This is a genomic window from Pseudomonas sp. UYIF39 (assembly GCF_029963765.1).
Taxonomy (GTDB): domain Bacteria; phylum Pseudomonadota; class Gammaproteobacteria; order Pseudomonadales; family Pseudomonadaceae; genus Aquipseudomonas.
Genome location: NZ_JALBYU010000003.1, coordinates 173,015 through 229,042, shown reverse-complemented (window position 1 = coordinate 229,042; position 56,028 = coordinate 173,015). Strand labels below are relative to the sequence as shown.

General features: G+C 59.6%; 55 protein-coding genes, 1 pseudogene and 1 riboswitch (2 of these 57 only partly in view). Of the genes and pseudogenes, 40 read left to right on the top strand and 16 right to left on the bottom strand.

All coding sequences use genetic code 11. From position 1 onward, the window contains the following. From odhB to MO767_RS05875, 7 genes are all read left to right on the top strand, one after another. Window positions 1-1,206 carry the 3' portion of a 2-oxoglutarate dehydrogenase complex dihydrolipoyllysine-residue succinyltransferase gene (gene odhB / locus MO767_RS05905; RefSeq protein WP_010456848.1) on the top strand. Its footprint begins 15 nt before the window's first position, so only the last 1,206 of its 1,221 coding nucleotides appear in the window; the start codon falls outside the window, past its left edge; the stop codon is at window positions 1,204-1,206. A 110-nt stretch (window positions 1,207-1,316) separates the two neighbouring features. Beyond that, complete coding sequence (lpdA, locus tag MO767_RS05900) at window positions 1,317-2,753, top strand: dihydrolipoyl dehydrogenase (RefSeq protein ID WP_282479765.1); 1,437 nt, start codon at window positions 1,317-1,319, stop codon at window positions 2,751-2,753. Between the two features lie 200 nt (window positions 2,754-2,953). Beyond that, the gene (gene sucC / locus MO767_RS05895; RefSeq protein ID WP_008148602.1) at window positions 2,954-4,120 is read left to right on the top strand and encodes an ADP-forming succinate--CoA ligase subunit beta; all 1,167 of its coding nucleotides are present in this window, start codon (window positions 2,954-2,956) and stop codon (window positions 4,118-4,120) included. Beyond that, window positions 4,120-5,001 carry a succinate--CoA ligase subunit alpha gene (gene sucD / locus MO767_RS05890; RefSeq protein ID WP_008148605.1) on the top strand — a complete coding sequence of 294 codons (882 nt, stop codon included), beginning with the start codon at window positions 4,120-4,122 and terminating at the stop codon, window positions 4,999-5,001. The genes sucC and sucD overlap by 1 nt, the downstream gene beginning before the upstream one ends. Window positions 5,002-5,473: 472 nt before the next feature. After that, window positions 5,474-6,787: a branched-chain amino acid transport system II carrier protein gene (gene brnQ, locus MO767_RS05885; protein ID WP_282479764.1), complete on the top strand. Its 1,314-nt coding sequence runs from the start codon at window positions 5,474-5,476 to the stop codon at window positions 6,785-6,787. Window positions 6,788-6,945: 158 nt separating this feature from the next. Beyond that, window positions 6,946-7,683, top strand: coding sequence for a DUF599 family protein (locus MO767_RS05880; RefSeq protein ID WP_008148609.1), 738 nt, complete (start codon window positions 6,946-6,948; stop codon window positions 7,681-7,683). Further along, complete coding sequence (locus MO767_RS05875) at window positions 7,683-8,084, top strand: MAPEG family protein (protein ID WP_282479763.1); 402 nt, start codon at window positions 7,683-7,685, stop codon at window positions 8,082-8,084. The genes MO767_RS05880 and MO767_RS05875 overlap by 1 nt, the downstream gene beginning before the upstream one ends. A gap of 78 nt (window positions 8,085-8,162) precedes the next feature. Here MO767_RS05875 and MO767_RS05870 read toward each other — a convergent pair whose 3' ends face one another. After that, window positions 8,163-8,396, bottom strand: coding sequence for a hypothetical protein (locus tag MO767_RS05870; protein WP_129442298.1), 234 nt, complete (start codon window positions 8,394-8,396; stop codon window positions 8,163-8,165). 160 nt (window positions 8,397-8,556) lie between these two features. On the opposite strand from MO767_RS05870, the gene MO767_RS05865 reads away from it, so the two are divergent. From MO767_RS05865 to MO767_RS05850, 4 genes are all read left to right on the top strand, one after another. Further along, window positions 8,557-9,033: a PaaI family thioesterase gene (locus tag MO767_RS05865; RefSeq protein WP_282479762.1), complete on the top strand. Its 477-nt coding sequence runs from the start codon at window positions 8,557-8,559 to the stop codon at window positions 9,031-9,033. Continuing rightward, window positions 9,030-9,467 (top strand): PaaI family thioesterase, encoded by a 438-nt coding sequence (locus MO767_RS05860; protein WP_282479761.1) that lies wholly within the window; start codon window positions 9,030-9,032, stop codon window positions 9,465-9,467. The genes MO767_RS05865 and MO767_RS05860 overlap by 4 nt, the downstream gene beginning before the upstream one ends. Before the next feature lie 96 nt (window positions 9,468-9,563). Beyond that, complete coding sequence (gene htpG, locus MO767_RS05855) at window positions 9,564-11,468, top strand: molecular chaperone HtpG (protein WP_282479760.1); 1,905 nt, start codon at window positions 9,564-9,566, stop codon at window positions 11,466-11,468. 66 nt (window positions 11,469-11,534) lie between these two features. Then, a complete protein-coding gene (locus MO767_RS05850; protein ID WP_282479759.1) occupies window positions 11,535-12,263 on the top strand; it encodes a dienelactone hydrolase family protein in 729 nt (242 codons plus the stop codon). A 148-nt stretch (window positions 12,264-12,411) separates the two neighbouring features. Here the strand turns inward: MO767_RS05850 and MO767_RS05845 are convergent, their stop codons facing one another. Then, window positions 12,412-13,272 (bottom strand): pirin family protein, encoded by an 861-nt coding sequence (locus MO767_RS05845; protein WP_282479758.1) that lies wholly within the window; start codon window positions 13,270-13,272, stop codon window positions 12,412-12,414. A gap of 61 nt (window positions 13,273-13,333) precedes the next feature. Beyond that, window positions 13,334-13,750: an OsmC family protein gene (locus MO767_RS05840; RefSeq protein WP_140681877.1), complete on the bottom strand. Its 417-nt coding sequence runs from the start codon at window positions 13,748-13,750 to the stop codon at window positions 13,334-13,336. 163 nt (window positions 13,751-13,913) lie between these two features. Between MO767_RS05840 and MO767_RS05835 the strand changes: the two are divergent. The 3 genes and pseudogenes from MO767_RS05835 to MO767_RS05825 all read left to right on the top strand — a co-directional run. Then, window positions 13,914-14,060, top strand: a pseudogene (locus MO767_RS05835) (methyl-accepting chemotaxis protein); the annotation flags it as partial. A 169-nt stretch (window positions 14,061-14,229) separates the two neighbouring features. Next, a complete protein-coding gene (locus MO767_RS05830) occupies window positions 14,230-15,606 on the top strand; it encodes a pyridoxal-phosphate dependent enzyme (protein WP_129442313.1) in 1,377 nt (458 codons plus the stop codon). Next, window positions 15,603-16,781 (top strand): cystathionine gamma-synthase, encoded by a 1,179-nt coding sequence (locus MO767_RS05825; protein WP_282479757.1) that lies wholly within the window; start codon window positions 15,603-15,605, stop codon window positions 16,779-16,781. The genes MO767_RS05830 and MO767_RS05825 overlap by 4 nt, the downstream gene beginning before the upstream one ends. A gap of 65 nt (window positions 16,782-16,846) precedes the next feature. Here the strand turns inward: MO767_RS05825 and MO767_RS05820 are convergent, their stop codons facing one another. Genes MO767_RS05820 through purM form a run of 3 tightly spaced genes read right to left on the bottom strand, consistent with a single transcriptional unit; the run spans window position 16,847 to window position 19,277 of the window. Continuing rightward, the gene (locus tag MO767_RS05820) at window positions 16,847-17,560 is read right to left on the bottom strand and encodes a DUF3108 domain-containing protein (protein ID WP_282479756.1); all 714 of its coding nucleotides are present in this window, start codon (window positions 17,558-17,560) and stop codon (window positions 16,847-16,849) included. An 8-nt stretch (window positions 17,561-17,568) separates the two neighbouring features. Then, on the bottom strand, window positions 17,569-18,219 hold the full coding sequence (gene purN, locus MO767_RS05815) for a phosphoribosylglycinamide formyltransferase (RefSeq protein ID WP_129445131.1): 651 nt from the start codon (window positions 18,217-18,219) through the stop codon (window positions 17,569-17,571). Continuing rightward, window positions 18,219-19,277, bottom strand: a complete 1,059-nt coding sequence (purM, locus tag MO767_RS05810; protein ID WP_008148639.1) for a phosphoribosylformylglycinamidine cyclo-ligase — start codon at window positions 19,275-19,277, stop codon at window positions 18,219-18,221. Before purM ends, purN begins: the two co-directional genes overlap by 1 nt. 382 nt (window positions 19,278-19,659) lie before the next feature. Between purM and MO767_RS05805 the strand changes: the two genes are divergently transcribed. From MO767_RS05805 to MO767_RS05780, 6 genes are all read left to right on the top strand, one after another. Beyond that, window positions 19,660-20,721 carry a DUF2066 domain-containing protein gene (locus MO767_RS05805; RefSeq protein ID WP_282479755.1) on the top strand — a complete coding sequence of 354 codons (1,062 nt, stop codon included), beginning with the start codon at window positions 19,660-19,662 and terminating at the stop codon, window positions 20,719-20,721. 38 nt (window positions 20,722-20,759) lie between these two features. Beyond that, window positions 20,760-21,833, top strand: coding sequence for an AI-2E family transporter (locus tag MO767_RS05800; RefSeq protein WP_282479754.1), 1,074 nt, complete (start codon window positions 20,760-20,762; stop codon window positions 21,831-21,833). Between the two features lie 230 nt (window positions 21,834-22,063). Next, on the top strand, window positions 22,064-22,768 hold the full coding sequence (gene hda, locus MO767_RS05795; protein ID WP_008148645.1) for a DnaA regulatory inactivator Hda: 705 nt from the start codon (window positions 22,064-22,066) through the stop codon (window positions 22,766-22,768). A 214-nt stretch (window positions 22,769-22,982) separates the two neighbouring features. Beyond that, the gene (locus MO767_RS05790) at window positions 22,983-23,633 is read left to right on the top strand and encodes an NlpC/P60 family protein (RefSeq protein ID WP_282479753.1); all 651 of its coding nucleotides are present in this window, start codon (window positions 22,983-22,985) and stop codon (window positions 23,631-23,633) included. Window positions 23,634-23,798: 165 nt separating this feature from the next. Continuing rightward, window positions 23,799-24,335 carry a C40 family peptidase gene (locus MO767_RS05785; RefSeq protein ID WP_282479752.1) on the top strand — a complete coding sequence of 179 codons (537 nt, stop codon included), beginning with the start codon at window positions 23,799-23,801 and terminating at the stop codon, window positions 24,333-24,335. 15 nt (window positions 24,336-24,350) lie between these two features. After that, complete coding sequence (locus tag MO767_RS05780) at window positions 24,351-25,004, top strand: class I SAM-dependent methyltransferase (protein WP_282479751.1); 654 nt, start codon at window positions 24,351-24,353, stop codon at window positions 25,002-25,004. Window positions 25,005-25,027: 23 nt separating this feature from the next. Here MO767_RS05780 and MO767_RS05775 read toward each other — a convergent pair whose 3' ends face one another. Continuing rightward, a complete protein-coding gene (locus MO767_RS05775; RefSeq protein WP_282479750.1) occupies window positions 25,028-26,341 on the bottom strand; it encodes a sorbosone dehydrogenase family protein in 1,314 nt (437 codons plus the stop codon). A 68-nt stretch (window positions 26,342-26,409) separates the two neighbouring features. Next, the gene (locus MO767_RS05770) at window positions 26,410-26,994 is read right to left on the bottom strand and encodes a hypothetical protein (protein ID WP_282479749.1); all 585 of its coding nucleotides are present in this window, start codon (window positions 26,992-26,994) and stop codon (window positions 26,410-26,412) included. A gap of 154 nt (window positions 26,995-27,148) precedes the next feature. After that, window positions 27,149-27,385, top strand: a riboswitch (cobalamin riboswitch). Between the two features lie 80 nt (window positions 27,386-27,465). On the opposite strand from MO767_RS05770, the gene cobO reads away from it, so the two are divergent. From cobO to MO767_RS05700, 14 genes are all read left to right on the top strand, one after another. Beyond that, window positions 27,466-28,077, top strand: coding sequence for a cob(I)yrinic acid a,c-diamide adenosyltransferase (cobO, locus tag MO767_RS05765; RefSeq protein ID WP_046048017.1), 612 nt, complete (start codon window positions 27,466-27,468; stop codon window positions 28,075-28,077). Beyond that, window positions 28,074-29,456: a cobyrinate a,c-diamide synthase gene (locus MO767_RS05760; protein ID WP_282479748.1), complete on the top strand. Its 1,383-nt coding sequence runs from the start codon at window positions 28,074-28,076 to the stop codon at window positions 29,454-29,456. The genes cobO and MO767_RS05760 overlap by 4 nt, the downstream gene beginning before the upstream one ends. Continuing rightward, entirely contained in the window at window positions 29,453-30,103 is a 651-nt protein-coding gene (bluB, locus tag MO767_RS05755) for a 5,6-dimethylbenzimidazole synthase (protein WP_282479747.1), read from the top strand. The genes MO767_RS05760 and bluB overlap by 4 nt, the downstream gene beginning before the upstream one ends. Then, the gene (gene cbiB, locus MO767_RS05750) at window positions 30,100-31,008 is read left to right on the top strand and encodes an adenosylcobinamide-phosphate synthase CbiB (protein WP_282479746.1); all 909 of its coding nucleotides are present in this window, start codon (window positions 30,100-30,102) and stop codon (window positions 31,006-31,008) included. Before bluB ends, cbiB begins: the two co-directional genes overlap by 4 nt. Next, a complete protein-coding gene (gene cobD / locus MO767_RS05745) occupies window positions 31,001-31,993 on the top strand; it encodes a threonine-phosphate decarboxylase CobD (RefSeq protein WP_282479745.1) in 993 nt (330 codons plus the stop codon). The genes cbiB and cobD overlap by 8 nt, the downstream gene beginning before the upstream one ends. Then, the gene (locus MO767_RS05740) at window positions 31,990-33,441 is read left to right on the top strand and encodes a cobyric acid synthase (RefSeq protein WP_282479744.1); all 1,452 of its coding nucleotides are present in this window, start codon (window positions 31,990-31,992) and stop codon (window positions 33,439-33,441) included. The genes cobD and MO767_RS05740 overlap by 4 nt, the downstream gene beginning before the upstream one ends. A gap of 136 nt (window positions 33,442-33,577) precedes the next feature. Further along, window positions 33,578-34,099, top strand: a complete 522-nt coding sequence (gene cobU, locus MO767_RS05735; protein ID WP_282479743.1) for a bifunctional adenosylcobinamide kinase/adenosylcobinamide-phosphate guanylyltransferase — start codon at window positions 33,578-33,580, stop codon at window positions 34,097-34,099. Further along, window positions 34,096-35,151: a nicotinate-nucleotide--dimethylbenzimidazole phosphoribosyltransferase gene (gene cobT / locus MO767_RS05730; RefSeq protein ID WP_282479742.1), complete on the top strand. Its 1,056-nt coding sequence runs from the start codon at window positions 34,096-34,098 to the stop codon at window positions 35,149-35,151. Before cobU ends, cobT begins: the two co-directional genes overlap by 4 nt. Next, on the top strand, window positions 35,148-35,723 hold the full coding sequence (gene cobC, locus MO767_RS05725) for an alpha-ribazole phosphatase family protein (RefSeq protein ID WP_129442348.1): 576 nt from the start codon (window positions 35,148-35,150) through the stop codon (window positions 35,721-35,723). Before cobT ends, cobC begins: the two co-directional genes overlap by 4 nt. 2 nt (window positions 35,724-35,725) lie before the next feature. Then, entirely contained in the window at window positions 35,726-36,457 is a 732-nt protein-coding gene (locus tag MO767_RS05720) for an adenosylcobinamide-GDP ribazoletransferase (RefSeq protein WP_282479741.1), read from the top strand. A gap of 54 nt (window positions 36,458-36,511) precedes the next feature. Continuing rightward, window positions 36,512-36,916 (top strand): MarR family winged helix-turn-helix transcriptional regulator, encoded by a 405-nt coding sequence (locus MO767_RS05715; protein WP_282479740.1) that lies wholly within the window; start codon window positions 36,512-36,514, stop codon window positions 36,914-36,916. 52 nt (window positions 36,917-36,968) lie between these two features. Then, entirely contained in the window at window positions 36,969-38,177 is a 1,209-nt protein-coding gene (locus tag MO767_RS05710) for an MFS transporter (protein WP_282479739.1), read from the top strand. Continuing rightward, on the top strand, window positions 38,174-38,296 hold the full coding sequence (locus tag MO767_RS05705; protein WP_282479738.1) for a hypothetical protein: 123 nt from the start codon (window positions 38,174-38,176) through the stop codon (window positions 38,294-38,296). Before MO767_RS05710 ends, MO767_RS05705 begins: the two co-directional genes overlap by 4 nt. Window positions 38,297-38,351: 55 nt before the next feature. Next, the gene (locus MO767_RS05700) at window positions 38,352-38,903 is read left to right on the top strand and encodes a glutathione peroxidase (protein ID WP_282479737.1); all 552 of its coding nucleotides are present in this window, start codon (window positions 38,352-38,354) and stop codon (window positions 38,901-38,903) included. 76 nt (window positions 38,904-38,979) lie between these two features. On the opposite strand, the gene MO767_RS05695 is transcribed toward MO767_RS05700, so the two are convergent. The 3 genes from MO767_RS05695 to MO767_RS05685 all read right to left on the bottom strand — a co-directional run bounded on the left by MO767_RS05695 (window position 38,980) and on the right by MO767_RS05685 (window position 41,394). Further along, window positions 38,980-40,266: an outer membrane protein transport protein gene (locus tag MO767_RS05695; protein ID WP_282479736.1), complete on the bottom strand. Its 1,287-nt coding sequence runs from the start codon at window positions 40,264-40,266 to the stop codon at window positions 38,980-38,982. A 145-nt stretch (window positions 40,267-40,411) separates the two neighbouring features. Then, complete coding sequence (locus MO767_RS05690; RefSeq protein WP_282479735.1) at window positions 40,412-40,894, bottom strand: hypothetical protein; 483 nt, start codon at window positions 40,892-40,894, stop codon at window positions 40,412-40,414. Between the two features lie 275 nt (window positions 40,895-41,169). Further along, window positions 41,170-41,394, bottom strand: coding sequence for a hypothetical protein (locus MO767_RS05685; RefSeq protein ID WP_007898912.1), 225 nt, complete (start codon window positions 41,392-41,394; stop codon window positions 41,170-41,172). 998 nt (window positions 41,395-42,392) lie between these two features. On the opposite strand from MO767_RS05685, the gene MO767_RS05680 reads away from it, so the two are divergent. Further along, window positions 42,393-42,716, top strand: a complete 324-nt coding sequence (locus MO767_RS05680; protein ID WP_282479734.1) for a sel1 repeat family protein — start codon at window positions 42,393-42,395, stop codon at window positions 42,714-42,716. Between the two features lie 175 nt (window positions 42,717-42,891). Then, window positions 42,892-44,256, top strand: coding sequence for a DNA recombination protein RmuC (rmuC, locus tag MO767_RS05675; protein ID WP_165353327.1), 1,365 nt, complete (start codon window positions 42,892-42,894; stop codon window positions 44,254-44,256). Between the two features lie 26 nt (window positions 44,257-44,282). On the opposite strand, the gene MO767_RS05670 is transcribed toward rmuC, so the two are convergent. Further along, window positions 44,283-47,753, bottom strand: coding sequence for a PAS domain-containing hybrid sensor histidine kinase/response regulator (locus tag MO767_RS05670; protein WP_282479733.1), 3,471 nt, complete (start codon window positions 47,751-47,753; stop codon window positions 44,283-44,285). Window positions 47,754-47,877: 124 nt separating this feature from the next. Next, on the bottom strand, window positions 47,878-48,417 hold the full coding sequence (locus MO767_RS05665) for a TetR/AcrR family transcriptional regulator (protein WP_282479732.1): 540 nt from the start codon (window positions 48,415-48,417) through the stop codon (window positions 47,878-47,880). Between the two features lie 91 nt (window positions 48,418-48,508). Here MO767_RS05665 and MO767_RS05660 point away from each other — a divergent pair, with 91 nt between their 5' ends. The 4 genes from MO767_RS05660 (at window position 48,509) to MO767_RS05645 (ending at window position 53,286) form a co-directional block, all read left to right on the top strand. Then, entirely contained in the window at window positions 48,509-49,702 is a 1,194-nt protein-coding gene (locus MO767_RS05660; RefSeq protein ID WP_282479731.1) for an MFS transporter, read from the top strand. A 42-nt stretch (window positions 49,703-49,744) separates the two neighbouring features. After that, on the top strand, window positions 49,745-50,056 hold the full coding sequence (locus tag MO767_RS05655) for a cupin domain-containing protein (protein WP_282479730.1): 312 nt from the start codon (window positions 49,745-49,747) through the stop codon (window positions 50,054-50,056). A gap of 105 nt (window positions 50,057-50,161) precedes the next feature. Beyond that, window positions 50,162-51,313, top strand: a complete 1,152-nt coding sequence (locus MO767_RS05650; RefSeq protein WP_282479729.1) for a TDT family transporter — start codon at window positions 50,162-50,164, stop codon at window positions 51,311-51,313. Window positions 51,314-51,411: 98 nt separating this feature from the next. Then, complete coding sequence (locus MO767_RS05645) at window positions 51,412-53,286, top strand: MFS transporter (RefSeq protein ID WP_282479728.1); 1,875 nt, start codon at window positions 51,412-51,414, stop codon at window positions 53,284-53,286. A 48-nt stretch (window positions 53,287-53,334) separates the two neighbouring features. Here MO767_RS05645 and MO767_RS05640 read toward each other — a convergent pair whose 3' ends face one another. From MO767_RS05640 to mupP, 3 genes are all read right to left on the bottom strand, one after another. Continuing rightward, a complete protein-coding gene (locus MO767_RS05640) occupies window positions 53,335-54,261 on the bottom strand; it encodes a GGDEF domain-containing protein (protein WP_282479727.1) in 927 nt (308 codons plus the stop codon). Between the two features lie 370 nt (window positions 54,262-54,631). Continuing rightward, window positions 54,632-55,372, bottom strand: a complete 741-nt coding sequence (locus MO767_RS05635; RefSeq protein WP_033055825.1) for a YciK family oxidoreductase — start codon at window positions 55,370-55,372, stop codon at window positions 54,632-54,634. A gap of 30 nt (window positions 55,373-55,402) precedes the next feature. Then, window positions 55,403-56,028, bottom strand: the 3' portion of a protein-coding gene (gene mupP, locus MO767_RS05630) for an N-acetylmuramic acid 6-phosphate phosphatase MupP (RefSeq protein ID WP_056744070.1). Its footprint extends 46 nt past the window's final position; 626 of the gene's 672 nt are visible here — the last part of the coding sequence; its start codon lies beyond the right edge, outside the window; the stop codon is at window positions 55,403-55,405.

Here is a 56,028-nt window from a genome sequence, read left to right as displayed (position 1 = left end):
AAAGCCCCCACTTTCCCGGAATCGGTTGCCGATGGCACCGTTGCCACCTGGCACAAAAAGCCGGGCGACGCCGTCAAGCGCGACGACCTGATCGTCGACATCGAAACTGACAAAGTCGTATTGGAAGTGTTGGCCACCGCTGATGGCGTGCTGGGCGCTATCGTCAAGAACGAAGGCGACACCGTTCTGTCCGACGAAGTCCTGGGCTCCATCGAAGCGGGCGGCGCTGCTGCCGCTCCAGCTGCCGCCGCCGCTCCGGCCGCTGCACAAGCTGCTGCTCCAGCCGCTGAAGGCGAAGATGATCCTGTTGCTGCACCGGCTGCTCGCAAGCTGGCTGAAGAAAACGGTATCAACATCGCTTCCGTTGCCGGCACTGGCAAAGGCGGTCGTGTGACCAAGGAAGACGTTGTTGCCGCTGTAGCTGCCAAGAAAGCCGCTCCGGCTGCCGCGCCTGCCAAGGCTGCTGCTCCTGCCGCTGCTGCTCCGGTTTTCGCTGCCGGCGATCGCATCGAGAAGCGCGTACCGATGACTCGCGTGCGGGCCACCGTCGCCAAGCGTCTGGTTGAAGCTCAATCGAACATGGCGATGCTGACCACTTTCAACGAAGTCGACATGACCGAAGTCATGGCCCTGCGTTCGAAGTACAAGGACCTGTTCGAGAAGTCCCACAACGGCGTGCGCCTGGGCTTCATGTCGTTCTTCGTCAAGGCTGCCACCGAAGCGCTGAAACGCTTCCCGGCTGTCAACGCGTCGATCGACGGTGCTGACATCGTTTATCACGGCTACGCTGACGTCGGTGTTGCTGTTTCCAGCGACCGCGGCCTGGTTGTTCCGGTTCTGCGTAACGCCGAACTGATGAGCCTGGCTGAAATCGAAGGCGGCATCGCCACCTTCGGCAAGAAGGCTCGTGACGGCAAACTGTCGATGGACGAAATGACGGGTGGTACGTTCACCATCACCAATGGTGGTACTTTCGGTTCGATGATGTCGACGCCGATCGTCAACCCGCCGCAAGCGGCCATCCTGGGCATGCACAACATTCTGCAGCGTCCTATGGCGATCAACGGTCAGGTTGTTATCCGTCCGATGATGTACCTGGCTCTGTCCTACGATCACCGTCTGATCGATGGCAAAGAAGCTGTGACCTTCCTGGTTACCATCAAGAACCTGCTGGAAGACCCGGCTCGTTTGCTGCTGGATATCTGATTTCGTTGCACGGGCCGTCCAGTGATGGGCGGCCCTCCTGTAATGACCAGCTTCGTCCCACGACGGTCCCCAAAAGGGGCCGTCCGGTTTGATTCGAGAAGGAATGACACATGACTCAGAAATTCGACGTGGTAGTGATTGGCGCGGGCCCTGGCGGCTACGTGGCTGCCATTAAAGCAGCGCAACTGGGCCTCACCACTGCCTGCATCGAGAAATACACCGACAAGGAAGGCAAACTGGCCCTCGGCGGTACTTGCCTGAACGTCGGCTGCATTCCATCCAAGGCGCTGCTGGACAGCTCCTGGAAGTTCCACGAAGCCCAGGACGGCTTCGCGATCCACGGTATCAACCACGCTGGCGTGACCATGGACGTACCAGCAATGGTCGGCCGTAAAGCCAACATCGTCAAAGGCCTGACTTCGGGTGTTGCCACCCTGTTCAAGGCTAACGGCGTGACCTCGATCCAGGGCCACGGCAAACTGCTGGCTGGCAAGAAAGTCGAAGTCACCAAGCCTGACGGTTCGGTAGAAATCATCGAAGCCGAGAACGTGATTCTGGCTCCAGGTTCGCGTCCGATCGACATTCCTCCCGCTCCGGTTGACCAGAATGTGATCGTCGATTCGACTGGCGCACTGGAATTCCAATCCGTACCTAAGCGTCTGGGCGTGATCGGCGCTGGCGTTATCGGTCTGGAACTGGGTTCGGTCTGGTCCCGTCTGGGTGCAGAAGTGACCGTTCTTGAAGCACTGGACACCTTCCTGATGGCCGCTGACGCTGCCGTTTCCAAGGAAGCGCTGAAAACCCTGACCAAACAGGGTCTGGACATCAAGCTGGGCGCTCGTGTGACCGGTTCCAAAGTGAACGGCAACGAAGTCGTCGTGAACTACACCGATGCCAACGGCGAACAGAACATCACTTTCGACAAGCTGATCGTAGCCGTTGGTCGCCGTCCGGTGACCACTGATCTGCTGTCCGCTGATTGCGGCGTGACCCTGGACGAGCGCGGTTTCGTGCACGTTGACGATCACTGCGCCACCACCGTACCGGGCGTCTACGCCATAGGCGACGTGGTTCGCGGCATGATGCTGGCACACAAGGCCTCGGAAGAGGGCATCATGGTCGTCGAGCGCATCAAGGGCCATAAAGCCCAGATGAACTATGATTTGATCCCTTCGGTTATTTATACTCACCCGGAAATCGCGTGGGTCGGCAAAACCGAGCAGGCCTTGAAGGCTGAAGGCGTTGAAGTTAACGTTGGCACCTTCCCGTTCGCAGCCAGTGGCCGTGCCATGGCAGCCAACGACACCGGCGGTTTCGTGAAAGTCATCGCTGATGCCAAGACTGACCGAGTATTGGGCGTCCACGTGATTGGCCCGAGCGCTGCAGAACTGGTTCAGCAGGGCGCGATCGGTATGGAGTTTGGCACCAGCGCGGAAGACCTGGGCATGATGGTTTTCTCCCATCCGACCCTGTCCGAAGCCTTGCACGAAGCAGCTCTGGCTGTGAATGGCGGCGCCATCCACATTGCCAACCGCAAGAAGCGTTAAGACAAGACAATAAGAAACCACGGCGGAAGGCCCGTCGTGAGCCTTGCGTGCAAGACTCACCGCGGAATGTCCGCCGGACGCAGCCTTGCGTAGTCTCACCGGTTATCCGGAACACCTACGCAAGCAGCAGTCACAGGTGGTGCGGCACTTGAACAAGTGCAGCACCGAATGCGCAGTACCTAACGAAGACGGTAATAAGCATGAATCTTCACGAGTATCAGGGTAAGCAGCTGTTCGCTGAATACGGCCTGCCAGTATCCCAGGGTTTCGCCGTAGACACCCCGGAAGCAGCAGCAGAAGCGTGCGACAAAATCGGCGGGACCGAATGGGTTGTCAAAGCCCAGGTTCACGCAGGTGGTCGCGGTAAAGCGGGCGGCGTTAAGCTGGTTCGCAGCAAAGAAGATGCCAAAGCATTTGCTCAACAGTGGTTGGGCAAGCGTCTGGTCACTTACCAGACTGATGCCAATGGTCAGCCAGTCACCAAGATCCTGGTTGAATCGTGCACTGATATCGCTAAAGAGCTGTACCTGGGCGCTGTCGTTGACCGTTCGAGCCGTCGCATCGTGTTCATGGCTTCCACCGAAGGTGGTGTGGACATCGAGAAAATCGCTCACGACACCCCTGAGAAAATCCTCAAGGCCACTATCGATCCACTGGTTGGCGCTCAGCCATTCCAGGGTCGCGAGCTGGCATTCCAGTTGGGTCTGGAAGGCAAGCAAGTTGCTCAGTTCGCCAAGATCTTCGTAGGTCTGGCCAAGCTGTTCAAGGATCACGACCTGGCTCTGCTGGAAGTGAACCCGCTGGTGATCAAGGCTGACGGCGATCTGCATTGCCTCGACGCCAAGATCAACATCGACGCCAACGCCATGTACCGTCAGCCTAAGCTGAAGACTTTCCACGATCCGTCGCAAGACGATCCGCGCGAAGCGCACGCTGCCAAGTTCGAACTGAACTACGTAGCGCTGGAAGGTAACATCGGTTGCATGGTCAACGGTGCTGGCCTGGCCATGGGTACCATGGACATCGTCAACCTGCATGGCGGCAAACCAGCCAACTTCCTCGACGTGGGCGGCGGTGCTACCAAAGAACGCGTTACCGAAGCGTTCAAGATCATCCTGTCCGACACTAACGTCGCTGCAGTATTGGTCAACATCTTCGGCGGCATCGTTCGTTGCGACATGATTGCCGAAGGCATCATCGGCGCTGTGAAAGAAGTCGGCGTGAAAATCCCGGTTGTTGTTCGCCTTGAAGGCAACAACGCTGAGCTGGGCGCTAAAGTACTGGCAGAAAGCGGTTTGAACATCATCGCTGCTACCAGCCTGACCGACGCTGCTCAACAAGTTGTCAAAGCTGCGGAGGGCAAATAATGAGCGTCCTGATCAATAAAGACACCAAAGTTATCTGCCAGGGTATTACCGGTTCGCAAGGTAGTTTCCACACCCAGCAAGCCATCGAGTACGGCACCAAGATGGTTGGCGGCGTGACTCCTGGTAAAGGCGGCACCGAGCATCTGGGTCTGCCAGTGTTCAACACCGTGAAAGATGCTGTAGCAGCCACTGGCGCCACCGCCAGCGTGATCTACGTTCCAGCTCCTTTCTGCAAAGACTCCATCCTGGAAGCAGCCTTCGGCGGCATCAAGCTGATCGTTTGCATCACTGAAGGCATTCCTACCCTGGACATGCTGGATGCCAAGGTCAAGTGCGACGAGCTGGGCGTAGTCCTGATCGGTCCTAACTGCCCAGGCGTGATCACTCCAGGCGAATGCAAGATCGGCATCATGCCAGGTCACATTCACTTGCCAGGCAAGGTCGGTATCGTTTCCCGTTCCGGCACCCTGACCTACGAAGCTGTTAAGCAGACTACTGACGCCGGTTTCGGTCAGTCGACTTGCGTCGGCATCGGCGGTGACCCGATCCCAGGCTCGAACTTCATCGACATCCTGAAGCTGTTCCAGGAAGACCCGAAGACCGAAGCGATCGTGATGATCGGTGAGATCGGCGGTTCGGCTGAAGAAGAAGCGGCTGCCTACATCAAGGCACACGTGACCAAGCCGGTTGTTTCCTACATCGCTGGTGTGACTGCCCCTGCGGGCAAGCGCATGGGCCATGCTGGCGCAATCATCTCTGGCGGCAAAGGCACTGCAGACGAGAAGTTTGCTGCCCTGGAAGACGCAGGCGTTAAAACCGTGCGTTCGCTGGCAGACATCGGCAAGGCTTTGTCCGAGCTGACCGGTTGGGCGATCAAGTAAGCCTCGCGCTTAACTGACGCTTCACCAAACAAAGGCCACCTTCGGGTGGCCTTTGTCATTTCTGGGGTTTGTACTGGGATTTTGTGGCGAGGGGATTTATCCCCGTTCGACTGCGCAGCAGTCGTAAAACCATCGCATGCGGTGCATCTGATACACCTCGGATGCAGGTTTTAGGATCGCTTCGCGACCCAACGGGGCTTGCGGCGTTCCGATAAATCCCCCGCCACACGGGGTTCTGTGTAAGTAAGTTAGATATGTAAACGCGACACAGAAATGTCGTGTATCGGATACTTCGCACCCTAACAGTGCGTTTGTTGGGCAAATTCGTTAGGCTAGCAGCCATTTTTGCGTCCGCGGCCCACAAGGTTGCTACGCGCTAAACGGGTCAGTCCTATACGGACCGACAGCATTTCCCTCACCCCTCAGGGAAATCCCTCTCTAAATTCCGATTCAGTAGTGTGGTATTTCCTTAATGAAAGTGTTGAAAGGCCAGGACATCCTGGCACTTGGTTTTATGACGTTTGCCCTGTTTGTCGGGGCTGGCAACATCATCTTCCCGCCTATCGTCGGTCTGCAGTCCGGTCCAAACGTCTGGATGGCGGCGCTGGGCTTTCTGATCACCGCGGTCGGTCTGCCGGTGATCACCGTTGTCGCCCTGGCCAAGGTCGGTGGCGCCATGGATGCGTTGAGCAGCCCGATTGGTAAAGTCGCCGGTGGCCTGCTGGCGGCCGCGTGCTACCTCGCTGTCGGCCCGCTGTTCGCGACACCGCGCACCGCTACCGTGTCATTCGAAGTCGGCTTGGCGCCGCTGACCGGCGAGAGCCCGCTGGCACTGTTTCTCTATAGCTCGGTGTACTTCCTGCTGGTGTTCTTCATCTCGCTCTATCCGGGCCGGCTGCTGGATACCGTAGGACGTTTCCTCGCACCGCTGAAGATCATCGCCCTGGCCGCGCTCGGCATCGCAGCGTTTGCATTACCGGCCGGTGATGTCGGCGTGGCCACCCCGGAATACGTAGCGGCACCGTTCTCCCAAGGCTTCATCAATGGTTACCTGACCATGGATACCCTGGGCGCGCTGGTGTTCGGTATTGTCATCGTCAACGCAATCCGCTCCCGTGGCGTCGAGTCGCCGGTGTTGATTACCCGTTACGCGATCATCGCCGGGCTGATTGCCGGCGTAGGTCTGGCGCTGGTTTACGTCAGCCTGTTCCGTCTCGGTTCGGGCAGCCATGAAGTGGCCGCGGGTGCCACCAACGGCGCGGCGGTGTTGCACGCTTACGTGCAACACACCTTCGGCTCTCTGGGCAGCGGTTTTCTGGCGGTGCTGATTTCCCTGGCCTGTCTGGTGACGGCGGTGGGTCTGACCTGCGCCTGCGCCGAATACTTCAGCCGTGTGTTGCCGCTTTCCTACAAGACATTGGTCATCATCCTGGCCGCATTCTCCCTGCTGGTGTCCAACCTGGGCCTCACCAAGCTGATTGCGTTCTCGATCCCGGTGCTGACCGCGATCTACCCGCCGTGCATTGCCCTGGTCGCCCTGAGCTTCTGCAAGGACTTCTGGCATGAGCAGGGTCGAATCGTCGGTCCGGTGATGCTGGTGTCGTTCATCTTCGGTTTGATCGACGCCCTCAAGGGCGCGGGTCTGGCAGACTGGATGCCGACTCAGTTATCCCACCTGCCGCTGAGTGAGCAAGGCCTGGCCTGGCTGGTGCCGTCGGTCATGACCCTGGTCGTCGCGGTGGTTTGCGATCGCCTGCTGGGCAAGCGCGAAGAAGTACTGGCTTAAGCCGCTTCATAGCCCGCCACAAGCGGGTCGTGAGCACACATGGAAATGCCCCGTATCAATCGATACGGGGCATTTTTTTTGGAGAGGGTGCAGTGTCTTTTTCCTTGAGCTAACGTCGAAGCACTACTTGCTTTGCCAAACACATCACAAGGACCTGCATGTCGTTCATCCACGCCAACATGATCCACATCCTCGCCGCGCTCTGGTTCGCCATTTGCTGGGGCGGCTATACCCGTTATGCGACGTGGAAGGGCCGCGACACTGCGTGCCTGGCCAGCGTGCTGCACCTTTATCGCGAAGACTGGATGCGCCGCATGCTGTTGCGCGACAACCGCATCGCTGACGCCAGCGTGATCGGTAACCTGGAGCGCAACGCCTCGTTCTTTGCCTCCAGCACACTGATTATCCTGGCCGGCATTCTCACGGTGCTCGGAGCCTCCGAACGGGCAGTGTCGTTATTGGCGGATATCCCGATGGTGCAGCAGGCCTCTCAAGGGATGTCCGAGATCAAGTTGCTGTGCCTGGCGCTGGTCTTTGTCTATGCGTTCTTTACGTTCAGCTGGTGCATGCGCCAGTACAACTTTGCGGCCATTCTGGTGGGCTCGGCGCCTATGGTCGGTGAGCGTCACGTTTCCGAACAAGAGCGCAAAGCCTTTGCTGCCCGGGCGGCCCGCGTCATTTCCATGGCCGCCAACCAGTTCAACTTCGGACTGCGCTCCTACTACTTCGGCATGACCATGCTGGCCTGGTTCGTCAGCCCGTGGTTGTTCATGTTGATGAGTGCCGGGGTGGTGCTGGTGTTGTATCGCCGGGAATTTCATTCCGACGTTCTCGACGTGATGGTCTATACACCTACAGAGGCGCCATTGCCTGAGGCGATTAAAGAGGCTGTTTGATGAGTATTCCGTTCTGGTGTGTGTTTATCAGTGCCCTGCTGATTTTTTTGGCAAAAATTCCTGTGGCCAAGGCAATGAATGACCAGGGCGGTTATGACAACCATCTGCCGCGTCAGCAACAGGCGCAACTGACTGGCTTTGGTGCCCGTGCGTTGGCGGCTCATCAAAACTGTTTTGAGGCGTTCATTCTGTTCGCGGTGGGGGTGTTGATGGCTCACACCACGCAGACAGCGGGGTGGCTGATCGACTTGCTGGCAATCATCTTCGTGATTTCGCGAATCATTTATTTGCGGTGCTATTGGGTTGATCTGGCCTGGCAGCGGAGCCTGGTATGGTCCGTTGGACTAGTGTGTTCGTTGCTGTTGATGATTAGTCCGACTTTTAGAACTATTTTGCTGTAGCGCCTGCTTCGCAAACAAAAAACCAGGCAAAAGAAAACCCGCACTTGGCGGGTTTTCTTTATCACGCTAAAAACTGTTTTAGTTTTTAGGTGCTTCTTTTTTGGCTGCTTCGTTCGATTCAGCCTGAGCTTTTGCGGCTTCGGCGTTTTCTTTCGCCGCGTCGTTCACTTTATCCTGAGCTTTACTCATATCTTGCTGAGCTTGCTCGGCATGTTTGTTAGCATCTTGAGCTTTGTCCTCGGATTTTTTATCGCAGGCTGCGAGACCGAGGGAAGCGGTCAACATCAAGGCAATAGCTAAAGTCTTACGCATGGGGTGTTTCTCCTTATGGAAAATATATCTACTGACCTTTCGAGCGCAGCCCATAGCGTTAAGTTCCTCAATTCATACAGATATATAAGTTTATTCCGACGGGAACTTTTACTAAAAACGCCTAGTGCGTTGCCTGAACACTAAGAAGAGTTTGATCAAAATGGCCGAAAACCCCGTTTTTGAGCGCGCTACACGATTTTTATCGGCGCTGCGACATTGTCAGGTACTTGGGCTGCGGGTTCAAAGCGCCAGCAGCGAAGGCCTGACGGTCATTCTGCCGTACAGTCCGCAAATTGTTGGCAACCCGCAAACCGGCGTGATTCATGGCGGGGCGCTGACCTCGCTGATGGACACGGCCTGCGGCATGTCCACCCTCTGCGTGCTGCCCGAGTTCGAAGTTTGCCCGACCCTCGACCTGCGCATCGACTACATGCACGCCGCCGAGCCGCATAAAGATGTCTACGGTTTTGCCCAGTGCTACCGGGTGACCACGGATGTGATCTTTGCTCGCGGCTTCGCCTACCAGGACGACCCCGAGCAGCCCATCGCCCATGTGGTGGGCACCTTCATGCGCATGGGTAAAGCCATCAAGGGCACCAAAGGCTTTGGCGGCGTCATCGCCGGAGGTACGAAATGACCGACGCGTTCAAGGAACAACTTCAGCAGGCACATGAGCAGGGCGACTACGCTTCGCTGCTGCACCTGATTCCCTACGCCAAATTGATCGGCATCGAATGTTCGCGGGTGGGGGATGATCTGCTGTTTCGCTTGCCAGCCAACAAGGACAACATTGGTAACCCTTTATTGCCGGCGATTCATGGTGGAGTGATTGCCGGGTTCATGGAGCTGTCCGCAGCGCTGCACCTGCTGATTTTCACCGGTTCGCCGGGTGTGCCGAAGATCATCGACTTCTCCCTCGACTATCTGCGCGCCGGGCAGTTTCGCGACACCTGGGCCAGATGCCAGGTTTGTCGGCAGGGCCGCCGGGTGGCAAATGTTGCGATTACGGCCTGGCAAAGCACTGAAGCCGAACCGATTGCCACGGCCCGCGCCCATTTCAAAATTGAATAGCCCTTGAAATCCTGAACTCAGCCCCCAACTTTGATGACAACCCGCCGCCGACCCTTCAGGTCGCGGCCACTGCCATCTGATTGGAGTTTGATGACCATGAGTGTGGAAACTCAAAAGGAAACCCTGGGCTTCCAGACCGAGGTGAAGCAACTGCTGCACCTCATGATCCATTCGCTGTATTCCAACAAGGAAATTTTCCTTCGCGAATTGATCTCGAACGCCTCTGACGCTGTCGACAAATTACGTTTCGAAGCCCTGTCCAGGCCTGAGTTGCTGGAAGGTGGCGCCGAACTGAAAATCCGTGTGAGCTTCGACAAGGACGCTAAAACCGTCACCCTCGAAGACAACGGCATCGGCATGAGCCGTGAAGATGCGATCACCCACCTGGGTACCATCGCCAAATCCGGCACTGCCGATTTCATGAAACATCTCTCCGGTGATCAGAAAAAAGACTCGCACCTGATCGGTCAATTCGGTGTGGGTTTCTACTCTGCATTCATCGTCGCCGATAAAGTCGACGTGTTCAGCCGTCGTGCCGGTGCTGCTGCCAGCGAAGGCGTGCACTGGTCGTCCAAGGGTGAAGGCGATTTTGAAGTTGCCACCGTTGAGAAAGCCGAACGCGGCACCCGTATCGTCCTGCACCTGAAGTCCGGTGAAGACGAATTCGCCGATGGCTGGCGTCTGCGCAACATCATTAAAAAGTACTCCGACCACATCGCTCTGCCGATCGAGTTGCCGAAAGAAGTAGCAGCCGTCGAAGGCGAAGAGCAACCGGCCGTTGAATGGGAAACCGTCAACCGCGCCAGCGCCCTGTGGACCCGTCCGCGTACCGAGATCAAGGACGAGGAATACCAGGAGTTCTACAAGCACGTCGGTCACGACTTCGAGAACCCGTTGAGCTGGAGCCACAACAAGGTCGAAGGCAAGCTTGAATACAGCTCGCTGCTCTACGTGCCGGCCCGTGCTCCGTTCGATCTGTACCAGCGTGAAGCGCCGAAAGGCCTGAAACTGTACGTGCAGCGCGTGTTTGTGATGGATCAGGCAGAGTCGTTCCTGCCGCTGTACCTGCGCTTTATCAAAGGCGTGGTCGATTCCAACGACCTGTCGCTGAACGTGTCGCGGGAAATCCTGCAGAAAGACCCGATCATCGATTCCATGAAGTCGGCGCTGACCAAGCGCGTTCTCGACATGCTGGAAAAGCTGGCGAAGAACGAGCCTGAGCAATACAAGAGCTTCTGGAAAAACTTTGGCCAGGTCATGAAAGAAGGCCCGGCAGAAGACTTCGCCAACAAAGAGAAAATCGCTGGCCTGCTGCGTTTCGCATCGACCAGCGGTAATGAAGGCGAGCAAGTGGTGGGTCTGGCTGAATACCTGGCTCGCGCCAAGGAAGGTCAGGACAAGATCTACTACCTGACCGGCGAAACCTACGCGCAAGTCAAAAACAGCCCGCACCTGGAAGTCTTCCGCAAGAAAGGCATCGAAGTGCTGCTGCTGACCGACCGCATCGACGAGTGGCTGATGAGCTACCTCAGCGACTTCGACGGCAAGAGCTTTGTCGACGTGGCGCGTGGTGACCTGGACCTGGGCAACCTGGATTCGGAAGAAGACAAGAAAGCTGCGGAAGAAGTCGCCAAGTCCAAAGAAGGTCTGGTTGAGCGTTTGAAAACTGCACTGGGCGACTCCGTTGCTGAAGTGCGGGTTTCCCATCGTCTGACCGATTCCCCGGCGATTCTGGCCATCGGCGAGCAGGACCTGGGCATGCAGATGCGTCAGATCCTGGAAGCCAGCGGTCAGAAGGTTCCGGAATCGAAGCCGATCTTCGAATTCAACCCGGCTCACCCGCTGATCGAGAAGCTCGACAACGAGCAGAGCGACGAACGCTTCGGCGACCTGTCGCACATACTCTTCGATCAGGCGGCGCTGGCCGCCGGCGACAGCTTGAAAGACCCGGCTGCATACGTGCGCCGTCTCAACAAGCTGCTGGTTGAACTGTCGGTTTAACTGCGTTGTACAAAAACCCGCTTCGGCGGGTTTTTTTATTCTGGTGTCTTTTACTGGGAGTTAGTCATGAGCCAAATCACTGTTCGTTCCGTCGCTTATCAGCTTGATGGCCAGTCGTATGAAAGCCGTCTGGCGTTCGATGCCGACCACAAAGGCCCACGTCCGGGTCTGTTGATGGCGCCGAACTGGATGGGCGTCAGCGCCGGTGCCGAGGAAATTGCCAAGTCTGTGGCGTCCAAGGGTTATGTGGTGCTGATCGCGGACCTCTACGGTCAGTCGGTCCGTCCGCAGAACGGCGACGAGGCGGGTGCAGCCATGACGCCGCTCAAGCATGACCGGCCGTTGTTGCGCAAACGCATGCAAGCAGCGTTCGAACAGTTGCAAATCCAGGACGAAGCGGCGGTCGATAGCTCGAAACTGGCGACCTTTGGTTTCTGCTTCGGTGGTTGCTGCGCGCTGGATCTGGCGCGCGCCGGAGCGCCGGTGAAAGCGGCGGTGTCGTTCCACGGAACGTTGGATTCGCCAAATCCGGCTGATGCCAGGAACATCAAGGGGGCGGTGTTGGTGCTGCACGGTGCATCCGATCCATTGGTGCCGAAAGAGCAGCTGCCGGCGTTTGAAGTTGAAATGAATGCGGCGGGCGTGGATTGGCAATTGCTGAGCTACGGCGGCGCGGTGCATTCCTTCACCGATCCGCACGCCAATGTGCCAGGCATGATGATGTATGACGCGAAGACGGCGGGGCGTGCGTTTACGTCGATGCACAACTTGCTGGATGAAGTTTTTAAAGGCTGATAGCAGTTTTTGCCCTGACACTCTTGTTGTTTGGGCTGGCCTCATCGTCGGAACGCCGCCCGGAGCAAGCTCGCTCCCACATTTTTGGAATGCATTCCCCTGTGGGAGCGAGCTTGCTCGCGATGGCGGTGTCATGACCAACCAAGAACTAAGGTAGTTCGATCCTTTCGGTTTCCCCCGGAACCGTCGGCCAATCCCCAGCCGCCCAGCGTCGCCGCGCCTCATCGATCAACGCTGGATCGCTCGCCACAAAATTCCAGTTGATCCGCCGCGGCCCGTCCAGCGGCGCCCCGCCAAACAACACGGCATGACAGTCACTTTCAGCAAACAGCGTCATCTCTTCCCCGACCGGCAACACCACCAGTGAATGCGGTTCTATCAGCTCGCCATCCAGTTGCACCTCGCCGTTAAGCACATACAACGCTCGCTCTTCATGCTCGGTAGGAATCAGCAATGTGGTCGCCGTTTGCAGGTTCAATTCGGCATATAAGGTAGGAGAAAGCACCGGGACCGGTGATTCCAGGCAAAAGCCTGACCCGGCAATCATCCGGATCTTCACCCCCAGGTTATCGCTGACCGGCAGCGTAGCCGCCGGATGGTGGCTGTAGTGTCCGGGACCGTGCTCTTTATCTTTCGGAGAGGCCAGCCAAATCTGTAAGCCGTGCATGGTGAAGCCGCTGTCCTTCAACGCCTCAGGCGTACGCTCGACGTGGGCAATCGCGCTGCCCGCCGTCATCCAGCTGACATCACCGGCGTCCACCACTTGGTCGGAGCCAAGGCTGTCCTTGTGCTGGATTTTTCCTTCGAACAAGTACGTGAGGGTCGACAGACCAATGTGCGGATGCTGACGGATGTTCATGCCTTTTCCGGCCTCATAACGGGTTTCGAGCATGTGGTCGAAAAACACGAAAGGCCCGACGCTGCGGCATCTGGCTGACGGCAGCGGGCGAAGAATTGGCTGGCCTTCGACATCTTCGGCGCGGGGACGGATCACGAGCGGAGTGTTCATGCTGCATTCCAGGCTGAGCGGGTAATGCGTGGAGCATAACCCGCTTGCGCAGCCCTTGCCGCTATTGGCTGAAGGCACCTTCAGACAGGTGCGTTTCGATGCTGACGTCGGTGGTGGTCATCAACTTGTGGACCGGGCAACGGTCGGCCACGCGGTGCAGCTCATCGCGCTGGGCGTCGGTGAGCACACCCTTGAGGGTCAATTTGACGTGGAGGGCATATTTACCTTTCTGCTCTTCGCTGTTGTCCCGTTTGACTTCGACCGTGACACCGGTCAGCGGGATGTCTTTCTTCTTCGCGTACATCTTCAGCGTCAGGGCCTTGCAGGCACCCAGGGCCGCGTCGAAGTAATCGTGTGGCTCGGGCGCCGAGCCTTCACCGCCGAGGGATGTCGGTACGTCGGCAAAGAGTTCGTGGTCATCGATCTGGACGCTGTGACGAAAACCTTCGGCGGAAACGGTATTGACGGTGACAGTCATGGAAAACCTCGTAGGCAACAGGAAAAAGTCATTCGATCAAAAAAGACCTTGAAGTTATAGAGCATTCCCCCTGTTACGCGTTCCACTTTCTTACTGCGCATTCGCGGGGCGGCCATCGAAGCGGCGCGGGCCGGGAGTGCCGGGCGCGGCTTTGCGGTGGTGCGCGCGTGAGGTGGATCGCAACCTGATGAATATTCGCGATCTTGCGTTGCAGACGTCGGCCGGGGCGAATCAAACCAGTGCGGCGAGTCAGGAGCTGTCCCGGTTGGCGGCCGATCTGAATACGATGGTGGCGCGGTTCTCGGTCTGAACGCCGAGCGGCTTTGTCGTTCCGGCGACGCTACCGGCTGGCTGTGCAAGGTTGCGGGTGGCTCCATCCCGGCCTATGGTCCAAGCGAGACTTTGCCTGCGACTGGCGCGCGATGAGTCGCCGCCGGTTGCTGTCCACCCAGTGCTGATTTTCGTAGCGAGGTGACGACATGCCCACCGACTCCCGACCCGCCGTACTCGAACTGATCGGCAATACGCCGCTGGTGCGCGTCAGCCGTTTCGATACCGGCCCGTGCACGCTGTTCCTCAAGCTCGAATCGCAAAACCCCGGCGGCTCGATCAAGGATCGCATCGGCCTGGCGATGATCGACGCCGCCGAGCGCGATGGCAGCCTGCGTCCCGGCGGCACCATCGTCGAAGCCACCGCCGGCAACACCGGCCTTGGTCTGGCCTTGGTCGGCCGAGCCAAGGGCTACCGAGTGGTGTTGGTGGTGCCGGACAAAATGTCCACCGAGAAGGTCTTGCACCTCAAGGCGATGGGCGCCGAGGTGCACATCACCCGCTCCGACGTTGGCAAGGGTCATCCCGATTACTACCAGGACGTAGCGGCGCGGCTGGCGCAGGAAATTCCCGATGCCTTCTTCGCCGATCAGTTCAACAACCCGGCCAACCCGCTGGCCCACGAGTGCAGCACCGCGCCAGAGATCTGGGCGCAGACTCAGCATGATCTGGACGCCATCGTCGTCGGCGTCGGGTCGGCCGGCACACTGACTGGGTTGACCCGTTTCTTTCGCCGCGTGCAACCGGACCTGGTCATGGTGCTGGCCGATCCGGTCGGCTCGGTGATGGCCGAATACAGCCGCAGCGGCACCATGAACACGCCTGGCTCCTGGGCGGTGGAGGGCATCGGCGAGGACTTCATTCCGTCGATTGCCGACCTGTCCAGCGTGCGCCACGCCTACTCGATCAGCGACGAGGAAAGCTTCGATCATGCCCGCCAACTGCTGCGCGCCGAAGGCATACTCGGCGGCTCTTCGACCGGCACACTGCTGGCGGCGGCGCTGCGTTACTGCCGCGAGCAGACCGAGCCAAAGCGGGTCGTCAGCTTCGTCTGCGACACCGGCACGCGCTACCTGTCGAAGGTCTACAACGACCAGTGGATGAACGATCAGGGCCTGCTGCAGTACAAACATTACGGCGATCTGCGCGACCTGATCTCACGGCGCTTCGAGGATGGCCGGGTGATCAGCGTGGGCCCGGACGATACGCTGCTCACCGCGTTCCAGCGCATGCGCCTGGCTGATGTGTCGCAACTGCCGGTGCTGGAGGGCGGGCAGCGGCTGGTCGGCGTGATCGACGAATCCGACATTCTGCTGGGCATGCAAGAAGAGGCTTCGCACTTTCGCGCGAGCGTGGCCAGCGCGATGACCGATAAGCTGCAAACCCTGCCTCCAGGCGCCAGTCTGGCTGAACTACGGGCGGAGCTCGACCGTGGGCTGGTGGCGATCATCGCCGACGCTTCGGGCTTCTACGGCTTGATTACTCGAGTCGACATGCTCATTCACCTACGGAGATCCCTTACATGAGTCAACACGATGAAAACGCTGTGCCACGCGCCTTCGCCACCCGTGTGATCCATGCCGGGCAAACGCCTGACCCTACCACCGGGGCGCTGATGCCGCCGATTTACGCCAACTCCACCTATTTGCAGCAGAGCCCCGGTGTGCACAAGGGCTTCGACTACGGGCGCTCGCACAACCCGACGCGCTTTGCGCTGGAACGTTGCGTTGCAGACCTCGAAGGCGGCTCCCAGGCCTTCGCGTTCGCCTCCGGGCTGGCGGCGATCTCCACGGTGCTCGAGCTGCTCGACGCGGGCTCGCACATCGTCTCCGGCAATGATTTGTACGGCGGCACCTTTCGGCTGTTCGACAAGGTGCGCAAACGTAGCGCCGGGCATCGCTTCAGCTTCGTCGACCTGACTGACCTGGCGGGATTCGAAGCAGCACTGCAGCCCGACACGAAGATGGTTTGGGTCGAGACGCCAAGCAATCCCTTGCTGAGCCTGACGGACCTCGCCGCCGTCGCGCGCATCTGTCGCTCGCGAGGCATTATATGTGTCGCCGACAACACCTTTGCCAGCCCCTGGATACAGCGCCCGCTGGAGCTTGGCTTCGACATCGTGCTGCACTCGACCACCAAGTACCTGAACGGCCACTCCGACGTGATCGGCGGCATTGCGGTGGTCGGACAAAACGCAGACCTGGCGGAGCGTCTGGGTTTTCTGCAGAACGCGGTGGGCGCGATCGCCGGGCCGTTCGACGCTTTCCTCACCCTGCGCGGCGTGAAGACCCTGGCGCTGCGCATGGAGCGCCACTGCAACAACGCGCTGGACCTGGCGCAATGGCTGGAGCGTCAGCCGCAGGTGGCGCGTGTCTATTATCCGGGCCTGCCGTCGCACCCGCAGCACGCACTGGCGCAGCGGCAGATGCGTGGTTTCGGCGGGATGATATCCCTCGACCTGAACAGCGACCTGGCCGGTGCCACGCGCTTCCTCGAGAGTGTGCGGATCTTCGCCTTGGCCGAGAGCCTGGGCGGGGTGGAAAGCCTGATCGAGCACCCTGCGATCATGACCCACGCCAGCATCCCCGCGGATACTCGTGCGCAACTCGGCATCGGCGATGCGCTGGTGCGGTTGTCCGTGGGGGTCGAGGATGTCGAAGACCTGCGCGCCGACCTGGCACAGGCGCTGGCGCGGATCTGAATTTCAGCAGGCAAAAAAAAAATCCGGAACCCTTATCGGATTCCGGATTTTTGGGTCGGGCCGGATCAGCTGCCTTTGACAGCCTTACCGTTGACCGTACCGTCGAGGAGCATGATGTTGTACTCCTTGCCGTCGGTTTCAACCTGTTGCAGACGAACCAGCAGGTAATCCCAGTCCTTGGCGAACCACAGGACGGTGATGCGCTTGCTTTGTGTCGGGTCGCGCACGCGCTCGACCTTGATTGCATCGATCTGGCCAGCCTTGGTGTCGACCTTTTCCGAACCCAGCACACGGAAGTCATAGGTATCGACTTCGCCAGCGTCGACGACCTGGTAGCTCATGCTTTTCTTGCCAGCGGCCACGTCGTGTTGCAGGGCCAACTGATAAGTGGATTTGTCGACCATGCCGCGATTGAGCGGGATCTTGACCGGGTCACCGCGATCGGTGCCGGTGACCATTTTGTTGGTCCAGTCGAAATCCAGGTCAGCCTTCTTGGCTTTACCCAGGCCGCCACGTTCGAAGTGGTAGGACTGCGGCAGCAAGATGTCCTTGTCCAACGTCAGGGTGCTTTCTTCGGTCAGGCTGGCGATCATCATCGAGGCCTTGAAGCTGAGCTTCCAGGCGCCGTTGGCTTGTTTGGTCAGGCTGCGTTCAGCGGTGCCGCTCATGGGCAACTGCTTCCAGTCAGCTGTGTAGCTGGCGGAGAAAGGTTGAAGTTCTGCAGCCTGCGCAAATGGCAGTGCGAGCAGAGCGCAAGCGAAGAGCAGGGCGCGACGCATAAAATCTCCTAGGTTCGAATCAAGTGGCCGCTGGCCGCGAGTAACTTTCCATCCAGTAAAGCACCTTGCTCGCCGAGTGATACACGACCTTCGGCAAACCAGCGTACAGCCAGCGGGTAAATCAGGTGTTCCTGGGTATGAACTCGCTGCGCCAGACTCTGCGGCGAATCGTGCAACTCTACCGGTATTACTGCCTGTACGACCAGTGGTCCGCCATCGAGTTCCTCGGTGACGAAGTGCACGGAGCAGCCGTGCTCGGTGTCGCCGGCCTCCAGCGCGCGCTGATGCGTGTGTAACCCTTTGTATTTGGGTAGCAGCGAAGGATGGATATTGAGCAGGCGACCCTGGTAGTGGCGCACGAAGCCTGCGCTGAGAATGCGCATGAAGCCGGCCAGTACCACGAGTTTGGGGTTGAACGCGTCGATCAGTTCGATCAGCGCGGCATCGAAGGCTTCGCGGCCTTCGAACGCCTTGTGATCCAGGGTGCGGGTGTCGATACCCGCATCCCTGGCGCGTTGCAGGCCGTAGGCGTCGGCGCGGTTGGAAATCACCGCAGCAATGCGGGCCGGGCTGTCGCCGGTCCGCGTGCTGTCGATCAAGGCCTGCAAGTTACTGCCGGTGCCGGACAACAGCACCACCACATCACAGGTCTGGGACATCAATGAGCCTTGAGGTTCTTCAGTTCAACCTGAGCCGCGCCTTCGGCAGCGGTGGAAATCTGACCGATGACCCAAGGCTGCTCGCCGGCTTCGCGCAGGACGTTCAGGGCGGTTTCGACGTGCTCTTGAGCAACGCAGATGACCATGCCCACGCCGCAGTTCAGCACGCGGTGCATTTCGTTTTCGTCAACGTTGCCTTTCTCTTGCAGCCAGTCGAACACGGCAGGACGGGTCCAGCTCGCAACGTCAACCACGGCTTGTGCGCCTTTTGGCAGAACGCGCGGGATGTTGTCCAGCAGGCCACCGCCGGTGATGTGGGCCATGGCTTTGACGGCGCCGGTTTCCTTGATCAGCTTGAGCAGCGGCTTCACGTAGATACGGGTCGGGGCCATCAGCAGGTCGGTCAGCGGTTTGCCGTCGAGCTGGATGTTTTCGATGTCGGCACCGGACACTTCGATGATCTTGCGGATCAGCGAGTAGCCGTTGGAGTGCGGGCCGGAAGACGGCAGGGCGAGCAGGGCATCGCCAGCAGCGACTTTGGAACCGTCGATGATTTCGGATTTTTCCACGACGCCGACGCAGAAGCCGGCCAGGTCGTAGTCTTCGCCTTCGTACATGCCTGGCATTTCAGCGGTTTCGCCGCCAACCAGGGAGCAGCCGGACAATTCACAGCCAGCGCCGATGCCGGTCACGACCTGGGTCGCGGTTTCGACGTTGAGTTTGCCGGTGGCGTAGTAGTCGAGGAAGAACAGCGGCTCTGCGCCGCAAACCACCAGGTCGTTCACACACATGGCAACCAGGTCGATGCCGATGCTGTCGTGCTTGTTCAGGTTCAGTGCCAGGCGCAGCTTGGTGCCGACGCCGTCAGTGCCGGAAACCAGCACGGGCTGTTTGTAGCCGGCCGGGATTTCGCAGAGGGCGCCGAAACCGCCCAGGCCGCCCATGACTTCCGGGCGCGCAGTGCGCTTGGCGACGCTCTTGATGCGTTCGACCAATGCTTCACCGGCGTCGATGTCTACACCGGCGTCCTTGTAGCTCAGGGAGGGTTGCTTGCTCATGATCCAGGCCTTTAGGGGGGATTCAGGGGTAACGACCGAGTCCAGTGGGACCACCGAAACTGACGAAGGCGATTGCCATCTGCGAATTTCAGGGCGCCCGGCTGTTGCCGGTCTGCGAAGGCGCGCGATTTTATCAGGCTTGAGGGGCAGCGGCCATCCTCAGGCCGACGGCAGGGGCATATCAGCTTAAAAAAACCTTCATTGCCCGTGTTGGTCGCCTCCTTCATGGCTGTATAAAGTATCGCTATTAACCGTCTATCGTTATGACAGTGCAAAAACTTACCAGGGTCGGGTGAATGTTTTGCTTGGGGGCGTGGTCACAGCCTTGCTCAATCCGGTTCACGCGGCCTGTTCCAGCCGCTCTTGTCGTCAGGAATCCTCCATGCGTTTTTTTTCTAGATTTTTGTTTGCGGGCTGTATGTCATTGGTCAGCCTGGCGAGTCATGCCGAAACCATCAAAAATCTGTATCAGGTGCGTCAGCCTGTCAGTGGTCAAACCCCTGAAGTGCGCGAGCAAGCGACCCAGCAAGCGCTGGATACGTTGGTGTTGCGTCTGACCGGTGATCCCAAGGCTGCGCAAAGTCCGGGGTTGGCGGCACTGCGCAAGGACCCGCAGCAAATCATCAGTCAGTACGGCTTTGACGCTGGCCCGCCGGAAGTGCTGAAGGTTGATTTCGATCCGGCCACCACCGAGCAAGCGTTGCGCCGTGCCGGGCTGTCGTTGTGGGGGGCGAACCGGCCTTCGATCCTCGGCTGGTGGTTGAACGATTCCACCGAGGGTTCGAGCCTGGTCGGTGATGGCCAGGCCAGTGCTGCGCCGCTGCGCCGAGCAGCGCAACACCGTGGTTTGCCGCTGCGCCTGCCGCTGGCCGATCTGAGTGAGCAGATCGTCGCCACTGCGCCGAATCTGGAAGGAACGGACGCGGCACCACTGCGCGGGGCATCGGAGCGTTACAACGCTGACGCCTTGCTCGCGGTGCATGCCCGTGAAGAGGGCGGGCAGTGGCAGGCCAAGTGGCATTTGTGGCTGGGCGACAAGAAGGAGGCGGGCAGCGTAGAGGGGGCGGATCAGGCCGCCGTGGCCGATGCGGTGATGTTGGCGGTCAGTGAGCGGCTGGCACCGCGGTTTGTCGTCAAGCCGGGAGCATCGGGCGAACAATTGCTCGAAGTGCAGGGCATGAATCTGGAGCGCTACGCGACGCTTGGACGTTTGCTGGAGCCGTTTGGTGCGCGCCTGCAAAGTGTCGACGGCGACCGGATTCTTTATCGGGTCAATGGCAGCGCCGAACAGTTGAAGGCGCAATTGTCGCTGGCCAAGCTGCAGGAAGTCCCGGCCGGTGAGGCGTCAGCACCGACGGCGCCTGTTCAGCCTGTGGCTGACGGTTCGGCGCCTGCTGTAGCGCCCAGTCCGGCGCCGGTGCCGCAGTTGCGATTCCGTTGGTAAGGTTTTCTTTCTTTATATAGATGCATATGGAGTGGTACATGGCCGATACGCGGCGTTGGTTCTGGTTGGGTGGGGTGGTTCTGCTCTGCGTGTTTGTCTGGTTGTTGCATCCGATTCTGACCCCGTTCCTGGTCGCGTTGCTGCTGGCCTATCTGTTCGACCCGCTGGTGGATCGGCTGGAGAAGGCCGGTCTGTCTCGGACCTGGGGCGTGGTGACGGTGTTTGCGCTGTTCACCTTGATCTTCACGACCTTGCTGCTGGTGTTGGTGCCGATGCTCGCCAAGCAGCTGTTCCGCTTGTACCAATTGGCACCGCAGATGCTCGACTGGTTGCAGCACACCGCACTGCCGTGGGCGCAATCGAAATTCGGACTCTCGGATAATTTCTGGAAATTCGACAAGCTCAAGGCAGCAATCAGCGAGCACATGGGGCAGACCACTGACATTGTCGGCGTCGTGCTCAGTCAGGCGACGGCTTCCGGGCTGGCGCTGATCGGTTGGCTGGCGAATCTGGTGCTGATCCCGGTGGTGAGTTTCTATCTGCTGCGAGACTGGGACCTGATGATGGCCAAGATCCGCAGCCTGCTGCCCCGTGACCGCGAAGAGCGCGTTGTGATCCTGGCGGGTGAATGCCATGAAGTGCTCGGTGCGTTCGTGCGCGGTCAGTTGCTGGTAATGGTGGCGCTGGGTGTCATCTACGCGGCGGGCCTGATGCTGGTGGGGCTGGAGTTGGGACTGTTGATCGGTTTGATTGCCGGTCTGGCGGCGATCGTTCCCTACATGGGGTTTGTGATCGGAATTGGCGCGGCCTTGATCGCCGGGTTGTTCCAGTTTGGTGGCGATCTGTATCCCATGATCGGTATCGTCGCGGTGTTCATGGTGGGGCAGGCGCTGGAAGGTATGGTGCTGACGCCATTGCTGGTGGGGGACCGGATCGGTCTGCACCCGGTGGCGGTGATCTTCGCGATTCTGGCGGGGGGCGAGCTGTTCGGTTTCACCGGTGTGCTGCTGGCGCTGCCGGTGGCGGCGGTGATCATGGTGCTGCTGCGCCATGTACATGACTTGTATAAAGATTCGGATATGTACAGTGGGGTTGATGAGCCCGAGCTTTAGACGGCTCTGACCACCCGCCGCGGTCGGCCTGGTTTATTGCCAGGTTGACCCGAATCCCTCGCTCGGCTGTTACACGCACCGCCAAAGAAACTGTCATAAAACCAGGGTGTTAACGCAAACCTTTGATTTTGCTTGTGGTCTGTCGCATTGTGCGCCCCGCCTCACGGGTATAAACTTCGCAAACTTTACACAGAGGCCACTAACGGTTCCTTTGGAACTGTTCAGTCAGGATGAAACCGATTCAGCTGCCCCTAGGTGTGCGTCTGCGTGATGACGCTACCTTTATCAATTACTATCCAGGCGCCAATGCCGCTGCACTCGGCTATGTCGAGCGGCTATGCGAAGCCGACGCCGGCTGGACCGAAAGCCTGATTTATCTCTGGGGCAAGGACGGGGTAGGGCGTACGCATTTGTTGCAGGCGGCCTGCCTGCGCTTTGAGCAACTGGGGGAGCCGGCGGTGTATTTGCCGTTGGCCGAGCTGCTTGATCGCGGCATCGCCATCCTCGACAACCTAGAACAGTACGAACTGGTCTGCCTGGATGATTTGCAGGCGGTGGCCGGTCGGGCGGATTGGGAAGAGGCATTGTTCCATCTGTTCAACCGTCTGCGTGACAGCGGTCGACGCCTGCTGATCGCCGCGTCGACATCCCCGCGTGAACTGCCGGTGAAGCTGGCGGACCTCAAATCCCGTCTGACGTTGGCGCTGATCTTTCAGATGCGTCCGCTCTCCGACGAAGACAAATTGCGTGCCTTGCAACTGCGCGCATCTCGTCGCGGTCTGCACCTGACCGATGAAGTCGGGCATTTTATTTTGACCCGCGGTACGCGCAGCATGAGTGCACTTTTCGAGCTGCTTGAGCGCCTCGATCAGGCCTCCCTTCAGGCTCAGCGCAAGCTGACAATCCCTTTCCTGAAAGAAACGCTGGGCTGGTAAAGCCAAGGCCTGTAGCGGGATTTGGCATATTTCAGGCGCCAAGAAATCCGCTTTCCTAAGGGGTCGCAGGCTGCGCGAACGTCTAAACCGGGCTTAAGCGCTTAGATGTAAACGCGAAACCAAGAAGTCACATAAAGATCGATTGAATTTGCAAATGAGGTTGATAGTAGGCATAGTCTCGGCTTCTTTAGGACTATCAGCCACGGTCGTGCCCATGCTAAATCGCTTTGCACCCCTCGTGCCCCTCGCACTCGTCACCCTGTTGTTCGGTTGCGCTGCCCACTCTCCAGTGTCCCAGCAAGAGCAACAACGGCAGGTTAAAAATTCTGCTACCGCCCAATCTTCCGTTCTTTATCAGCAAGCTCTTGAGCAGGAAGAAGCGGCCACCGAAATAGAACTGGCAGACTTCGCCGGCGGCAAGTCGTACCAGCTTCCGGTTCTGGCCGACAGCATCCTCGAACGCGGCATGTCCCTGATCGGTACCCGTTACCGTTTCGGCGGCACCTCCGAAGCTGGCTTTGATTGCAGCGGCTTCATCGGTTACCTGTTTCGTGAAGAAGCCGGTCTGAACCTGCCACGCTCCACCCGCGAAATGATCAACGTCGACGCTCCGCTGGTTTCTCGCAGCAAACTGGAGCCGGGCGACTTGCTGTTTTTCGCCACCAATGGCCGTCGCGGCCGCGTCAGTCACGCCGGGATCTACCTGGGTGACAACCAGTTCATCCATTCCAGCAGCCGCCGTAGTGGTGGTGTCCGAATCGATAGCCTGGGCGACAGCTACTGGAGCAAAACCTTCATCGAAGCCAAGCGCGCACTTGCGATGGCACCGACTGCGGCCCCGACGATCGTCACGGCTCGCAAGTAAGCGGACTATTTGTAAGGTGAACTTAAAGTCTTACTTGAAGTTTGCCACGTAGCAGCTAGAATCCTGATCTATTATTGATGGCAAACCGCCTGCGTCCTGCGCAGGCGGTTTTCTTTTCTGCGCCCCCTGCAGAAAAAGCCGCAGCCAGATCAGGATGCTCTGCATATGTCGATGTCGGCCCGCCTCGCAATCATGTTCTTCGCAGCGCTGCTCAGCGCCTGCGCCAGCCGTACACCGCCACCTGCGCCGGTGGTTCGCGCGCCCATTGTTTTCGGTTCTTCCCAAGCATTCTCCCCTGAGGCAGAAGACGTATTGTTCCGTGCGCTCGGCCTGGTGGGCACGCCGTACCGTTGGGGTGGCAACACACCGGATTCGGGTTTCGATTGCAGCGGGCTGATCGGTTATGTCTACCGTGACGTCGCCGGCATTTCTCTGCCGCGTACCACGCGCGCGATGATCAGCATGCAGGCGGCCAGTGTGGGCAAGGAAGGTTTGCAAACCGGCGACCTGATCTTCTTCGCCACCAATGGCGGTTCTCAGGTCAGTCACGCCGGGATCTACGTCGGCGAAGGTCGCTTCGTCCATGCGCCAGCCACCGGCGGCACGGTGAAGCTCGACAGCTTGTCCAAAGCCTACTGGCAGAAAGCCTATCTGAGTGCCAAGCGCGTCTTGCAACCTGAGCACTTGGCAAACAACCCCTAAATTGCAGAGGTTGTCATGACCGCTCGCACACTCAATCTCGACGATTCCCTGTATCAATACCTGCTCGACGTTTCCCTGCGCGAAACGCCGCTGCTCAAGCGTCTGCGTGACGAAACCCAGGCGCTGCCCATGGCTCGCTGGCAGGTGGCGCCCGAGCAAGGTCAGTTCCTCGCGCTATTGGTGAAGCTCACCGGCGCCAAGCGTCTGCTGGAAGTGGGCACCTTTACCGGTTACAGCGCTTTGTGCATGGCGGCCGCATTGCCGGATGACGGTTCGCTGATCTGCTGTGACATTCCCGGCGACTACAACGCCACTGCACGGCGGTACTGGCAGGAAGCGGGGCTTGCCGAGCGGATCGATCTGCGTCTGGCGCCCGCGCTGGAAACCCTGGCTCAGCTGGATCAGCAAGAGTCATTCGACCTGATCTTCATCGATGCCGATAAAGCCAACTACCCGCGCTATCTGGAGCACGCATTGCGTCTGCTGCGCATTGGCGGTCTGGCGGTGTTTGATAACACGCTGTGGAGTGGCCGGGTGCTTGAGGACAATCCCGAGAACGAAGACACCCGAGCCATCCAGGCGCTCAATCGCGCCTTGAAAGATGACTCGCGTGTGGACCTGTCGTTGTTGCCGTTGGGCGATGGCCTCACGCTCTGTCGTAAACGCTGATCCCACAGGTATGTGTGTTGCCGTTATTTAGTAGCCGACACGCGCCACACCTTGTTGCCCACGTCATCGGCCACCAACAAATCACCCTGCTGATCAACCACCACACCTACCGGACGGCCCATGGCTTTTTCCTCGTCATTGAGGAATCCGGTGAGCACATCCACCGGCTGCCCGATCGGTTTCCCTGCGCTGAACGGTACGAAAATCACTTTGTAGCCACTGTGCGGTTTACGGTTCCACGAGCCATGCTGGCCGATGAATGCCCCTTCCTTGAACTGCGCCGGCAGTCTGTTGCCTTCAGCGAACGTCAGGCCCAACGAGGCGGTATGCGGGCCGACCGCGTAGTCCGGCGCAATGGCCTTGGCCACCAGGTCTGGGTTTTGCGGCTCGACGCGGATGTCGACGTGCTGACCGTAATAACTGTAAGGCCAGCCGTAGAACCCGCCGTCCTTCACTGAGGTGATGTAGTCCGGCACCAGGTCGCTGCCGATTTCGTCGCGCTCGTTGACCGCTGTCCACAATGCGCCGCTGCGAGGTTCCCAGGCTAGCCCGTTTGGATTGCGAATCCCCGAGGCGAAGATCCGATGGTTGCCGGTGGCGCGATCCACTTCCCAGATCGCCGCGCGACCTTCTTCCTTGTCCATGCCGTTTTCGGCCACGTTGCTGTTGGAGCCCACCGTGACGTACAGCTTGCTGCCGTCCTTGCTGGCGATGACGTTTTTGGTCCAGTGGTGATTCAGCGTGCCGCCCGGCAGGTCGATCACCTTCATAGGCTGCGACTTGATCGTCGTTTCGCCGTTTTCATAATGGAAGCGCAGCAAGCGATCCGTGTCGGCGACGTACAGGTCATTGCCGACCAGGGTCATGCCGAAGGGGGAGTTGAGGTTTTCCAGGAATACCGTGCGGGTTTCGGCGATGCCATCGTGGTCCTTGTCCCGCAGCAGCGTGATGCGATTCGGGCTCGGTACTTTGGCGCCGGCACGGCCCATGACTTTGCCCATGACCCAGCCACGAATACCTTTGCCGTCATCGGGTTTGGGTGGTGCGTTGGTTTCGGCCACCAGTACGTCGCCGTTAGGCAACACGTAAAGCCAGCGCGGGTGATCGAGACCTTCGGCAAACGCCGCCACCTGAGTCCCTGTCGCGGCGATAGGCTTCGCGCCGTTCGGCCAGCCAATCGCCGGGGCGATGTTGACTGTCGGGATCAGGGTCTTGTTCGGTTCTGGCAGCTTGGGTGACGGGCCGGTGCCGTCCGAGATTTGCAACCTGGAGGTTTCACCGCAGGCGGCAAGCCCTCCGGCGAGCACGATAACGAGAACGAGCGGGGGCTTGCGCATGCGGATCTTCCCTATGAATGCATTGACCTAATCAATAGAGAAGCGCAGGTACGCGATGGTTCAACCGGTCAGCCGCGGGCTTCCTTGAGCAGCACAGCAATGCCGGGGTGATAGTTGCCGGCTTCGTTGCGCAACTTGCGATAGGCATAGGGGAAGTACCAGGCCACGGCGCAGGTGTGTTCCTTTTGCAGGTCGTCGACCATGTCCTGGAGTTCTTCCGGGGTGGCGCTATGTTGGGCTTTTTGCGGGGCGACGAACAGGCAGCCGAGTTTCAGGTCGCTGGCGTAGCTAATGCGCTTGGCTTCGCTGGTGATGTCCTGCAAGGCTTGAGTCAGGTTCAGGCTGTTGACGCGTGGCCAGCGCTGGGTCGCCTGAAGATAAGCGCGTTCTTCGCTGGCCGCGATAAACAGATCGGCGCGGCCATTGCGTTCGCCTTCTTCGGTCTGCTTACGGGTCGGTGTTTGTTGCAGCGTGACCATTTCCGCCATCCAGGCTGCGGCGGAAAGCAGGCTCAGGTTGGCTTTTTCGTCGAACCAGTAAGGCGTGTCGTTATCGCCGCGCACGGCGTTGTAGCGGTCGATACAGTCAAACCAGCGTTCCAGCACCGGGCGCAGGAATTCCAGCTTCGGATTGCTGATGATCATGCCTTGCATGTGGCTCACCCTTGTTATTGTGTTGTGAGGTTGTGGCTCTTTGATATCACTGCTGGGAGTGTGGCACAAGATTGGCGTCAGATAATTGATCGACGGCAGTTATTCGCTCGCAGGCCGCCCGTCTTCAATTGACGCTCCATCCCCAACCCTCTAACCTTCGCGGCTTGTTTCAGGTGCTCTGTGACCTTGGTCGACAGAGTGAAACAGGGAAGCCGGTGAGTGATCTCTTCAATTCATGAAGGCTCACGATCCCGGCGCTGCCCCCGCAACGGTAAATGAGTGAAGACTGCGCCTTGAGCCACTGTGTTGATATCAACATGGGAAGGCGCGCAGTCAGGCAAAAAAATGCCGCTCATGAGCCCGGAGACCGGCCTGATCCATCCAGCGGCATCACGGTGGGCGATGCCAGGCTTCTTGCCGTCTATTCTTGTGCCTGCCCGCCGTTATCCAGCCTCAACGGAGAGCTCCCCCATGACTGATACCCCCGATCGTGACGAACGTCATCTGGCGCGCATGCTGCGCAAAAAAGCCGTGATCGATGAACGCATCGCCAACTCCCCGAATGAGTGTGGCCTGCTGCTGGTGCTGACCGGTAACGGCAAAGGCAAAAGCAGTTCGGCCTTCGGCATGCTCGCCCGGTCCATGGGCCACGGCATGCAGTGTGGCGTGGTGCAGTTCATCAAGGGCCGCAGCAGCACTGGCGAAGAACTGTTCTTCCGGCGCTTCCCGGAACAGGTGCGTTTTCATGTGATGGGCGAGGGCTTTACCTGGGAAACCCAGGATCGCCAACGTGACATCGCCGCCGCCGAAGCCGCGTGGGCGGTGTCGCGCGAATTGCTGCGTGATCCGTCGATCGGCCTGGTGGTGCTGGATGAATTGAACATTGCGCTCAAGCACGGTTATCTGGATCTCGATCAAGTGCTGAGCGATTTGCAGGCGCGTCCGCCGATGCAGCACGTAGTGGTTACCGGTCGCGGCGCCAAGCCGGAGATGATCGAACTGGCCGACACGGTCACCGAAATGGGCGTAATCAAGCACGCGTTCCAGGCCGGGATCAAAGCGCAAAAAGGCGTCGAATTGTGAGTCAGCCACGTCATTGCCCGGCGGTATTGATTGCCGCGCCGGCCTCCGGTCAGGGCAAGACCACCGTCACCGCCGCGCTGGCCCGTTTGCATCGCAATCAGGGGCGCAAGGTGCGCGTGTTCAAATGCGGCCCGGATTTTCTCGACCCGATGATTCTCGAGCGCGCCAGCGGTGCGCCGGTGTATCAACTGGACATGTGGATGGTCGGCGAGCAGGAAAGTCGTCGACTGTTGTGGGAAGCCGCCGGCGAAGCGGACTTGATCCTCATCGAAGGCGTCATGGGCCTGTTCGACGGTACCCCGTCCAGCGCTGATCTGGCGCGGCACTTCGGTGTGCCGGTGCTCGGTGTGATCGATGGCACTGCCATGGCCCAGACTTTTGGTGCACTGGCCCTGGGGCTGGCGCGTTATCAGCCGGACCTGCCGTTTGCCGGTGTGCTGGCCAACCGCGTCGGCACCCTGCGTCACGCGCAATTACTGGAAGGCAGCCTCACTGAAGGCTTGCGCTGGTACGGCGCCTTGTCCCGGGAAACCGGGATCGAATTGCCGAGTCGACACCTCGGGCTGGTCCAGGCCAGTGAGTTGAACGATCTCGACCTGCGCCTCGATGCAGCGGCCGACGCACTGGCCAGCAGTTGCGAGGTCGCGCTGCCACCGGCGGTGGAGTTCGCCGCTCCTGATGTGATCGCTGTCGAGCCTCTGTTGGCCGGCGTTCGAATTGCCGTGGCCCGTGACGAAGCGTTTGCCTTCACCTATGGCGCAAGCCTGGATTTGCTGCGGGCCATGGGCGCTGAGTTGCTGTTTTTCTCGCCGATCCGTGACACGCAATTGCCGCAGGCAGATAGCCTCTATCTGCCGGGCGGTTATCCCGAATTGCACCATGTGGCGCTGTCACAGAACACCACAATGCTGACTGCAATCCGCGTTCACCATGCGGCGGGCAAACCGTTGTTGGCGGAGTGCGGCGGCATGTTGTATTTGCTCGATTCGTTGACCGATGTCGAGGGCACTCGCGCTGAACTGGTCGGCTTGCTGGCCGGGGATGCGGTGATGCAAAAGCGCCTGGCCGCGCTGGCGTTGCAGGCGGTCGAATTGCCGGAAGGTTCATTGCGCGGGCACACCTATCATCACTCGCTGACCAGTACCGAGCTTGAACCCATCGCTCGTGGCCTGAGCCCTAACGGTGGGCGAGGCGCAGAGGCGGTTTATCGCGAAGGGCGGATGACCGCCTCATATGTGCACTTTTATTTCCCGTCCAATCCCACCGCTGTAGCCGCATTGTTTGCGCCTGACCGTAAGGACGCCATCGCGAGCAAGCTCGCTCCCACAATGGATCACACGAACCCTGTGGGAGCGCGCTTGCTCGCGAAGAGGCCATGACCGACAACGCATTTTCCGAGGCCGAACGCGAAGCGGTTTATCGCGCCATCGGCGAACGCCGCGACATGCGTCATTTCAGTGGCGGCACGGTCGAGCCCGAGTTACTGCGGCGCGTGCTCGAAGCCGCACATCAGGCGCCGAGTGTCGGCCTGATGCAGCCCTGGCGGTTCATCCGCATCAGCGATCGAGCCTTGCGCGGCAAGATCCAGTTACTGGTGGAAGAAGAACGCATCCGCACCGCCGAAGCCCTCGGCGAGCGCACCGACGAATTCATGAAGCTCAAAGTCGAAGGCATCAACGACTGCGCCGAGGTGCTTGTCGCCGCGCTGATGGATGATCGCGAGCGTCACATCTTCGGTCGTCGGACGATGCCGGAAATGGATATGGCCTCGCTGTCCTGCGCGATCCAGAACCTCTGGCTGGCCTCCCGCGCTGAGGGATTGGGCATGGGCTGGGTCTCGCTGTTCGAGCCACAAGCGCTGGCGGACCTGCTGGGTTTACCGGCCGGAGCCAAGCCGTTGGCCGTTCTTTGCCTAGGACCGGTCAAGGAATTCTATCCGGCGCCGATGCTGGTACTCGAAGGCTGGGCGCAGGCGCGTCCGCTCAGTGAGCTGCTGTATGAAAATTATTGGGGAGTGAGTCAATGAGTGTGGCGTTGTTGAGTGTCGCCGCGGTTGCGCTGGATGCGCTGCTGGGTGAACCCAAACGCTGGCATCCGCTGGTGGCGTTCGGTCGTTTTGCCGACCGCATCGAGCAACGTTTCAATGGTGAAGGTCGCGGCTGGCGCAGCCATGGCGTGACTGCCTGGGTCATCGCGGTGTTGCCGCTGACCCTGCTGGCCACGGCGTTTTCCTGGGCGCCCTATGTCGGCTGGATCGTCGAAATTCTCGTGCTCTATTGCGCCCTCGGCATGCGCAGCCTTGGTGAACACGTCGAGCCGGTGGCCAAGGCGCTGCGCAGCGATGATCTGGACGAGGCGCGCAAACGTGTCAGTTATCTGGTCAGCCGCCAGACCAGCGAACTGGATAAAACCGAAGTTGCCCGCGCCGCCACCGAATCCGTATTGGAGAACGGTAGCGACGCGGTATTCGCTGCGCTGTTCTGGTTTGCCGTGGCCGGCGCGCCTGGCGTGGTGCTCTATCGCTTGAGCAATACCCTCGATGCGATGTGGGGTTACCGCAATGAACGCTTCGAGCGTTTCGGCTGGGCCGCGGCAAAGATCGACGACGTCCTCAACTATATTCCTGCACGCCTGGTGGCGCTGACCTACGCGCTGCTGGGCAAAACCCGACTGGCGCTGAAATGCTGGCGCACCCAGGGCCCGACCTGGGACAGCCCGAATGCCGGTCCGGTGATGGCAGCCGGTGCCGGAGCGCTCGGTGTCGAGTTGGGCGGGGCGGCGATTTATCACGGCGAACTGCATCAGCGTCCGCCACTGGGCGAAGGCATGCCGGCGGACGCCGACTCCATCGACCGCGGCTGGCAATTGGTCCAGCGCGGGGTATGGTTATGGTTGCTGATCCTCTGCGTGGGGGCTGAATTTTATGCTTGAACACGGTGGTCGGTTACGCAAGGCAGCGCTCGAATACGGCATCGCCGAAGCCGATTGGCTCGACCTGTCCAGCGGCCTCGCGCCCTGGCCGTTTCAGGTCCCGGAGATTCCGTTGCGGGCCTGGGCGCGTTTGCCGGAAACCGATGACGGTCTGGAGCAGGCGGCCTGTGATTATTACGGCGCCGCTCAGGTGCTGCCGGTGGCCGGCTCGCAAATGGCGATCCAGTTGCTGCCGCGTTTGCGTCGGGCCGGCAAGGTCGGCGTGCTCTCGCCGTGTTACGCCGAACACGCCGAAGCGTGGCGCCGTAATGGTTACATCGTGCGTGAAGTGCTGGAGCAAGAAGTCGACTTCTATCTCGACAGCCTCGACGTGCTGGTGGTGGTCAACCCGAACAATCCTACCGGCCTGAGCCTGACACCCAGTCGTCTGCTCGACTGGCACTCGCGGCTGGCCCAGCGTGGTGGCTGGCTGGTGGTGGACGAGGCGTTCATGGACAACACACCGCAGCTGAGCCTGGCACCTTTTGCCAATCAGGTCGGGTTGGTTGTGCTGCGTTCCTTCGGAAAATTTTTCGGCCTGGCCGGTGTGCGCCTGGGTTTCGTGCTGGCCGAGCGCAAGTTGCTCAAGTTGCTGGCCGAGCAAGTGGGACCGTGGGCGGTCAGCGGGCCGACGCGGGTGCTGGGGCAGGCCTGCCTGCTGGATACCGAAGGGCATGCCCGGCAGCGGGTTCGCACTGATGAAGCCAGTGAACGTCTGGCGCTGCTGCTTGAACACCACGGTTTCAAACCCCTGGGTGGCTGCGCCTTGTTTCAATGGCTGATCACCGACCGCGCCGAAGACTTGCATGAGTTCATGGCCCGGCGCGGCATTCTGCTGCGGTTGTTCACGCACAACAGCAGCCTGCGTTTCGGCTTGCCCGCCGATGAAGCCGACTGGACACGTCTCGCGCAAGCATTCGAAGCCTACACCAAGGAAACCCAATGACTACGTTGATGGTGCAGGGCACCACTTCCGACGCCGGTAAAAGCACGCTGGTGACGGCGTTGTGCCGCTGGGTCACGCGTCAGGGCGTTAGCGTCGTACCGTTCAAACCACAGAACATGGCGCTCAACAGTGCCGTGACCGCCGACGGTGGTGAGATCGGTCGTGCGCAAGCGGTGCAAGCCCAAGCCGCCAAGCTTGAGCCGCACACCGACATGAACCCGGTGCTGCTCAAGCCCAACAGCGATACCGGCGCCCAAGTGATCATCCATGGCCGCGCGGTCACGACGATGAACGCGGTCGCGTATCACGACTACAAAGCCATCGCCATGCAAGCAGTGCTGGCCTCTCATGAACGGCTGAGCGCGGCTTATCCAGTGGTCATGGTCGAAGGCGCGGGCTCGCCGGCCGAGATCAATCTGCGTGCCGGTGACATCGCCAACATGGGCTTTGCCGAGGCGGTGGATTGTCCGGTGCTGCTGATCGCCGACATCAATCGCGGCGGGGTTTTCGCGCATCTGGTGGGCACGCTGGAACTGCTGTCGCCCAGCGAGCAGGCGCGGGTCAAAGGCTTCATCATCAACCGGTTTCGCGGCGATATCGCTTTGCTGCAACCGGGTCTTGACTGGCTGGAAGCGCACACCGGCAAACCGGTGATCGGCGTTCTGCCTTACGTGATGGACCTGCACCTGGAAGCCGAGGACGGCATCGACCAGCGTCAGACCGACAAGGCTGACCAGGTGCTGAAAGTGCTGGTGCCGGTGCTGCCGCGCATCAGCAACCACACCGATTTCGATCCACTGCGTCTGCATCCGCAGGTGGATCTGCAATTTGTCGGCCCCGGTCAGGCGATTCCGCCGGCTGACCTGATGATTCTCCCAGGTTCGAAAAGCGTGCGCAGTGACCTCGCGTATCTGCGGGCCAATGGCTGGGACACCGCGATCAGTCGTCATCTGCGTTATGGCGGCAAAGTGCTGGGCATTTGCGGCGGTCTGCAAATGCTCGGCGAGCAGGTACACGACCCGCTGGGCCTCGAAGGCGCACCGGGTTCCAGCGCCGGTCTGGGCTTGCTGGCGTTCGAAACCCAGCTCGAAGAAGAGAAGCAATTGCGCAATGTGCGTGGGCGTCTGGCGCTCGAAGACGCGCCGGTCAGCGGCTACGAAATTCATGCCGGCGTCACCACCGGGCCGGCGCTGGAAAACGCCGCAGTGCAACTGGACGACGGTCGCTGCGACGGTGCGCAAAGTGTGGACGGGCAGATATTCGGCACCTATCTGCATGGGCTGTTTGAATCGCCCGCGGCGTGCAGTGCGCTGTTGCGCTGGGCAGGTTTGCAGGCGGTGCAGGAAGTGGATTATCACGCGTTGCGTGAGCGCGATATCGAGCGGCTGGCGGATCTGGTGGAGAAGCATCTGGATACCGAGTTGTTGCGGGAACTCTGTGGGTTTTAGGGTGATTGTGCTGGCCTCTTCGCGACCAAGTCGAATCGTCGCACCGCCGCTCCCACATTGGAATGCGGTCAACTGTGGGAGCGAGCTTGCTCGCGATGAGGCCCGCCACCACACCGCATATTTTAAGGAATGAACCATGCTGCAACTGATCCTCGGCGGCGCCCGCTCCGGCAAAAGCCGCCTGGCCGAAAAACTCGCCTCCGACAGCGGTCTGGCGGTGACTTACATCGCCACCAGCCAACCCCTCGATGGTGAAATGAACGAGCGGGTGGCCCATCACCGCGCCCGTCGTCCGGCCGAATGGGCGTTGATTGAAGAACCGGTGGAACTCGCCCGCATCCTGCGCGAAACCGCCAGCGCCGAACGTTGCCTGCTGGTGGATTGCCTGACGTTATGGATGACCAATTTGCTGATGCTCGACAACGTCAAGCGCCTGTCGGCCGAACGTGATGCATTGCTGGACTGCCTGGCGTCGTTGCCGGGTGAAATCATTTTTGTCAGCAACGAGACCGGAATGGGTGTCGTGCCGCTGGGCGAATTGACTCGCCGCTATGTCGATGAAGCCGGTTGGCTGCATCAAGCGTTGGCCGAGCGCTGTGAGCGCGTTGTCCTGACCGTCGCCGGCCTGCCCCTGACTTTGAAAGGAACTGCGTTATGACTCAATCCTGGTGGTTGAACCCCTGCAAGTCGATCGATGCTAAAGCGGTCGAGCAGGCCGAGGCCCGGCAACAACAGCTGACCAAACCGGCCGGCTCCCTCGGTCGGCTTGAGTGGGTGGCCGTCCAATTGGCCGGGTTACAAGGGCAGGTCAAGCCGAGACTGGATCAGCTGTGGATCGCGATTTTTGCCGGTGATCACGGCGTGGTCGCTGAAGGGGTGTCGGCATTTCCCCAGGAAGTCACCGGGCAGATGCTGCACAACTTCGTCAGCGGTGGGGCGGCGATCAGCGTGTTGGCGCGGCAGCTTGGGGCATCCCTTGAAGTCGTCGACCTGGGCACGGTGACGCCGTCGTTGAATTTGCCGGGCGTGCGTCACTTGAACATCGGCCCGGGCACGGCGAATTTCGTCGAAGGTTCGGCGATGACGCCGGCTCAAGGTGAACTCGCTTTGCAGGCCGGCCGCGACAGCGTGCAGCGCGCCATCGCGGCGGGTGCGCAGTTGTTTATCGGTGGCGAGATGGGCATCGGCAATACCACCGCAGCCAGCGCGTTGGCCTGTGCCTTGCTCGATTGCCCGGTGGTGCATCTGGCCGGGCCGGGCACGGGTTTGAACGCAGCGGGTGTCAGTCATAAAGCTCAGGTTATCGAGCGCGCTTTGGCATTGCACAGCGCTCAGCGTGGCGATGCACTGCAAACCCTGTTCAACCTCGGCGGTTTTGAGATCGCGGCACTGGTCGGCGCGTATCTGGCGTGTGCCCAGGGAGGCATCGCGGTGCTGGTGGACGGTTTTATTTGTAGCGTCGCGGCGTTGGTGGCGGTGCGCTTGAACCCTGAATGCCGTCAGTGGCTGTTGTTCGGTCATCGCGGCGCCGAGCCGGGTCATCGTCATGTGCTGGAAACCCTGAACGCCGAACCGCTGCTGGACCTCGGCTTGCGTCTGGGCGAGGGCAGTGGCGCGGCATTGGCCGTGCCGTTGCTGCGTCTGGCGTGCGACCTTCACGGGCAGATGGCGACGTTCGCCGAGGCCGCCGTGGCGGACCGTCCGGCATGACCTTGCGCCTGGACCTGTTGCGCCACGGTGAAACCGAACTCGGCGGCGGTTTGCGCGGCAGCCTCGACGATGCGCTGACTGAAAAGGGCTGGGCACAGATGCGCGCGGCGGTGGTCGAGTGTGGGCCTTGGGATCGTTTGGTCAGCTCGCCGTTGCAGCGGTGTGCGCGGTTCGCCGAAGAACTCGGCGCACAACTGGGTTTGCCAGTGCAGTTGGATAAAGACCTGCAAGAGCTACACTTCGGCGCCTGGGAAGGGCAGAGCGCTGCGGCGCTGATGGAAACTGATGCCGAGGCGTTGGGATTGTTCTGGGCCGACCCTTATTCGTTTACGCCGCCTCAGGGTGAGCCGGTGGCGGATTTTGCGACGCGGGTGTTGGCAGCTGTTGAGCGCTTACAGGCTACCTACGCAGGCGAGCGGGTATTGCTGATCAGTCACGGCGGGGTCATGCGTTTGTTGCTGGCTCAGGCGCGGGGATTGCCTCGTGAGCAGTTGCTCAACGTCGAAGTCGGCCATGGCGCGTTGTTTTCGCTGACGGTCGAATCCGGCGTGTTGTTAAAGGAAGCGATCTGACCATGTTGCCGTTCTGGATCGCCCTGCAATTTTTGAGCAGTCTGCCGATTCGTCTGCCGGGCATGCCGGAACCACAGGAATTGGGGCGGTCGTTGCTGTTTTATCCGCTGGTCGGCCTGCTGTTCGGCGGGGTTTTGTTGGCGTTCAACTGGCTGCTGCTCGGCACCCCGTTGTTGCTTCACGCCGCGCTGTTGCTGACGGTGTGGGTATTGCTCAGCGGCGCTTTGCACCTGGACGGCCTGGCCGATAGCGCCGATGCGTGGCTCGGTGGGTTCGGCGATCGAGAGCGCACGTTGACGATCATGAAGGACCCGCGCAGCGGGCCGATGGCGGTCGTGACGCTGGTGTTGGTGTTGCTGCTCAAATTCGCCGCGTTGCTGGCATTGATCGAGCAACAACACGCCGTTGTCCTGATCATTGTTCCGCTGATCGGGCGAAGCGCGATGCTGGGCTTGTTCCTGACGACGCCTTATGTGCGTGCCGGTGGCTTGGGGCAGGCGCTGGCCGATCATCTGCCACGTCTGGCGGGCAAGCAGGTGTTGGCGGTCAGTGCGTTGGCGTGTGTTTTGATTGCCGGCCTCAGCGGCGTGTTGGCAGTGGTGCTGGCGGCGCTGGTGTTTGCCTGGCTGCGGCACGTGATGCTGCGCCGATTGGGCGGCACGACGGGCGATACAGCGGGGGCGTTGCTGGAAATCCTTGAAGTCGCGGTGCTGGTGGGATTGGCGATCTGCTGAACTTCCCACATCATGTAACTTGATTTAACACAACCGCGGGTATATACACGCACCATGCTCGACTCCCAATGTTTATGCATCAACCTGCGTCGCGCCGCCCGTGGCGTCAGCAGGCATTACGACGGCGCTCTCGATGGCTTCGGGATCAACGTCGCCCAGTATTCTCTGCTGTGTAATTTGCAGCGTCTGGATAAACCGAGTATTTCCACGTTGGCCGAGGCCATGGGGCTGGATCGCAGCACCTTGGGGCGCAATCTGCGGGTGCTGGAAGGTGAAGGCCTGCTGACGCTGGTCGAGGGCGAAGACATGCGTAACCGCATCGTCATGCTCACCGAGGCGGGTACTGAGCGCCTGAAAGCCGCCTTGCCAGCCTGGGAAGCGGCGCAACAGCGGTTGATTGACCGTCTGGGTGCCGAGAAACGCGAAACCTTGCTGCGACTGCTGGACGAACTGGCGTGATGCCGGTTTTTCCGATCTTAAGCGGGTATATACCCGCTACCGGAGAATAAGAATGACATCGATGTGGCGTACGTGCGGTTGGGTTTTGTTGGGGAGTGCGCTGATTCTCGCGTTGTCCTTGGGCGTCAGACACGGCTTCGGGCTGTTTCTGGCGCCGATGAGTGCCGAATTCGGTTGGGGACGTGAGACGTTTGCCTTCGCCATTGCCTTGCAGAACCTGATCTGGGGCCTGGCGCAGCCATTCACGGGCGCGCTGGCCGACCGCTTTGGCGCCGCGAAAGTGGTGCTGATCGGCGGTGTCCTGTATGCGGTGGGTCTAGTGTGCATGGGCCTGTCGGATTCCGCCGTGACCTTGTCCCTGAGTGCCGGTCTGTTGATCGGCATCGGTCTGTCCGGCACCTCCTTCTCGGTGATCCTTGGCGTGGTCGGCCGCGTAGTGCCGCCAGAGAAACGCAGCATGGGCATGGGCATTGCCAGCGCTGCCGGCTCTTTCGGTCAATTCGCCATGGTGCCCGGTACGCTGGGGTTGATTGGCTGGCTGGGTTGGTCAGCGGCATTGCTGGTGTTGGGTATGCTGGTGGCGCTGATTGTGCCGTTGGTGAGCATGCTCAAGGACAAGCCGCTACCGGTGTTCGGCCATGAGCAAACACTGTCCGAAGCCCTGCGCGAGGCCTGTTCCCATTCGGGGTTCTGGCTGCTGGCGTTCGGCTTTTTTGTTTGCGGCTTCCAGGTGGTATTCATCGGCGTGCATTTACCGGCTTATCTGGTGGATCAGCATCTCCCGGCGAGCGTCGGTACGACGGTGCTGGCGCTGATCGGGCTGTTCAATATTTTCGGTACCTACACGGCAGGCTGGCTTGGCGGACGGATGTCCAAGCCACGTTTGCTCACCGGCCTGTATCTGCTGCGGGCCGTGGTGATCGGATTGTTCCTGTGGGCACCGGTCACGACGACCACCGCTTACCTGTTTGGCATGGCGATGGGTTTCCTGTGGCTGTCGACCGTGCCCTTGACCAACGGCACCGTCGCGACCTTGTTCGGCGTGCGAAATCTGTCCATGCTCGGTGGGATTGTTTTCCTGTTTCACCAGCTCGGATCGTTCCTCGGCGGCTGGTTGGGCGGGGTGGTGTACGACCGAACCGGGAGCTATGACTTGATCTGGCAGGTAGCGATTCTCTTGAGCCTGTTGGCAGCAGCCCTGAACTGGCCGGTGCGTGAGCAGCCGGTGGCGCGTCTGCAAACACAGATGAGTGCGATATGAACAGTCTCTGGCCGCGGATCGCTGTCATCGCTGTCTGCGCCTTGCTGCTGGCCCTGTCATGGTGGGGCTGGCATCAGGGCGGGCTGGCGTTGATGCAACTGGGCATGGGTGCTTGCTAGCAGGATAGGAGGGCGAGTAACTTCGGTTTTGACGATTTCTCAAGGATGCACCGACATGCTGATGCGTTGGCTCGCAGTTCCCGCGTTACTGGTAGCGTTTAGTGGATTGGCTCAAGCGGCAGAGTGCCCGGACCTGTTGCAAGGCTCGTTGCCGAAGCTGCGCGCCAAGGAATCCATCGACCTGTGCCAGCGCTTCGCTGGCAAACCGCTGGTGGTGGTCAATACCGCGAGCTTCTGTGGTTTCGCCCCGCAGTTCAAAAGCCTTGAGGCGCTTAATCAGCGTTACAAGGATCAGGGGCTGGAAGTCATTGGCGTTCCGTCCAACGACTTCAAGCAAGAGTCCAAGGATGGCGAAGAGACTGCCAAGGTCTGCTACGTGAACTACGGCGTGACGTTCACCATGACTGAACCGCAGAAAGTCCGCGGTGATGACGCGACTCACTTGTTCAAGATCATCGCCAAGCAGAGCACCGCGCCGAAGTGGAACTTCTACAAGTACGTGGTCGATCGCAAGGGCAAGGTGATCGCCAATTTCTCCAGCCTGACCACGCCTGACGATCCCGAGTTCATCGCTGCGGTGGAGAAAGCCCTGGCCTCGCAACCCTGATCGACACCCGTTAAAAAGCCCCGCCTCTGTACAAGAGAGCGGGGCTTTTTCAATTCAGGCGGCGAGTGAGGAACCGTCAGAAGCGGTAGGTCGCACCGACACCGAAACCGTTCGCACTGTTTTCGTACTTGGCGTTGTAGGACTGACCCAAAGCGTTAGCGCGGTTGACAGTGACAGATTCTTCCTTGAGGTAAGAGTAAGCCACATCAATGGTCCAGTCGTCGGTTGGGTTGAAGCCCGCACCGACACTGAAGATGGTCCGGTCGCCGGTAGGAATGCGTGGCGAACGATCAGTGTTGTTGGTGGGCGACTGGTCAAAGGAGAGACCGGTACGCAGTACCCACTGCTTGTTCAGCTGGTAGGAAGTACCCACGGCGTAGGCCCAGGTGTCATGCCAGTTTTGGTCTTCCTTGATGGTGCCAAGGATTTGTGGGGCGAGGGCACCACCGCTAGGTGCGGTTACGCCTTCGTTGTTGACCGTGATGTCTTTCAGGCGGCTCCACCGAGTCCAGGTAGCACCGGCATAGAGCTTCCAAGCATCATTCATATCTTGAGTCACGGAAAGGTCATAGGACTCAGGTGTTTCGATCTTCAGCGAGGCATCGTAACGGTTGGATTTGAGCAGTTGAGGTGGCACGCCAGCGCCGGCAGTCACATTGGTGTGGCCGTCGAGCTTGTAGTTCACTTTCGAGTGATAGGTCAGGCCCACGCGAGTGGTGTCGGTGGCTTGCACCAGGATGCCGGCGTTGAAGCCCAAGGCCGTATCGTCGCCCTTGATCTCCACATTGTTGTCACCAGTCCGGGGGATAGGGAGAGCAATGTCCGATTCCAGGGTGCCGGAAATCCGGTTGATGGTAGGGCCAAAACCGATCGAAACTTTATCGTTGAAAGCGTAGCTGACGGTTGGCTGCAAAGTGACGACTTTGACTTCGCTCTTGCTGCCGAAAGCGCGGCCCTGAAAGCCGTTTTCGTAGTCGGTGATCAGCCCGAACGGAGCGTAGACACCCAAACCAAAAGCCCATTCATCGTTGATTTTATTTGTATAGAAACCCATCGGTACTGTAGTGAACGGAACCATATCGCCTTTGTTGGTTCCGCTTGAACGGCCGCTGGTATCGCTGATATCGGTCGAGGCGTCGATCGCTGCGATACCGCCAGTGATTTGTTGGCCTTTGAGGCGGGCCATACCGGCAGGGTTGCCAAAAACTGTACTTGCATCATCGGCAGATGAAGAGCGCCCCGCAAAACCTGTCCCCATCCCGCTGATGCTTTGTTCGTTAAGGGCAAAGCCACTTGCGAAGATTTGGGTGGATGCCAAGGTAACGGCGAGGCTAAGGGTGGTTTTGAGCATTACTTTTTTCATTATTAGAACTCCTGATGATCACCGGGGCGAAAATTACCAACATTTTCGTCCCAGCGCTATAGGCTGTATGCGTTGATTTAGAGCGGTTTTGTAGGACAATCCGACCAAAATCGCAGCAGTTGCGCGATCTTGTGGAAACAGCAGATCAGCAGGCGACCTGATTCAGCGGTGAAACACAGGTTTGCCAGGCGCAGGTGAAGTCTCTCAGGCGTCCTTGAGGCTGGAAGATCTGGCGCCAGATGCGGGCCATTCCCAGTAGGTCGTCTGCTTCGGGGAGGGGGGTGTTCTGTTCTTCTACCAGCAGCCAGGCGATGGCTGTGGCGTAACGCAGGTTGACGGTCAATTCGAGGTGCGGACCACTCAGGAACGCATGTTGGCTGGCCAGGCCGCGAACCAGGCTTGCGCGTTCCGGGTCAAGTGCCAGGTAGTGGTCCCAAAGTGCTTGATGGCGGGGTTCGGCGATTCGATACAGGCCGTGTCCACGGCGGTCATGCAGGGCAGTTCCAAGGGCTGACTGGCTGGCGGCGACGCCCAGCAGCAGGGATTCGGCAGTTGCGCTATGGCGCCCGAGGTAGATCAATGTCGGGCGGATCACATAACGGCACAGTTCGCTGGCAGCGATACCCATAAAGCCCTCGCAACATCAAATGGTCGGCGATACCTGAAGGGGCATTGGCAGCAGTGAATCGAATCAGGCTCGCCGGAAGCGGAACAAGCCGCTTGAGTTGAAGTGTAGTGTCATATTCGCGCCGTAAAGGCCTGTTTTTAAAATATTTCCGGCTGCGAGTTATAACCGTTATATCGGTTAGTGCTTAGGCTGTGGCAGCGAAAAGAGAAATATCGGGCAATAAAAAGCCCCGCTTTTTAAGCGAGGCTTTTGAGGTTTTCAGACTTTCTGGCGTATCAGGCAACCAGTGCCTGACGGGTACGCTCGATCACGGCCTGCAGCGGCTCGGCGCTGGAGTATTGATCGGGGTACAGGCGTTCGCTGTGACGAGCGATGCCGTGTTCGTTGACCAGGGTGAAGCTGAAGCAGCCTTTGCGAGCAGCCATGATCAGGCAGTTCATTGGTGCAAAAGCATTGGTTAGGGTGCGAATGGCATCCTGAGTGTGGATTTGAGTAGACATAGTCATTGGGTGTTCCTACAAGCGACACGGATAAGAACCGTGCAAAGTTAAAACGTTCCAGTGACGACGACCACCATTGGTCGAACGAAGAACCCGACTGGAACAAAGCAGCCAGTTTGAAGCGCTGATAAATTGGCGCGCTTGGGCTGGCAGGTAGGTACTTAGGAGGGCAGGCAACACATCAAGGGCAAAGGTTCTGGGCCCAGGGTGAAGATCCTGATCAATTTGCAGGTTGGTTCGGTCAGAGTAAGTGAGCTTCGCAACACCCTTTGCTTTCGATTCAAAGGCTGTGTTGACGCAAGGTTTACCTGGAAACCATCGAGGTGGTCGATCCCGCTTTGTCGGTGGAGGCTTCCTTTGGGAAGGCTGACCGGGGGGATTTGTTCGACCAGAATTGACTTTCAGCTTGGTACTAACGCTGCGGATACTAACGGATTGAATTGCTGAAGGGAAGTGTGTTAGCAAAAAAGTTCTCTGAACGCCCTCATTCAACGTCCGGATTGGCGCTCGGAAAAAGCCATGACCCGCAGACTTGCCCTGTAATAGCACAAATTCCGACTATTGGTAGTCATGGCTCATCGGGCCAGGACCAGCCTGGATCACCGGTTTGCCAAGGTTTATCCCCAGGTGCAGGCAAAAAATGCGCCGAAACGGCGCATCGATATAACTGCCTCGAAGGGACTTGTGCACATAAGTGGCGGCGGGTGTCACGCCGCTGTCATCATCCCTTCAAACGCAGTGGGTGCCTGCAACTAAAATTTAAGTCAATGAAAAACATCGCTTTTTTTTACTGGTGAAAAAATCGTCAGTTTGACTGCGAGCCCCATTCCATAGGGCTTTGCGAGAGTTCAAGGGCGGTTGTCCACTGAGTTATCCACAGCTTCTGTGGATTGTCCCGAGCGCTTGCTCTAGGACGGGCGTGCCGGGTTTTTTTAGGCTTTACCTGTAAGAAAAAAAGAGTAGAGTGGCGCGCCTTCCGATCTGCCCCACAGTGCTTTATGAAGTTTCGCTCAGCATCAGTCTCTGCAACCTCCACACCTCCCAGCATTACCCCGCCCAAGCGCTTTTCGATGCGTGTGGCTGAGTGGCTGCTGGACAGTCCGCGTCTGGGCGAAAACCCCAACGTCAAACACTTCGCCGGAAGTTTGCTCAAGCAGCCAGCCCGGGAAGGGGTCGTGGCCGCGCAAAGCCGTCTCGGTCAGCTGATGTGCCGTGAATGCGGGAATGCCCGGGACCGTCGTATTGGTCAAGACCTTCTGCGTTCTGCCGCGCGGGCAGGGGATCGGCGCGCCCAGCAAGAACTTGGGCTGATCGAAGACTGAGCTGTCCAAGACCTGACGCCTTGGTTAACCTTCAAGTTTTATTTCATTGGCAGGAGTGGCTATGGCTATGGACTTGACCAGCGCATTGCTCGGTCTGGCGGGCGCTGCGCTGCCGTTACTGGTACTGGCCTGGCAACTTCAACGGCGAGCGAGCGCCACGCAGTCAGAGGTTGCACTGCTGGAAGAGCGTCTGGCTACGGCCCATCTGGCCCAGGATGGATTGAACGCACAACTCGAAGCCTGTCGCGATGAGATTGGTGATCTGGGCCAGGCGAATGCCGCTAAACAAGCTGACCTGGCCGCTGTACGCCGTGAAGTCGAATTGCTGCAGATCGAACGGGACGACGCACGCGACGCCGCTCACGCCTGGAATCTGGAACGCGCCGGCAAAGAGGCTGAGTTGCGCCGTCTGGACGCCCAGGCCGCTTCTCTCAACGCCGAGCTGCGTGAGCAGCAGGAAAGCCATCAGCAGCGCCTCAACGACCTGCAGGGCTCGCGAGATGAGTTACGCGCCCAGTTCGCCGAGCTGGCCGGAAAAATCTTCGACGAGCGCGAGCAGCGCTTTGCCGAAACCAGTCAACAACGCCTCGGTCAGTTGCTCGATCCGTTGAAGGAACGCATCCAGTCCTTCGAGAAACGCGTCGAAGAAAGCTATCAGGCAGAAGCCCGCGAACGTTTTTCCCTGGCCAAGGAACTGGAACGGCTGCAACAGCTGAACCTGCGCCTGAGCGACGAAGCCACCAACCTGACCCGCGCCTTGAAAGGGCAGAAAACCCAAGGCAACTGGGGCGAGCTGATTCTTGAGCGAGTGCTTGAACATGCGGGCCTGGAGAAGGGGCGCGAGTACCAGACCCAGGTCAACCTCAAGGGCCCGGACGGTGAGCGTTTCCAGCCGGACGTGATCATTTATCTGCCGGGTGACAAACAGGTGGTGGTCGACTCCAAGGTCAGCCTCACGGCCTATCAGCAATACGTCGCGGCCGAAGACGATGCCATCGGCCAGATCGCCATCAAGCAGCACGTGCTTTCCCTGCGCACTCACGTCAAAGGGCTGGCCGGCAAGGATTACAAGCGTCTCGACGGTTTGCACAGCCTGGATTTCGTCCTGCTCTTCGTACCGATCGAAGCGGCGTTTTCCGCCGCATTGCAGGCTGAGCCGACGCTATTCCAAGAAGCCTTCGACCGCAACATCGTGATCGTCAGCCCGACCACTCTGCTGGCGACCCTGCGCGTCATCGACAGCCTGTGGAAGCAGGAGCGCCAGAGCCAGAACGCCCGGGAAATCGCCGAACGGGCCGGATGGCTGTACGACAAGTTCGTGCTGTTCATTCAGGATCTGGATGAAGTCGGTAATCGCTTACAACAACTGGATAAAGCCTACAGTTCTGCGCGCAATAAGCTGACAGAAGGTCGGGGCAATCTGGTCAGCCGAAGCGAGCAGCTCAAGTTGCTTGGCGCGCGCGCGAGCAAGAGCCTGCCGGCAGACTTGCTGGAACGGGCGATGACGGATGTGGATGGGTTGGCCGAATTGCCGGAATAAAATCAAAATAGCGCAGGAAACAAACGCTACAACGGCAAATGCCGGCTCAGCAACGCCCGCAACGCCGCCGGTTTCACCGGTTTAGCCAGGTAATCCAGCCCTGCCGCATGCACCTGGGCCACCGTCTCCGGTCGCCCATCGGCGCTGATCACTACCCCTGGCACTGGCTCACCCAATCGGGTGCGCAGCCATGCCATCAATTCGGTCCCGGTCTCTCCATCGTCCAAGTGGTAATCCACCAGCGCCAATTGCGGACGCACACCATCGCGGAGCAGCGCCGCGCATTCATCGCGGTTGCGCGCGGTCCAGACCTGACAACCCCAGCGCGTGAGCAAGCTGTTCATGCCGATCAGGATGCTGTCTTCATTGTCGATGCACAGCACCTGCGCGCCGCTCAGCAATTTGCCATTGAGTCCGGCGACCTTGGTCGGGATCGCGGATTGCGTCCGGGCCAGCGGCACACTGACGCTGAACACACTGCCGCGCCCCGGCCAGGAGCGTACGCGCAAGGTATGACCGAGCACGCGACACAACCCGTCGGCGATCGCCAAGCCTAGCCCCAGGCCTTTTTCAGCACGCGTCTGGTGGCTGTCGAGGCGTTTGAACTCTTCAAAAATGACCTGCTGTTTATCCAGCGGAATGCCCGGGCCACGGTCCCAGACTTCCAGGCACAGCTCGCCCTTGCGTCGGCGAACCCCCAGCAGCACCGGCCCTTTGGCGTAGCGGAAGGCGTTGGTCAGGAAGTTCTGCAGGATTCGACGCAACAGTTTGATGTCACTGTCGACGCGCAACGTACTGCCCCTGACGCGGAATTTCAGCCCCTGGTCGCGGGCCAGCGCCTGGAACTCGGCACTGAGGACGTCGAACATCTCATTGAGTACGAACGGTTTGGGATCAGGGTTGATCTTGCCGTTTTCCAGGCGGGAAATGTCCAGCAGGTCGCTGATCAAATCCTCGGCCGAGCGCAGTGAAGTGTCGAGATGATGGACCAGTTTCTGCGCCTCACCGGAGAGGCCGTCGTCTTGGTGGGAAAGGGCGGCCGAGAACAGTCGCGCAGCGTTCAACGGTTGCATCAAGTCGTGGCTGACCGCCGCCAGGAAACGGGTTTTCGACTGGTTGGCCGACTCCGCGGTGCCCTTGGCTTCGGTCAGGGCGACGTTGAGTTGCGACAGTTCGTGGGTCCGCTCGGTGACCCGTCGTTCCAGGCCCTCGTTGGCTTCGGTCAGTGCTTGCTCAGCCTCGCGGAACGCGGTGATGTCGGTGAAACTCATGACAAAACCGCCGCCCGGCATCGGGTTGCCGATCAGCTCGATCACACGGCCATTGGGGAAAAGTCTTTCAGAGGTGTGGGCGCGGCCCTGACGCATCCAGTGCAAGCGGCGGGCGACGTGCACTTCGGCTTCGCCGGGACCACACAGGCCGCGCTCGGCGTTGTAGCGAATGATGTCGGCAATCGGGCGGCCAAGCCTGATCAGTCCATCCGGGTAGTTGAACAGCTCCAGATAGCGCCGGTTCCAGGCCACCAGTTTCAGCGATTGGTCGACCACACTGATGCCTTGGGTGATGTTCTCGATCGCACCTTGCAGCAGCGCGCGGTTGAACTGCAGCACTTCCGAGGCTTCGTCGGCGATTCGGACGACGTCCTCGAGTTGCATTTCCCGACCTTCGATGGCGGCTTTTACCACCGCCCGGGTCGAAGAAGCACCCAGCACACCGGCCAGCAAGCGTTCGGTATGGGCGATCCACTCACCATCGGCGTTCTGGTTCGGGTTGAAGCCTTTGCCCTGACGGTAGGCGAAGCGGATAAAACTCTGACGGGCGCGTTCTTCGCCGACGAAGCGTGCGGCCAGTTGCAACAAATCGTCGATCTGCACCGACAGCATCGAGCGGGCGCTGGGGCGGGCGCTGATTTCCTGACCGATGAAGCGACCCGCCTGCCAATGTTCCGAAACCCTCGTACGCGACAGCACCGACACCCAGGCGAACAGCGTGAAGTTGCCCGCAAGAGACAGCACCACGCCTTGGGTAAGCGGGCTAATCGGCAGGTGCAACGGGTTGCTGTGTAACCAGGCCAGACCGGGGAAACTGCTCAGCGACAAGCCAAGGCTGGTGGCGGCAATCGGCAGGATCAAGGTGTAGAACCACAGGAACGTCCCGGCAGCCAGACCGGCGAACACACCGCGACGATTGGCCTGTTTCCAGTACAGCGCGCCGAGCATGGCCGGGGCCAGTTGGGTCACGGCGGCAAAGGCGATCTGGCCGATGGTCGCCAGGCTCGCCGTTGAGCCGAGCAGGCGATAGCTGACGTAGGCCAACAGCAGAATCACCACAATGCTCACTCGGCGCACCGAGAGCATCCACTGGCGGAACACTTCGAACGGCCGCTCGGCGTTGTTACGCCGCAGCAACCATGGCAACAGCATGTCGTTGGAGACCATGGTCGACAGCGCCACGCTGGCGACAATCACCATGCCGGTCGCCGCCGAGGCGCCACCGATAAACGCCAGCATCGCCAGGGCTGGATGGGATTGGGCCAGCGGTAGGCTGATGACAAACGAGTCCGGCAGCACCGAGCTCGGCAGCAGCATCTGACCGGCGAGGGCGATGGGAACGACGAACAGCGCCGCCAGCGCCAGATAGGCCGGAAACACCCACTTGGCCAGGCGCAGATCCTGAGGGTCGATGTTTTCCACTACGGTCACATGGAACTGCCGGGGCAGGCAGATGATTGCCATCATCGCCACACCGGTCTGCACCACCATCGACGGCCAGTTGATGGTTTCCTTCCAGTACTCTTCGAGGCGTGGGGCGAGCATGGCCTGGTCGAACAGGTCGTCGAAGCCGTCGTACAGGCCGTAGGTCACGAACACGCCGACCGCGAGAAAAGCAAACAGCTTGACCAGCGATTCGAACGCAATCGCCAGCACCATGCCGCGGTGGTGTTCCGTGGCGTCGAGGTTGCGGGTACCGAAGACGATGGTGAATAACGCCAGCACTAGCGACACGATCAGCGCCGTGTCCTGGGCGCGGGTGCCCATGGCGTCGGCACCGGCGCCGATCAGCAAGTTCACTCCGAGCACGATGCCCTTGAGTTGCAACGCGATGTAGGGCAACACGCCGACCAGGCAGATCAGCGCCACCACCACCGCCAGCGACTGGGATTTGCCATAGCGCGCGGCGATGAAGTCGGCAATGGAGGTGATGTTCTCCTGCTTGCTGATCATCACCATTTTTTGCAGGACCCACGGCGCGCCCACCAGCAGCAGGATTGGCCCGAGGTAGATCGGCAGGAAAGCCCAGAGCTGTTCGGCGGCCTGGCCCACGGCGCCAAAGAAGGTCCAGCTGGAGCAATAGACGGCCAGCGACAGGCTGTATACCCAGGCGCGCACCCGCGGCGGCAACGGCGTGCTGCGACGGTCGCCGTAGAAGGCGATGGCGAACATGATGGCCATATAGGCCAGGGCGACGGCGGCAATCAGCCCGCTGGACAGCGACATGGGAACTCCAGACAAAAGACACCCGGGACTCCCGCCCGGACAGACAGTCTCGCACGATGGCAGGGGTTAGTCAGTGTCGACCAAGGTCGCGGCGCGGCGGGGTGTCGCAGTGTGGATTTTGCCGTTACTGATCCAGCGCAATCTCGATCAACCGATGCAATTCCTCAACCTCCAGCGGCGCCGCTGAAAACAGGATGCGAAACACCGTCGGCGCCGCCACCATGTTAATCAGCCGATCAACGTTCGGCTTCGGCTGATCGGGGTAACGATCCAGAATCGTCTGCAGTTGCCCGCCAATGATCGTCGCGCAAAGGGCCGGTGTGGTGCTGCATTGCACGTCACGCAACATGTTGCGTCCGGGCTCTGAACTCATCTCGTCCAGATACTGCTCGGCCCAGGCGCGCACATCACCGTGCAGACTACCGGTATTGGCCGGCTCACTCTCGGGGCGCATTCGGGCGAGGGCGACGTCCGCCAACAACACAGACAAATCGCCCCAGCGCCGGTAGATGGTCGACGGCGTGACGCCAGCGCGCGCAGCGATTTGCGGGACGGTCACGGTGGTACGGTCCTGCTCTTCGAGAAGATCGCGGACTGCCGAGTGAACCGACTCTTGCACCCGGGCGCTTCTGCCGCCGGGGCGTAATCCTTCTTTAATAGCCATGCATCGGACCTTAACACAAAGAATTTGCTTTAAGCGCTAGCCAATAGCACACTCCGCAAAAGCAAAAAGTTAGCTTTTGCGGAGTGTGCTCATGTCTCGTTCAGCGTCTAAACGTTCAAGCCTGTGGTTTCTGGCGATCACCTTACTCAGTTTTCTCGCGGCGTCCACGGCGCCGACGCCGTTGTATCACCTGTACCAGGAACACCTGCAATTCTCGGCAGCGACCCTGACCGTGATTTTCGGCGTGTACGCCATCAGCTTGCTGGCGGCATTGCTCACGGTCGGTTCGCTCTCGGATTACCTGGGGCGCAAACCGGTGATCTTCACCGCTGTGATGTTTAACATTCTGGCGATGCTGCTGTTTATCAATGCAGACAGTGTCGCCTGGTTAATCAGCGCACGAGTGCTTCAAGGTTTTGCTACGGGGATGGCCACTGCCGTATTGAGTGCTGCGCTGTTGGACACTGATCGAGAGCAAGGGCCGCTGGTCAACAGTGTGGCGCCGTTGCTGGGCATGGCGTCGGGCGCCATGGGCTGCGGCTTGTTGGCCGAGTTTGCACCGCTGCCATTGCAGTTGACCTATTGGGTGTTGCTCGCGCTGTTTGTGATGCAGGCGCTGTACGTCTGGCGTTTGCCGGAAAGCGTCAGCCCGCAGCCGGGGGCTTGGGCTTCGCTGCGCCCAACCTTGCATGTGCCAGTCCAGGCGCGACGTGCGTTGTGGCTGGTGCTGCCGATCAACATCGCGGTGTGGGCGCTCGGTGGTTTTTACGCTTCTTTGGCACCGTCTCTGGTGCGCACGGCCACGGGATCGACCTCAAATCTGATTGGCGGTGCGACGGTCGCCGTGTTGACGGTAACCGGTGCGTTGATGATCTACACCCTGCGCGATCGGCCGGCCGACAAGGTTTTGCGATTAGGCGGCAGTCTGCTGCCCGTCGGCGTCGCACTTATTCTGATGGCGGTGCACAGCGCTAGCCTGCCACTGTTTTTTGTCGGGACACTGGTGGCCGGCTGCGGTTTCGGCGCCGGTTTCCTCGGTGCATTGCGCAGCGTCGTGCCGCTGGCGCTGCCCCATGAACGGGCAGGGTTGATGTCGGCTTACTACGTGCTCAGTTATCTAGCTTTCTGCTTGCCGTCGTTGCTGGCCGGGAACTTGACCCAGACCTTCGGGCTGGTGGCCACCACCGATGGTTACGGCGCGGTGCTGATTATTCTCTCGGTCAGCGCTCTGTTCGCGTTGATGCGTCAGCAGTCGGTGAAAGTCTGTGGCGTCGATGTTCGATGACCGCTAGCCTTGGCACCGCCATACATTTCGACCGACCGACGCATGAAAATCATCCGCAGCAAATCCTTCACCGCTGACCGTGCCTGGGGCGCTTTGGATATCGCCAAAATGAACGGCATCACCACGCGTTTGCACTGGACCGATCAGCCCTATAAATGGCACATCAATGATGGTCAAGAAGTGTTCGTGGTGCTGGATGGTCAAGTGCAGATGCGTTATCGCGAAGAAGGGCAGGAGAAAGAAGTGATGTTGGGTGTAGGAGATATCTTCTATGCCGACGTCGGCACCGAACACGTTGCCCATCCGCAGGGTGCGGCAAGAATCCTGGTGATCGAAACTGAAGGCAGCGTTTGACGTCATATCTGCAAAACAGATAACAGTTAGAGATATTACCCGTTATATCGATATTCGATTCGGATCTACCATGAGCTCCACCTCAACAGAGGACAGGAGTTCACCATGACATGCCCCAACACCGCCCCAGCCGGTTTCAAACCATTCAGTCATTTGCAGCATCCGCGTGAAGTCATCCGCCAGTTCACGCCGAACTGGTTCGCCGCCACCATGGGCACCGGTGTGCTGGCGTTGGCGCTGGCGCAGCTGCCTGGCGCAAATGCCGGTTTACACGCGATTGCCGAAGCCCTTTGGCTGTTCAATATTGTGCTATTCGTTTTATTCACGGTTATGTATGCGGCGCGTTGGGCGCTGTTTTTCGATGAGGCGCGGCGGATTTTCGGTCACTCCACGGTTTCGATGTTTTTTGGCACCATCCCCATGGGCCTGGCGACCATCATCAATGGTTTTCTGGTGTTCGGTCTGCCGCGTTGGGGCGAGGGCGTGATTCATGTCGCCGAGGTGCTGTGGTGGCTGGATGTGGCGATGTCTGTGGCGTGCGGCGTGCTGATTCCCTACCTGATGTTCACCCGTCAGGAACACAGCATCGACCAGATGACCGCTGTCTGGCTGTTGCCGGTGGTGGCAGCAGAAGTGGCGGCCGCCAGCGGTGGTCTGCTGGCACCGCACCTGGCCGATGCCCATTCGCAACTGGTGATTCTGGTGACCAGCTACGTGCTCTGGGCCTTTTCCCTACCGGTTGCGTTCAGCATTCTGACCATTCTGTTGCTGCGCATGGCACTGCATAAACTGCCTCACGAAAACATGGCCGCCTCCAGTTGGCTGGCGCTGGGGCCTATCGGCACCGGGGCGTTGGGCATGTTGCTGCTGGGCGCCGATGCGCCGGCGATCTTCGCTGCCAACGGTCTGCCGGGCATCGGTGAAATCGCCGCAGGGCTGGGGTTGGTGGCCGGGATCACCCTGTGGGGCTTTGGTCTTTGGTGGATGCTGATTGCAGTGCTCATCACTGCGCGTTACTTGCGCGTCGGTATTCCTTTCAACCTCGGCTGGTGGGGTTTCACCTTTCCGTTGGGCGTCTATTCCCTGGCGACGTTGAAACTGGCCAGCATCTTGAACCTGACGTTTTTCAGCGCCTTCGGTTGTGTGCTGGTGGTGTTGCTGGCGGTGATGTGGCTGATCGTCGCCAAACGGACAGTGCAGGGCGCCTGGCGGGGTGAGTTGTTTGTCTCGCCGTGCATTGCAGGTTTAAAAAAATAACCTGCAAGTTTTAGGTAATGTGTGGCCTGGATCGCCGTTGGACATTCCAATAACTGCATCCACGCCACTCTCTACCCAACATCAGGGACACATGGAAGATGAGTCACCCCTCACAGTTCACCTTGCTTCGCACCCGGCGCTTCCTGCCATTCTTCGTCACGCAGTCGCTCGGGGCGTTCAACGACAACATCTTCAAGCAGTCGCTGATTCTCGCCATTCTCTACAAGTTGACTATCGACGGTGACCGCTCGATCTGGGTCAACCTGTGTGCGCTGCTGTTCATCCTGCCGTTCTTCCTGTTCTCGGCACTGGCCGGGCAGTTCGGGGAAAAGTTCGCCAAGGACGCGCTGATCCGTCTGATCAAGCTCGGGGAAATCGCCATCATGGCGGTAGGCGCAGTCGGTTTCATGTTCGATCACCTGTCGCTGATGCTGGTGGCGCTGTTTGCCATGGGCACTCACTCAGCGCTGTTCGGGCCGGTGAAATACTCGATCCTGCCGCAGGCCTTGCGTGACGAAGAGCTGGTGGGTGGCAACGGCCTCGTGGAAATGGGTACCTTCCTGGCGATCCTCGCCGGGACCATCGGTGCCGGGATCATGATGTCCTCCATTCATTACGCGCCGATCGTCTCCACGGCGATCATCGGTGTTGCGGTGCTCGGCTATCTGGCCAGTCGCAGCATTCCACGGGCTGCGGCCGCCTCCCCGGAAATGCGTCTGAACTGGAACATTTTCAGCCAGTCCTGGGCCACGTTGAAGCTGGGCTTGGGACAGACCCCAGCGGTGTCGCGCTCGATTGTCGGCAACTCGTGGTTCTGGTTTGTCGGGGCGATTTATCTGACGCAGATCCCGGCCTATGCCAAGGAGTGGATGCACGGCGACGAAACCGTGGTGACGCTGATTCTTACGGTGTTCTCGGTCGGTATCGCACTCGGTTCGATGCTCTGCGAAAAACTGTCTGGTCGCAAAGTCGAGATCGGTCTGGTGCCGTTCGGCTCTTTCGGTCTGACGGTGTTTGGTTTGCTGCTGTGGTGGCATTCAGGTGGAATTCCAGACAGCGTGATAGGCCATGGCTGGATCGAAGTCCTGGGTTTTGGCCATGCCTGGCTGGTGTTGATCGACATTCTCGGGCTTGGGGTGTTCGGCGGTTTCTACATCGTGCCGCTGTACGCGCTGATTCAGTCACGGACCCACGAGAACGAGCGGGCGCGGGTGATTGCCGCCAACAACATTCTCAACGCGTTGTTCATGGTGGTCTCGGCGATTGTCTCGATCGTCTTGCTGAGCATGGTCAAGCTGTCGATCCCGCAGTTGTTCCTGGTGGTGTCGCTGCTGAACATCGGCGTCAACGCCTACATCTTCAGCATCGTCCCCGAGTTCAGCATGCGCTTCATGATCTGGCTGCTCAGCCATTCCATGTACCGCGTGGAGCATCGCAATCTGCAGTTGATTCCCGATGAAGGTGTGGCGTTGCTGGTGTGCAATCACGTGTCCTTCGTTGATGCCTTGCTGATTGGCGGCGCGGTGCGTCGGCCGATTCGCTTTGTGATGTATTACAAGATCTATAACTTGCCAGTGCTGAACTTCATCTTCCGCACGGCCGGGACCATTCCGATCGCGGGGCGCCAGGAAGACATTCAGATCTACGAAAAAGCCTTCACGCGCATTGCTCAGTATCTGAAGGACGGCGAATTGGTGTGCATCTTCCCTGAGGGCAAATTGACAGCCGATGGCGAGATCAACGAGTTCAAGGGCGGGCTGACGCGGATTCTCGAAGAGACGCCGGTGCCGGTGATTCCGTTGGCATTGCAAGGTTTGTGGGGGAGCTTCTTCAGCCGCGATCCGCAAAAGGGCGTGTTCCGCCGGTTGTGGTCACGGGTGACGCTGGTGGCAGGGCCGGCGGTGTCGGTTGAAGTGGCGGAACCAGCCCGGTTGCAAGGGTTGGTGAGGGAATTACGCGGCGCTGTGCGCTAATTCCTTTCGTTGCGGGCCGCTATCAAGGCGTGCCCGCTCTGGTGGGCATTAACCCGCCATCGCCAACCGGTTACGTCCCTCGCGCTTGGCCACATACAACGCACTGTCGGCCCGTCGCAACAGGCTCTCGGCAGACTCGCCGGGCAATAGCGTCGAGCAGCCAAGGCTGACCGTCAGCTCGATCGCATGGCCGTCGGCCGAATATTCCTCTGCCTGCACTGCAAATCGCAGTCGTTCGCCAACCATGGCGGCCGCTTCGCGGTTGGTGTTGGAAAGCAGGATCAGGAACTCTTCGCCACCAAACCGGAAGACCATGTCCACGTTGCGCAACTGGTTTTTGATCGAGCCTGCAACGGCCTTGAGCACGTCATCGCCGGCGCTGTGCCCGTGGTTGTCATTGATGTGTTTGAAGTGATCGATGTCCAGCATCAGCAGCGACAAGGGTTGCAGATGCCGACGGGACATCTCGATTTCCCGTTGCAGAGTCTGATCCATGGCGATTCGGTTGCCGGTGTCCGTAAGCGGATCGCGCAGGGCGCTTTGGGTGGCAGCGCGGTAGAGCAAGGCATTGCGCATCGGATACAGCAATGCGGAGAGCAGCGACTCGAGGTTGCCTTGTTCCTGCTCACTGAAACGCTGATTGCGGCGGAATACCAGTTCACCCAGGTGCTCGCCTTCATGGCTTAGGCTGTAGCTGATCGAATGATGGCCGCGCAGGCCGAATTCCAGGCGCAAGTCACTGGGCGTGTGCTCGTACGTCAAGGCGTCGAGCGGTACCAGTCGCTGAATCTCACGGAAGAAGAGCCCGAGAATGCGTTGCGGCTCAAGACTGGTTTGCAGCTGCAGGCTCAGTTGCTGGCGCAGTTGCGCAAGACTGACGGGCCTCTCGATGAGGGTAGGCTGCTGACCAAAGCCCAGGCGTTGCAATTTGGCAACATCTAAGTCAATTGCGTTGGTCTGGGAAGGTGATTTCATATGGCATGCGCCCCTAAGCAGTAAGCTGTCTTACAGGCTGGGTGAGAGCGGCTTTGGGCTGCGCGTCATACTGATCCATCAGTCCCGTAGGACGTTTGGCGCAAGTTTAGTCCGCTTTGCCGACGATGAGTAACTCATCAGCTCAGGCGTCCGCCCGTTTGCTTTCACACTGCGTGTCTGAGCAAATTTAGAGCGAAAGTCGTGCCATTCAGTTCAGTCGAATAAAAAACGTTATAAATCAATATCTTGATGGTTGGTTAAAAATTTTTCTGAAAGCAGTGGCAGTTGTTTGACTGCCACCTGTGTAGTTGCGACGCTCTTTGAGTGCCGCGACGGGAAGCCGTCGCGGCACAAAAGCGACGCGCGGGCGTTACTGAGCGTTGAACGCCTGGCCGTTGATGCCGGTGCTGTCCGGACCCATCAGGTAGAGGTAGACCGGCATGATCTCCTCGGGCGTCGGGTTGTTCAGCGGATTTTCACCCGGGTAAGCCTGGGCGCGCATGCTGGTGCGGGTGGCGCCCGGGTTGATGCTGTTGGAGCGCACCGGTGCCACGGTGTCGACTTCGTCGGCCAGGGTTTGCATCAAGCCTTCGGTGGCAAACTTGGAAACGCCATAAGCGCCCCAATACGCACGCCCCTTGCGGCCGACGCTGCTGGAGGTGAACACCACCGAGGCGTCCTGGGACAGCTTGAGTAGCGGCAGCAGGGTAGAGGTGAGCATGAACATGGCGTTGACGTTGACGTGCATGACGCGCATGAAGTTTTCGCCGGACAACTGCTCGATCGGCGTACGCGGGCCAATGATCGACGCGTTGTGCAGCAAACCGTCGAGGTGGCCGAATTCGGTTTCGATCATCGCGGCCAGCTCATCGTATTGATGGGGCAGGGCGGTTTCCAGGTTGAACGGGATCACGGCCGGTTGTGGATGGCCGGCGGCTTCGATTTCGTCGTAGACCTGAGTCAGGTTGGCTTCGGTCTTGCCCAGCAACAGCACAGTGGCGCCGTGCGCGGCAAAGGTTTTCGCGGCGGCAGCGCCGATGCCACGGCCAGCGCCGGTGACCAGGATGACCCGGTCCTTGAGCAGTTCTGGGCGGGCGGAATAATCAAACATAAAAACCCCTCAACAAATCAGAAAACAGGCTCAGCAACTGCACAAAGCGCTATCCAGCACCTTGCGCAACTCCAGCGGATGATCGACCACCACGTCCGCGCCCCAATGCCTCGGGTTATCGTCCGGATGAATGTAGCCATAGGTCACGGCGGCCGTCTTGGTGCCGGCATCGCGACCGGATTCGATATCGCGCAGGTCATCACCCACGAACAATACGCTGGCCGGGTCCAGGTCGAGCATCTTGCACGCCAGGATCAACGGTTCGGGGTCCGGTTTGCTGTTCTTCACATGGTCCGGGCAGATCAACAACGCCGAGCGCTCGGCCAGGCCAAGCTGCTGCATGATCGGCTCGGCGAACCGCAGCGGCTTGTTGGTGACCACGCCCCAGATCAGGTTGGCCTTTTCGATGTCGGCCAGCAGTTCGCCCATGCCGTCGAAGAGTTTGCTGTGAACCGCGCAACCGGCGAGGTAGCGCTCCAGAAACTCCAGGCGTAATTCCTCGAAACCCGGTGATTCCGGGTCCATGGAGAAGGTCACGGCGACCATTGCCTTGGCGCCGCCGGAGATCTCGTCGCGAATGTGTTTGTCGTTCATCGGCGGCAGGCCGCGGTCGGCTCGCATCGCCTGACAGATCGCAATGAAGTCCGGCGCGGTGT

Coding starts and splice junctions, on each gene's coding strand:
- lpdA (WP_282479765.1), top strand. CDS start 1,317: ATGACTCAGAAATTCGACGTGGTAGTGATTGGCGCGGGCCCTGGCGGC.
- sucC (WP_008148602.1), top strand. CDS start 2,954: ATGAATCTTCACGAGTATCAGGGTAAGCAGCTGTTCGCTGAATACGGC.
- sucD (WP_008148605.1), top strand. CDS start 4,120: ATGAGCGTCCTGATCAATAAAGACACCAAAGTTATCTGCCAGGGTATT.
- brnQ (WP_282479764.1), top strand. CDS start 5,474: ATGAAAGTGTTGAAAGGCCAGGACATCCTGGCACTTGGTTTTATGACG.
- MO767_RS05880 (WP_008148609.1), top strand. CDS start 6,946: ATGTCGTTCATCCACGCCAACATGATCCACATCCTCGCCGCGCTCTGG.
- MO767_RS05875 (WP_282479763.1), top strand. CDS start 7,683: ATGAGTATTCCGTTCTGGTGTGTGTTTATCAGTGCCCTGCTGATTTTT.
- MO767_RS05870 (WP_129442298.1), bottom strand. CDS start 8,396: ATGCGTAAGACTTTAGCTATTGCCTTGATGTTGACCGCTTCCCTCGGT.
- MO767_RS05865 (WP_282479762.1), top strand. CDS start 8,557: ATGGCCGAAAACCCCGTTTTTGAGCGCGCTACACGATTTTTATCGGCG.
- MO767_RS05860 (WP_282479761.1), top strand. CDS start 9,030: ATGACCGACGCGTTCAAGGAACAACTTCAGCAGGCACATGAGCAGGGC.
- htpG (WP_282479760.1), top strand. CDS start 9,564: ATGAGTGTGGAAACTCAAAAGGAAACCCTGGGCTTCCAGACCGAGGTG.
- MO767_RS05850 (WP_282479759.1), top strand. CDS start 11,535: ATGAGCCAAATCACTGTTCGTTCCGTCGCTTATCAGCTTGATGGCCAG.
- MO767_RS05845 (WP_282479758.1), bottom strand. CDS start 13,272: ATGAACACTCCGCTCGTGATCCGTCCCCGCGCCGAAGATGTCGAAGGC.
- MO767_RS05840 (WP_140681877.1), bottom strand. CDS start 13,750: ATGACTGTCACCGTCAATACCGTTTCCGCCGAAGGTTTTCGTCACAGC.
- MO767_RS05830 (WP_129442313.1), top strand. CDS start 14,230: ATGCCCACCGACTCCCGACCCGCCGTACTCGAACTGATCGGCAATACG.
- MO767_RS05825 (WP_282479757.1), top strand. CDS start 15,603: ATGAGTCAACACGATGAAAACGCTGTGCCACGCGCCTTCGCCACCCGT.
- MO767_RS05820 (WP_282479756.1), bottom strand. CDS start 17,560: ATGCGTCGCGCCCTGCTCTTCGCTTGCGCTCTGCTCGCACTGCCATTT.
- purN (WP_129445131.1), bottom strand. CDS start 18,219: ATGTCCCAGACCTGTGATGTGGTGGTGCTGTTGTCCGGCACCGGCAGT.
- purM (WP_008148639.1), bottom strand. CDS start 19,277: ATGAGCAAGCAACCCTCCCTGAGCTACAAGGACGCCGGTGTAGACATC.
- MO767_RS05805 (WP_282479755.1), top strand. CDS start 19,660: ATGCGTTTTTTTTCTAGATTTTTGTTTGCGGGCTGTATGTCATTGGTC.
- MO767_RS05800 (WP_282479754.1), top strand. CDS start 20,760: ATGGCCGATACGCGGCGTTGGTTCTGGTTGGGTGGGGTGGTTCTGCTC.
- hda (WP_008148645.1), top strand. CDS start 22,064: ATGAAACCGATTCAGCTGCCCCTAGGTGTGCGTCTGCGTGATGACGCT.
- MO767_RS05790 (WP_282479753.1), top strand. CDS start 22,983: ATGCTAAATCGCTTTGCACCCCTCGTGCCCCTCGCACTCGTCACCCTG.
- MO767_RS05785 (WP_282479752.1), top strand. CDS start 23,799: ATGTCGATGTCGGCCCGCCTCGCAATCATGTTCTTCGCAGCGCTGCTC.
- MO767_RS05780 (WP_282479751.1), top strand. CDS start 24,351: ATGACCGCTCGCACACTCAATCTCGACGATTCCCTGTATCAATACCTG.
- MO767_RS05775 (WP_282479750.1), bottom strand. CDS start 26,341: ATGCGCAAGCCCCCGCTCGTTCTCGTTATCGTGCTCGCCGGAGGGCTT.
- MO767_RS05770 (WP_282479749.1), bottom strand. CDS start 26,994: ATGCAAGGCATGATCATCAGCAATCCGAAGCTGGAATTCCTGCGCCCG.
- cobO (WP_046048017.1), top strand. CDS start 27,466: ATGACTGATACCCCCGATCGTGACGAACGTCATCTGGCGCGCATGCTG.
- bluB (WP_282479747.1), top strand. CDS start 29,453: ATGACCGACAACGCATTTTCCGAGGCCGAACGCGAAGCGGTTTATCGC.
- cbiB (WP_282479746.1), top strand. CDS start 30,100: ATGAGTGTGGCGTTGTTGAGTGTCGCCGCGGTTGCGCTGGATGCGCTG.
- cobD (WP_282479745.1), top strand. CDS start 31,001: ATGCTTGAACACGGTGGTCGGTTACGCAAGGCAGCGCTCGAATACGGC.
- MO767_RS05740 (WP_282479744.1), top strand. CDS start 31,990: ATGACTACGTTGATGGTGCAGGGCACCACTTCCGACGCCGGTAAAAGC.
- cobU (WP_282479743.1), top strand. CDS start 33,578: ATGCTGCAACTGATCCTCGGCGGCGCCCGCTCCGGCAAAAGCCGCCTG.
- cobT (WP_282479742.1), top strand. CDS start 34,096: ATGACTCAATCCTGGTGGTTGAACCCCTGCAAGTCGATCGATGCTAAA.
- cobC (WP_129442348.1), top strand. CDS start 35,148: ATGACCTTGCGCCTGGACCTGTTGCGCCACGGTGAAACCGAACTCGGC.
- MO767_RS05720 (WP_282479741.1), top strand. CDS start 35,726: ATGTTGCCGTTCTGGATCGCCCTGCAATTTTTGAGCAGTCTGCCGATT.
- MO767_RS05715 (WP_282479740.1), top strand. CDS start 36,512: ATGCTCGACTCCCAATGTTTATGCATCAACCTGCGTCGCGCCGCCCGT.
- MO767_RS05710 (WP_282479739.1), top strand. CDS start 36,969: ATGACATCGATGTGGCGTACGTGCGGTTGGGTTTTGTTGGGGAGTGCG.
- MO767_RS05705 (WP_282479738.1), top strand. CDS start 38,174: ATGAACAGTCTCTGGCCGCGGATCGCTGTCATCGCTGTCTGCGCCTTG.
- MO767_RS05700 (WP_282479737.1), top strand. CDS start 38,352: ATGCTGATGCGTTGGCTCGCAGTTCCCGCGTTACTGGTAGCGTTTAGT.
- MO767_RS05695 (WP_282479736.1), bottom strand. CDS start 40,266: ATGAAAAAAGTAATGCTCAAAACCACCCTTAGCCTCGCCGTTACCTTG.
- MO767_RS05690 (WP_282479735.1), bottom strand. CDS start 40,894: ATGGGTATCGCTGCCAGCGAACTGTGCCGTTATGTGATCCGCCCGACA.
- MO767_RS05685 (WP_007898912.1), bottom strand. CDS start 41,394: ATGTCTACTCAAATCCACACTCAGGATGCCATTCGCACCCTAACCAAT.
- MO767_RS05680 (WP_282479734.1), top strand. CDS start 42,393: ATGAAGTTTCGCTCAGCATCAGTCTCTGCAACCTCCACACCTCCCAGC.
- MO767_RS05670 (WP_282479733.1), bottom strand. CDS start 47,753: ATGTCGCTGTCCAGCGGGCTGATTGCCGCCGTCGCCCTGGCCTATATG.
- MO767_RS05665 (WP_282479732.1), bottom strand. CDS start 48,417: ATGGCTATTAAAGAAGGATTACGCCCCGGCGGCAGAAGCGCCCGGGTG.
- MO767_RS05660 (WP_282479731.1), top strand. CDS start 48,509: ATGTCTCGTTCAGCGTCTAAACGTTCAAGCCTGTGGTTTCTGGCGATC.
- MO767_RS05655 (WP_282479730.1), top strand. CDS start 49,745: ATGAAAATCATCCGCAGCAAATCCTTCACCGCTGACCGTGCCTGGGGC.
- MO767_RS05650 (WP_282479729.1), top strand. CDS start 50,162: ATGACATGCCCCAACACCGCCCCAGCCGGTTTCAAACCATTCAGTCAT.
- MO767_RS05645 (WP_282479728.1), top strand. CDS start 51,412: ATGAGTCACCCCTCACAGTTCACCTTGCTTCGCACCCGGCGCTTCCTG.
- MO767_RS05640 (WP_282479727.1), bottom strand. CDS start 54,261: ATGAAATCACCTTCCCAGACCAACGCAATTGACTTAGATGTTGCCAAA.
- MO767_RS05635 (WP_033055825.1), bottom strand. CDS start 55,372: ATGTTTGATTATTCCGCCCGCCCAGAACTGCTCAAGGACCGGGTCATC.